General features: G+C 58.5%; 53 protein-coding genes (1 of these 53 running past the window's edge). 38 read left to right on the top strand and 15 right to left on the bottom strand.

Features of this window, described 5'->3' with window-relative positions:
• From AC3WLX_RS28375 to gspG, 10 genes are all read left to right on the top strand, one after another.
• On the top strand, positions 1-464 hold the final stretch of the coding sequence (locus tag AC3WLX_RS28375) for a type II secretion system F family protein (protein ID WP_492338469.1). Its footprint begins 787 nt before the window's first position; the window shows 464 of its 1,251 coding nt (coding positions 788-1,251); the start codon falls outside the window, past its left edge; the stop codon is at positions 462-464.
• Entirely contained in the window at positions 461-901 is a 441-nt protein-coding gene (locus tag AC3WLX_RS28370) for a GspH/FimT family pseudopilin (RefSeq protein WP_492338468.1), read from the top strand. Before AC3WLX_RS28375 ends, AC3WLX_RS28370 begins: the two co-directional genes overlap by 4 nt.
• Positions 898-1,341, top strand: a complete 444-nt coding sequence (locus AC3WLX_RS28365) for a type IV pilus modification PilV family protein (RefSeq protein ID WP_492338467.1) — start codon at positions 898-900, stop codon at positions 1,339-1,341. Before AC3WLX_RS28370 ends, AC3WLX_RS28365 begins: the two co-directional genes overlap by 4 nt.
• Positions 1,338-1,955, top strand: a complete 618-nt coding sequence (locus AC3WLX_RS28360) for a prepilin-type N-terminal cleavage/methylation domain-containing protein (protein WP_492338466.1) — start codon at positions 1,338-1,340, stop codon at positions 1,953-1,955. The genes AC3WLX_RS28365 and AC3WLX_RS28360 overlap by 4 nt, the downstream gene beginning before the upstream one ends.
• An 85-nt stretch (positions 1,956-2,040) precedes the next feature.
• Complete coding sequence (locus AC3WLX_RS28355) at positions 2,041-3,168, top strand: PilN domain-containing protein (RefSeq protein ID WP_492338465.1); 1,128 nt, start codon at positions 2,041-2,043, stop codon at positions 3,166-3,168.
• Entirely contained in the window at positions 3,165-3,770 is a 606-nt protein-coding gene (gene gspM, locus AC3WLX_RS28350) for a type II secretion system protein GspM (protein ID WP_492338464.1), read from the top strand. Before AC3WLX_RS28355 ends, gspM begins: the two co-directional genes overlap by 4 nt.
• Entirely contained in the window at positions 3,767-4,393 is a 627-nt protein-coding gene (locus AC3WLX_RS28345) for a hypothetical protein (RefSeq protein WP_492338463.1), read from the top strand. The genes gspM and AC3WLX_RS28345 overlap by 4 nt, the downstream gene beginning before the upstream one ends.
• An 8-nt stretch (positions 4,394-4,401) precedes the next feature.
• Positions 4,402-5,022 (top strand): prepilin peptidase, encoded by a 621-nt coding sequence (locus AC3WLX_RS28340; RefSeq protein WP_492338462.1) that lies wholly within the window; start codon positions 4,402-4,404, stop codon positions 5,020-5,022.
• A 946-nt stretch (positions 5,023-5,968) separates the two neighbouring features.
• Entirely contained in the window at positions 5,969-6,211 is a 243-nt protein-coding gene (locus AC3WLX_RS28335; RefSeq protein ID WP_492338461.1) for a hypothetical protein, read from the top strand.
• Positions 6,212-6,755: 544 nt separating this feature from the next.
• The gene (gene gspG, locus AC3WLX_RS28330) at positions 6,756-7,241 is read left to right on the top strand and encodes a type II secretion system major pseudopilin GspG (protein WP_291623852.1); all 486 of its coding nucleotides are present in this window, start codon (positions 6,756-6,758) and stop codon (positions 7,239-7,241) included.
• A 71-nt stretch (positions 7,242-7,312) separates the two neighbouring features.
• On the opposite strand, the gene AC3WLX_RS28325 is transcribed toward gspG, so the two are convergent.
• The 4 genes from AC3WLX_RS28325 to gmd form a co-directional block, all read right to left on the bottom strand.
• Positions 7,313-7,489, bottom strand: a complete 177-nt coding sequence (locus AC3WLX_RS28325) for a hypothetical protein (RefSeq protein WP_291623855.1) — start codon at positions 7,487-7,489, stop codon at positions 7,313-7,315.
• Between the two features lie 186 nt (positions 7,490-7,675).
• Positions 7,676-8,296: a S1 family peptidase gene (locus AC3WLX_RS28320; RefSeq protein WP_291623857.1), complete on the bottom strand. Its 621-nt coding sequence runs from the start codon at positions 8,294-8,296 to the stop codon at positions 7,676-7,678.
• 181 nt (positions 8,297-8,477) lie between these two features.
• Complete coding sequence (gene fcl / locus AC3WLX_RS28315; RefSeq protein WP_492338460.1) at positions 8,478-9,434, bottom strand: GDP-L-fucose synthase; 957 nt, start codon at positions 9,432-9,434, stop codon at positions 8,478-8,480.
• Positions 9,415-10,494, bottom strand: coding sequence for a GDP-mannose 4,6-dehydratase (gmd, locus tag AC3WLX_RS28310; protein ID WP_492338699.1), 1,080 nt, complete (start codon positions 10,492-10,494; stop codon positions 9,415-9,417). The genes fcl and gmd overlap by 20 nt, the downstream gene beginning before the upstream one ends.
• Before the next feature lie 356 nt (positions 10,495-10,850).
• On the opposite strand from gmd, the gene AC3WLX_RS28305 reads away from it, so the two are divergent.
• A complete protein-coding gene (locus AC3WLX_RS28305) occupies positions 10,851-11,540 on the top strand; it encodes a metallophosphoesterase family protein (protein ID WP_492338459.1) in 690 nt (229 codons plus the stop codon).
• 113 nt (positions 11,541-11,653) lie between these two features.
• Here the strand turns inward: AC3WLX_RS28305 and AC3WLX_RS28300 are convergent, their stop codons facing one another.
• Positions 11,654-14,383, bottom strand: coding sequence for a tetratricopeptide repeat protein (locus AC3WLX_RS28300; protein ID WP_492338458.1), 2,730 nt, complete (start codon positions 14,381-14,383; stop codon positions 11,654-11,656).
• Between the two features lie 186 nt (positions 14,384-14,569).
• Between AC3WLX_RS28300 and AC3WLX_RS28295 the strand changes: the two genes are divergently transcribed.
• The 17 genes from AC3WLX_RS28295 to AC3WLX_RS28215 all read left to right on the top strand — a co-directional run bounded on the left by AC3WLX_RS28295 (position 14,570) and on the right by AC3WLX_RS28215 (position 33,039).
• Positions 14,570-15,451 (top strand): hypothetical protein, encoded by an 882-nt coding sequence (locus AC3WLX_RS28295; RefSeq protein WP_291617773.1) that lies wholly within the window; start codon positions 14,570-14,572, stop codon positions 15,449-15,451.
• The gene (locus AC3WLX_RS28290; protein WP_291617774.1) at positions 15,429-15,935 is read left to right on the top strand and encodes a hypothetical protein; all 507 of its coding nucleotides are present in this window, start codon (positions 15,429-15,431) and stop codon (positions 15,933-15,935) included. Before AC3WLX_RS28295 ends, AC3WLX_RS28290 begins: the two co-directional genes overlap by 23 nt.
• A 136-nt stretch (positions 15,936-16,071) precedes the next feature.
• Positions 16,072-18,477 (top strand): AAA family ATPase, encoded by a 2,406-nt coding sequence (locus AC3WLX_RS28285; RefSeq protein ID WP_492338457.1) that lies wholly within the window; start codon positions 16,072-16,074, stop codon positions 18,475-18,477.
• Between the two features lie 186 nt (positions 18,478-18,663).
• Positions 18,664-19,542: an ABC transporter permease gene (locus tag AC3WLX_RS28280; protein ID WP_492338456.1), complete on the top strand. Its 879-nt coding sequence runs from the start codon at positions 18,664-18,666 to the stop codon at positions 19,540-19,542.
• Positions 19,543-19,551: 9 nt separating this feature from the next.
• Positions 19,552-20,859, top strand: a complete 1,308-nt coding sequence (locus AC3WLX_RS28275) for an ABC transporter ATP-binding protein (protein ID WP_492338455.1) — start codon at positions 19,552-19,554, stop codon at positions 20,857-20,859.
• A 12-nt stretch (positions 20,860-20,871) separates the two neighbouring features.
• Positions 20,872-21,816 (top strand): glycosyltransferase family 2 protein, encoded by a 945-nt coding sequence (locus tag AC3WLX_RS28270; RefSeq protein WP_492338454.1) that lies wholly within the window; start codon positions 20,872-20,874, stop codon positions 21,814-21,816.
• The gene (locus tag AC3WLX_RS28265) at positions 21,813-22,781 is read left to right on the top strand and encodes a hypothetical protein (protein WP_492338453.1); all 969 of its coding nucleotides are present in this window, start codon (positions 21,813-21,815) and stop codon (positions 22,779-22,781) included. Before AC3WLX_RS28270 ends, AC3WLX_RS28265 begins: the two co-directional genes overlap by 4 nt.
• The gene (locus AC3WLX_RS28260; RefSeq protein WP_492338452.1) at positions 22,781-23,728 is read left to right on the top strand and encodes a glycosyltransferase family 2 protein; all 948 of its coding nucleotides are present in this window, start codon (positions 22,781-22,783) and stop codon (positions 23,726-23,728) included. The genes AC3WLX_RS28265 and AC3WLX_RS28260 overlap by 1 nt, the downstream gene beginning before the upstream one ends.
• Complete coding sequence (locus AC3WLX_RS28255; protein WP_492338451.1) at positions 23,713-24,801, top strand: glycosyltransferase family 4 protein; 1,089 nt, start codon at positions 23,713-23,715, stop codon at positions 24,799-24,801. Before AC3WLX_RS28260 ends, AC3WLX_RS28255 begins: the two co-directional genes overlap by 16 nt.
• Before the next feature lie 18 nt (positions 24,802-24,819).
• Complete coding sequence (locus AC3WLX_RS28250; protein ID WP_291617778.1) at positions 24,820-25,404, top strand: acyltransferase; 585 nt, start codon at positions 24,820-24,822, stop codon at positions 25,402-25,404.
• 3 nt (positions 25,405-25,407) lie between these two features.
• Positions 25,408-26,316 (top strand): glycosyltransferase family 2 protein, encoded by a 909-nt coding sequence (locus AC3WLX_RS28245; protein WP_492338450.1) that lies wholly within the window; start codon positions 25,408-25,410, stop codon positions 26,314-26,316.
• 22 nt (positions 26,317-26,338) lie between these two features.
• The gene (locus AC3WLX_RS28240; protein WP_492338449.1) at positions 26,339-27,541 is read left to right on the top strand and encodes a glycosyltransferase family 4 protein; all 1,203 of its coding nucleotides are present in this window, start codon (positions 26,339-26,341) and stop codon (positions 27,539-27,541) included.
• The gene (locus AC3WLX_RS28235; protein ID WP_492338448.1) at positions 27,525-28,694 is read left to right on the top strand and encodes a glycosyltransferase family 4 protein; all 1,170 of its coding nucleotides are present in this window, start codon (positions 27,525-27,527) and stop codon (positions 28,692-28,694) included. Before AC3WLX_RS28240 ends, AC3WLX_RS28235 begins: the two co-directional genes overlap by 17 nt.
• 21 nt (positions 28,695-28,715) lie before the next feature.
• The gene (locus AC3WLX_RS28230) at positions 28,716-29,870 is read left to right on the top strand and encodes a glycosyltransferase family 4 protein (protein ID WP_492338447.1); all 1,155 of its coding nucleotides are present in this window, start codon (positions 28,716-28,718) and stop codon (positions 29,868-29,870) included.
• Positions 29,867-31,249, top strand: a complete 1,383-nt coding sequence (locus AC3WLX_RS28225) for an O-antigen polymerase (protein ID WP_492338446.1) — start codon at positions 29,867-29,869, stop codon at positions 31,247-31,249. Before AC3WLX_RS28230 ends, AC3WLX_RS28225 begins: the two co-directional genes overlap by 4 nt.
• A 34-nt stretch (positions 31,250-31,283) precedes the next feature.
• Positions 31,284-32,462, top strand: coding sequence for a glycosyltransferase (locus tag AC3WLX_RS28220; RefSeq protein WP_492338445.1), 1,179 nt, complete (start codon positions 31,284-31,286; stop codon positions 32,460-32,462).
• A 13-nt stretch (positions 32,463-32,475) separates the two neighbouring features.
• A complete protein-coding gene (locus tag AC3WLX_RS28215; protein WP_492338444.1) occupies positions 32,476-33,039 on the top strand; it encodes a WcaF family extracellular polysaccharide biosynthesis acetyltransferase in 564 nt (187 codons plus the stop codon).
• A 124-nt stretch (positions 33,040-33,163) separates the two neighbouring features.
• Here AC3WLX_RS28215 and AC3WLX_RS28210 read toward each other — a convergent pair whose 3' ends face one another.
• Positions 33,164-34,324, bottom strand: a complete 1,161-nt coding sequence (locus AC3WLX_RS28210) for a glycosyltransferase family 4 protein (protein WP_492338443.1) — start codon at positions 34,322-34,324, stop codon at positions 33,164-33,166.
• Positions 34,325-34,803: 479 nt separating this feature from the next.
• Positions 34,804-35,553 carry an FkbM family methyltransferase gene (locus tag AC3WLX_RS28205; RefSeq protein WP_492338442.1) on the bottom strand — a complete coding sequence of 250 codons (750 nt, stop codon included), beginning with the start codon at positions 35,551-35,553 and terminating at the stop codon, positions 34,804-34,806.
• 419 nt (positions 35,554-35,972) lie between these two features.
• Between AC3WLX_RS28205 and AC3WLX_RS28200 the strand changes: the two genes are divergently transcribed.
• Complete coding sequence (locus tag AC3WLX_RS28200; RefSeq protein WP_492338441.1) at positions 35,973-36,842, top strand: glycosyltransferase family protein; 870 nt, start codon at positions 35,973-35,975, stop codon at positions 36,840-36,842.
• A 40-nt stretch (positions 36,843-36,882) separates the two neighbouring features.
• On the opposite strand, the gene AC3WLX_RS28195 is transcribed toward AC3WLX_RS28200, so the two are convergent.
• A complete protein-coding gene (locus AC3WLX_RS28195; RefSeq protein ID WP_492338440.1) occupies positions 36,883-37,629 on the bottom strand; it encodes an FkbM family methyltransferase in 747 nt (248 codons plus the stop codon).
• Between the two features lie 378 nt (positions 37,630-38,007).
• Complete coding sequence (locus tag AC3WLX_RS28190; protein WP_492338439.1) at positions 38,008-40,029, bottom strand: hypothetical protein; 2,022 nt, start codon at positions 40,027-40,029, stop codon at positions 38,008-38,010.
• Here AC3WLX_RS28190 and AC3WLX_RS28185 point away from each other — a divergent pair.
• Positions 40,013-40,195: a hypothetical protein gene (locus AC3WLX_RS28185; RefSeq protein WP_492338438.1), complete on the top strand. Its 183-nt coding sequence runs from the start codon at positions 40,013-40,015 to the stop codon at positions 40,193-40,195. The two genes, AC3WLX_RS28190 and AC3WLX_RS28185, sit on opposite strands and share 17 nt — an antisense overlap.
• Before the next feature lie 360 nt (positions 40,196-40,555).
• On the opposite strand, the gene AC3WLX_RS28180 is transcribed toward AC3WLX_RS28185, so the two are convergent.
• Together AC3WLX_RS28180 and AC3WLX_RS28175 are read right to left on the bottom strand one after the other, a co-directional pair.
• Entirely contained in the window at positions 40,556-41,503 is a 948-nt protein-coding gene (locus AC3WLX_RS28180) for a UDP-glucuronic acid decarboxylase family protein (RefSeq protein WP_492338437.1), read from the bottom strand.
• A 46-nt stretch (positions 41,504-41,549) separates the two neighbouring features.
• Positions 41,550-42,854, bottom strand: a complete 1,305-nt coding sequence (locus AC3WLX_RS28175) for a sugar transferase (protein ID WP_492338436.1) — start codon at positions 42,852-42,854, stop codon at positions 41,550-41,552.
• A gap of 531 nt (positions 42,855-43,385) precedes the next feature.
• Here AC3WLX_RS28175 and AC3WLX_RS28170 point away from each other — a divergent pair.
• Positions 43,386-44,231 carry a hypothetical protein gene (locus AC3WLX_RS28170; RefSeq protein WP_492338435.1) on the top strand — a complete coding sequence of 282 codons (846 nt, stop codon included), beginning with the start codon at positions 43,386-43,388 and terminating at the stop codon, positions 44,229-44,231.
• A 301-nt stretch (positions 44,232-44,532) separates the two neighbouring features.
• Here the strand turns inward: AC3WLX_RS28170 and AC3WLX_RS28165 are convergent, their stop codons facing one another.
• Positions 44,533-45,195, bottom strand: coding sequence for a hypothetical protein (locus tag AC3WLX_RS28165; RefSeq protein ID WP_492338434.1), 663 nt, complete (start codon positions 45,193-45,195; stop codon positions 44,533-44,535).
• Between the two features lie 361 nt (positions 45,196-45,556).
• A complete protein-coding gene (locus tag AC3WLX_RS28160; RefSeq protein WP_291617806.1) occupies positions 45,557-46,771 on the bottom strand; it encodes a polysaccharide biosynthesis/export family protein in 1,215 nt (404 codons plus the stop codon).
• A 219-nt stretch (positions 46,772-46,990) separates the two neighbouring features.
• Between AC3WLX_RS28160 and AC3WLX_RS28155 the strand changes: the two genes are divergently transcribed.
• Complete coding sequence (locus AC3WLX_RS28155; protein WP_492338433.1) at positions 46,991-47,770, top strand: phosphodiester glycosidase family protein; 780 nt, start codon at positions 46,991-46,993, stop codon at positions 47,768-47,770.
• A 593-nt stretch (positions 47,771-48,363) separates the two neighbouring features.
• Here AC3WLX_RS28155 and AC3WLX_RS28150 read toward each other — a convergent pair.
• Complete coding sequence (locus tag AC3WLX_RS28150) at positions 48,364-48,738, bottom strand: hypothetical protein (protein WP_291617808.1); 375 nt, start codon at positions 48,736-48,738, stop codon at positions 48,364-48,366.
• Positions 48,739-49,165: 427 nt separating this feature from the next.
• On the opposite strand from AC3WLX_RS28150, the gene AC3WLX_RS28145 reads away from it, so the two are divergent.
• The 4 genes from AC3WLX_RS28145 (at position 49,166) to AC3WLX_RS28130 (ending at position 52,903) form a co-directional block, all read left to right on the top strand.
• Positions 49,166-49,459, top strand: coding sequence for a hypothetical protein (locus tag AC3WLX_RS28145; protein ID WP_492338432.1), 294 nt, complete (start codon positions 49,166-49,168; stop codon positions 49,457-49,459).
• 120 nt (positions 49,460-49,579) lie between these two features.
• Positions 49,580-50,650 (top strand): glycosyltransferase, encoded by a 1,071-nt coding sequence (locus AC3WLX_RS28140; protein ID WP_492338431.1) that lies wholly within the window; start codon positions 49,580-49,582, stop codon positions 50,648-50,650.
• A gap of 128 nt (positions 50,651-50,778) precedes the next feature.
• On the top strand, positions 50,779-52,005 hold the full coding sequence (locus AC3WLX_RS28135) for a glycosyltransferase family 4 protein (protein ID WP_492338430.1): 1,227 nt from the start codon (positions 50,779-50,781) through the stop codon (positions 52,003-52,005).
• Between the two features lie 217 nt (positions 52,006-52,222).
• Complete coding sequence (locus tag AC3WLX_RS28130) at positions 52,223-52,903, top strand: hypothetical protein (protein WP_492338429.1); 681 nt, start codon at positions 52,223-52,225, stop codon at positions 52,901-52,903.
• Between the two features lie 350 nt (positions 52,904-53,253).
• Here AC3WLX_RS28130 and AC3WLX_RS28125 read toward each other — a convergent pair whose 3' ends face one another.
• On the bottom strand, positions 53,254-53,964 hold the full coding sequence (locus AC3WLX_RS28125) for a hypothetical protein (protein ID WP_492338428.1): 711 nt from the start codon (positions 53,962-53,964) through the stop codon (positions 53,254-53,256).
• Positions 53,965-54,233: 269 nt separating this feature from the next.
• Between AC3WLX_RS28125 and AC3WLX_RS28120 the strand changes: the two genes are divergently transcribed.
• A complete protein-coding gene (locus AC3WLX_RS28120; RefSeq protein ID WP_492338427.1) occupies positions 54,234-54,998 on the top strand; it encodes a hypothetical protein in 765 nt (254 codons plus the stop codon).
• A gap of 1,082 nt (positions 54,999-56,080) precedes the next feature.
• Entirely contained in the window at positions 56,081-57,232 is a 1,152-nt protein-coding gene (locus AC3WLX_RS28115; RefSeq protein WP_492338426.1) for a hypothetical protein, read from the top strand.
• Positions 57,233-57,671 lie beyond the last annotated feature (439 nt).

Below are 57,671 nucleotides of genomic sequence, written 5' to 3'. Positions count from 1 at the left end.
ATCGCATCAAGTCCAGGGCTCCCGTCTTGGGCCGGCTGCTTCAGATGCGGGAGGCCGGCCTCTTTGCTCGCTCGCTCGGTACGTTGCTCGATGCGCGAGTGCCGCTCATGACCGCGCTGCAGATTGCCAGGTCGCTGGTCTCCAATCGTTACATGAATGCAGGCTATGCCGACGCAATCGCGCGCGTGCCAGAAGGCGTGTCTTTGAACCAGGCGTTTGCCGGGACGGACCTTCTGCCACCGGCGGCGCTGCAACTCATTGCAGTCGGAGAGCAGTCCGGGCAACTCGCACCCATGCTGATCCGGATTGCGACCACTCTCGACGGAGAACTGCAGCGCCGGATTGAGCAAATGGTCAATCTGTTGACTCCGGTTCTTACGCTCGTCATCGGCGGCGCTGTGGGCGCGCTGATCATGCAGGTGATGAGTGCCGTCCTCTCGATCAACAATCTGGCGATCCAATGAGGCTTCGGTCAAGCTCGTCCGCAGGGTTCACATTGATTGAGCTCCTGGTGGTCCTTGGGATCATGGCGCTCATCCTTGCGTCAGCGGTAATGGCGCGCCCGCAGAATGCCGCTGCCCGCGTCGAAAGGACGGCTCGGTCGATGATTGCCACGTTCCAGCTCGCGCGGTCTCGAGCGATGGCGGCCAACACAGACGTTGTCGTTGCGATCGATCCGGTGAATGCGGAATTCGGCTATCGGAATGCGATGCATAAACTTCCGAAAGGGATGAGCATCGCAGTGACGATCGCCGAGACAGAACGCCGCGGCGACACGGGCGCGCTTCGCTTCTTTCCGGACGGTCAGTCCAGTGGCGGAGACGTTTTGCTGAGCTACCAGGGCTACACCCGGCGGATAGCGGTGAACTGGTTTACTGGCCAGCCGGTCCTGGGTCGATGATGCGCCGATTTGCTCACAATCGGGTCGATCCAGCGCGGAGCGGCGGGCGCGACGGATTTGCCCTTATCGAAATTGTCGTTGCTTTTGCAATTCTGGCGTTGGGGATAGGTACCATACTGGTCGGGATCACTGTCGCCATGCGTTCCGACACCCAAGCCCGCAACAGCAGAGTGATGAACCGTATTGCGCAGTCGCGTTTGGAAGCGGCCGGCATCGTGTCGAAGCTCGCGGTCGGTCAGCGACAGGGTCAAGTCGGTCAGTTCATTTGGCGAGAGACTGTGACCCGCGCGACGATCGAAGGCGAGCAAAGGAAAGGCAATGTCGCCAAGGAGGCCGATAGTGCCGTCATTCCCGTTTGGGTCGAAGTCATGGTTAGCTCGCCGGATGGACGCGAGGAGCGGCTATCGGCCCTGAAACTTGCGCCTCGGATCGCGCCATGATGGGATTCGTCGGAAAGCGCATACCGAGGCGCCCCATGCGCTCACGCGCGGCCGAGCACGGGTTGACCTTGATCGAGCTCCTCGTATCGATGGCGATCCTTGCTCTGCTTGCCGGCTCCATCGTGGGAGGGCTCTCGATAGGCCGCCGTGCATTCGATTCCGATCGGGCTAGCGGCAATGATGCAAGAGCTGATGCGGCGATCCAAAGCCTCCTGAATTTGCTGTCTTCGGCGCTGCCCTATCCTATCGACGAAAAGAATTCTGCGGTGTTCGAAGGCAGTGAAGAGAAGATCCGCTTTGTCGCGCTGAGCGAGGGGCGCGCGCTTCGTGGCGGCGCTTACGGGGCGGATCTACGGCGCGTCGGCGGTGACCTCGTGCTCACGATAACCCGCCGTTCGGACGGACCGAAGCAAGGCAAGTCGCCGATTTCGACGCTTGTGATTCTTCGCGGCGTTCGCGCCGTTCACTTCGGATACTTCGGCGCGTCGGGGCAGGCGGTCTGGCAGACCGAGTGGAACTCGCAAAGCTTGCCTAACCTGGTCTCTATCATGGTCGACTTTGAAGACGGGCGAACAAGTGGTCCCCGTGCCGTGGTTGCACTTCGACAAGGCTGAGCAATCGGCGAGCCGCAACGGTTCGTTACCCTTCGTAAAGATTTAGTAAATATGCTCTTCGAGCTAGGGCTCTTGCCAAGGAACAATGCGCGCGATGGTCGGCCTTTCGGAAATCCGCCCTCTTGATCGGGAGACTCTTGCGCTCGGCTGGCGCCAGTTCGCGCATTGGTGGATGGCCGAGTTTCGGGCGGCTGTCCCGGCCAGGTGGCGCCCTTTGCTCAACCGCAAGGTTCGGCCGACGTGTTTTGTATCGCGCAGTGACGATGTCGTCACATGTGATTTGGACCGGGACGGGGGTACGGTTCGGCGGCAATTCCCCGCGGCTGCCTTCGACGGCTCCGCGCTGCTCGAATGGCTCGCGCAACTCGGCCTCCGACGTGATCAAGTCCTGTTCGCTGCTGTTCTCCCTGAAGACTTGTTCTTGAGACGAAATCTGAACATTCCCGGGGAGGCTCTCGCTTCGCTGCCTCAAATACTTGATCAGGAAGTTGTCCGCCGAACGCCCTTTCGGCTCACGGACGTTTGGCACGCTGCCAGCCCGATCCCCAATGCGTCTCGCGACGGCGCCGGCCCGCACTGCCACTGGATCATCGCGCGAGAGCGGGCGACAGCGGCGATCGCGCCCATGGCAATTGCGATGGAAGAGATCGATTTTCTGGCTGTTCGGACTGAAGATGGCCGGCTCGCTTCTGTGGTTCAGATCCGACCCGATGCAGGGGCGAATGCGCCGGAGGCAGCTCGCGCCATAAAGTCCCTGTGGCTAACCCTGCTCGCGGCAGTGGTTTTGGGCCTCATGATCTTCGAATGGTACCAGGCCGGCTTGGCGGCCGAGCTGGATACCGAACTCCTGGACGCCAAAGCCAGCCTGCAGGGAGGAAAGAGCCAGTCCAGCCAAAGAATGCGGCTCTTCGCGCTGAAAGCCGATGGTGGTTTCCTGGCCGTTTGGGACGAACTGTCCCGCGCTCTGCCGGACGATACATTCCTGACAGAACTCAGAATGAATCAGGGGCAAGTGACCATATCCGGCTACTCGTCGCAGGCCGCCCATCTTGTGAGAATTCTTGACCGGTCGCCCATGTTTTCGGGCGCGACTCTGATCGCCGCCATCGTTCCTGATGCCAATGAAGGCAAGGACCGATTCAGTATCAGGTTCCGATTGCGCAATAGCCTACTGGCGCGGCCAGCCGAGACGGGATGGAAGGCAGAGCAATGAAGGACTTGTTTGCCAGGCAGGTGAGCAGGCGGGCGTTCCTGGCCTTCAATGCGGTCGGGCTGGTGCTCTTGCTCCTTCTGTTCGTCGGCCCGGTGCTCTCGCATTTCTCGACCAGAAACGACGAGATCCAGGATAGCCTCGTACAGTTGGCGTATCTCCAGCGTATCACCGGCGAAGCACAGGTGATGGAGAAGCGCGGTGTCCAGAGCACGCAACCCTTCATGGTTGGCGACGAGGAACGCGTCATCAGTGCCGATCTGCAAGCGAGGCTGAAAGCCATGGCGACCGCCAAGGGCGCGCACGTGCTCGGGCTTCGCGGATTGCAGGGCGGTCGTATCGCACAATCCCGGACGGTTGCAGTCGGATTGCAGTTTGAGGGATCGCTCGGAATTGTGCGGGATGTGATAGCGGAAATTGAGGATCAGTCTCCATTTCTGTTCATTACCGACGCCTCCCTGAGGCCGGCCAGTGACGGCGACGCAGCCATGCTTCGGGCGGAGTTCAAGGTCGAGGGTGTCATGCAGGAATTTCGCGGCAAGCCGCCGGGCATGAAGGAGGATCAAACAGCCGCCGACCTGACTGGAACGAGGACACAGCAATGACCGGGGAAGCTGTGCAAGGCAGCCGCGCTCAGCGGGCAATGATCTGGTTGCGGAGTGTCCCGCGAGCGCGCAGCCTTGCTGCGCCCATCGACGCGATGCTGCCGTCCAAGAATGCATTTGCCGAACTCCCGCCGGCGTCGCGCTATCTCATGACCGGGCTACGGCTGTCGATCATGCTGACCGGCATCGTCACAATCGCCGCAATCCTCGCCTTGAAAGTGTCGGTGATGGCTCCTTCGATTTCGTTGGGAGCGGTCTCCTCCACCGTTTCGACGGGCAAGGCGCGTGAGAAGAAGGCCTACGACCATGTCACCGCGCGTCCTGTCTTCGCGCGGACGCGGCAGGCATCGATCGCGATCATAGACACGTCGGCGGATGCTTCGTCTCCAACCGTCAACCCTGCCGTCGCAACACTGGATACGAACATCGTTCTCAGAGGCGTCCTGATCAGCGGGTCGCTGCAAAAAGCATTCATCACGTCAGCTCAAAATCCGACGGGCCGTTGGATCCAGGTCGATGGGGATGTCGATGGCTGGCGACTTATCGAGGTAAAACCCGAGCAGGTCACGCTCGAAGGCCAAGGCCAGACGCTCGCGCTGAAGCGGAGCGTGTTATCAAAGTGAACTGCGCCTTGCGCAAGACCACCAGACGCATTGGCCGCTTCCTCGCGGACGGGCTGACGTTCCGGCGTGCGCGACGGCAAGATGCCGTTGTGGCTTGGTCTCTGGTCGGAGGTTCGATCTGGCTCGTTGCGAGCCTGGTTTTCGGCACGATCGAACCGGCAGTGTTGTGTTCGGGGCTCTATTTGCTCGTGGTCTTGCTGGCGGTGTGTGCCATCGACGCGCGTTTCGGAATCATTCCGGATAGCTTCAACCTGGCGCTCGTCGCCGGTGGAGTGGCAGAATATGCGTTGGCGCATGACGCCGCGGTGCATATCGGCGTCTTCGAAGCGGCTGCGGTCTTTGTTGCGGTTGCTGCCTTTCGAAGCGCCTTCCGCTGGTTGCGCGGATATGACGGGTTTGGATTCGGTGACGTGAAGTTCGTTAGTGCCGCGAGCCTTTGGATTGGTTTTGAAGCCTTGCCGGGAGCAGTTCTGATTGCGGTTGGGTCGGCGCTTGTGGCCATCCTGCTCTCCGGTACCGAACGATACGAGGTTGGCGGCCGGCCGGCCATTCCGTTTGGCCCGCATCTCGCGACCGGCGTCTGGCTGACCTGGAATTTCGATAAGCTCTGGGGTTTCGGAAGCGTCTAGTCCCGTCCATCCAGCCAATTTGTGGTTGGATGACCAGTTGCGATTAACCAGGGGCACCAACTCTGCTGTATGGCGGCAAGCCGGCAAGATAGAACAAGCGATCTGTCTTTACTCGAACGCTGTTTAGCGGACCGGATTGTACACCATGCGATTGGCTTCCTCGCTAGCGATTGTCGCGGCCTGCCTCTCGTGCTCCTCCCCAGCGAAGGCGCAGATGCCGTTCTATTATGGTCCGAGCGTTCTTGTCGGCCCGGCACTCCGCGCTCCATGGCCCGTCATGCGAGACGCGTTCACGACCAATCCTTTGGATGATGGCTATGATTATCCGTTCGGGTATGGCGAATATGCGACTTACGGCCGGTGGGCCGTCGGTGCGATGTGCTATGATTTACGAAGGCCGGTACGGACCAGCCTCGGGCTACGATGGCGCACAATCCGCCGTTGCGACTGAGTTGCCCGGCGAAAGTTCATTTTGCCGTACGTCGCCCGGTATCGGTGATTCGGACGAGCTTGGCCTGGGTTCGATCAATCGCCTCTCGTAACTTCAAGACTTCGGCGTAGCGCACCTGCAAAGACTTTCGTGTGGGTTGACGGCCGCAACGAGCAGAACTGTGTCGCCGAAGTGTCACCTTTAGCTCTCCTGAAAACTTTGTATTGATCAGCAAGGATCGAAATTGAGGCCAGTCCGAATGCTCTCTATCGAGTTTACAATCTAGTCGCGCTCGGGTGAAGAGAAAGCCGAGCTCGGGACCTTTGTTCCATCACTGAAACCTGGCGGGCGTGGCGTAGCCGACACGGTCGGTCAGATGAACGCGCAGATCCTGTCAATTCGTTCAGGAATCAATCCTTCGGCCGGCGGGCGGTCGCCGCCTCTGCGGAGATATCTTTCTGCATCTGGCGATTGAGAGCCTTGCGTTCGGCCTTCGCGACCATTTCGCGAAGTGAAATGACCTCCGCGATCAAAGCCTGCAGCGAGCCGTTATGCTGCCTCGGATCGCCGGCCTTTGCCCTCGACCGCTTCTTTGCTACCGCCATCAAAATCGTCCTTTTCATGCGCGGCCTGATACAGGTCAACTTCAACAAGGAGACGCATGTGACCACGCTGCTTTCCGAGTTGCTGTTGACGGCAATGTCGGACGACTGCCTGGTCAGCGTTCGGTCGCGAATTCAACAGCGGCGAACTTATTGAACGGTCTTCTAACTACAACAGAAACGTGCGGTTAAGCTTGACATCGACATTGAGGTTAACTGCGCTCGCCTACCTGATTTGAAGGGAAGGGCAGGAGCGCGCCCACAGGGCTCTGACACCGCAATGATCAAGATATCGAGTAGACCGTGATCGCGACGGCGAGGATTCTGTTTGCCAGACGACAGCATGCGGGCGCAGTCAGTGTCGTCGTGAGGGAGCGAATGTGGATCGACATTCACAGGGGACGGCACTCTGAACTAACGCTCTAATAGCGCTACCGAGGCCTAAAGCATGATCCGGAAAGTGCGAAGCGGCCTTCCGGAGCGATCATGCGCGAACAACCACCTAAAGCGATGACGATTCATTCAAATCTTGCTTTAGACAGACGCTCGGTCTGCAAGCCCAGCCGTCTATGAAATTTTAGCTGATAGGGTTACGCGAAATTCACTCCGATCTCGTCGTCTCTGGGATGTCAAGTCTTTGGACACAACTTCGCATCAGGATTGGTCCAAAATGAACAGCAGACAAATTCGGAGGCTGGACCGTGTCGGAGATCGTTCGGAATGGACAGGGGCTGACTGGAAGGGCAGGCAAGCGGGGCCGCGCCGATGCGGGATACACGCTGCTCGAACTCTTGGTGGTTATGGGGGTCATCGGCATCCTCACGGCCGTCGCCACGCCGCAATTGATGGGATACTTCGGAAAGGCGAAAGCTCAATCGGCTCAATTGCAGATCGAGAATATCAACACCGCCCTTGAAATGTACTATATGGAGAATGGCGCATATCCGAGCGTTAACGTCGGCTTGAGGGCGTTGGTCGAAGCGCCCCCGGAGGCGCCCCGTTGGAACGGTCCGTACCTGAAGAATACCAAAACCCTCCTGGACCCGTGGGGGCGGCCGTATCAATACGCCGTCACTGATCAGGGCGAGTACAACGTCTATTCATTGGGACCGAGCGGAAAGGGCGCAAAAAAAGCAAGTTCGGACGCACGCTCCACGCGGGCGTCATGGGCTAACGGGTCAAGCTGATGCGCTCCCAACGGCAGTTTCTCTACGGCCTCCCGCGCTCGCTGCCACGGAGAAGCGCCGCGCCTGCGGCATCAGGTCCGAAGTTCTTTCGGTGCTGACCGGGTGATTGCCTCGGGCTTCAGCGCTGCTTGGGCTTCGACGATCTCCTGCCGCAGCCTGACGACCTGAGCGTAAGCGACATCCAGGCTTTCCCGTGTTGATTCGGGAGAGGGCGCAAGACTTGTCTTGTTCGGCTTTGAGCGCTGCATGGATGTGTCCTCGCCGTTAATGATCGTTGGTCCCGAGAAGTCCTGCCTTGGTTCGCTCACGGTCTAGTGAACGCAACTGCATGGCTTCCGGCAAATACGTGGCTTCCAATGGTTGGCTTCCTGCAACGAATGTGCCGCTCTTCGAGGTACCAGCGCGCCGGCGAGTGATACAATCTAGGTAATAATTTACCTCTGTTGATCGACCCCGCTCAGCACGCCAGGAGGCAGAAAGGCCCCGATTTCAGGGGCGGGGACGAAGTATTTCGCGATGTCCCGACTATCGTTCTTGCCGGTCAATCTTTCCCGGCGGACCTCGGAGATCTTGCGGCTCATGATTCCGACCAAGCAGTGACGCCGAAGGTCGAACACCCCTGCGCCGGAATTTCCGGTCTGAGCCACATCCGCTATGGCCGTTTTGAAGCGGCGTGCCGATTCGGGGATCATCTGCGGAGGAAATATGCGGGAATGCTCGATCCTACCCGGGACGAGCGTCACGACGTCCTCCCCCGGCGCTGGAACGGCGGCGCACAACCGCATTCTCCGCAGGGCTAGACGCATCGGCAGGAGAGTTTCCTTGACCGAAAGAAGGGTGAGATCCGTCCCCTCGAAGGTGCCCTCCTTGACCATCGTAGTCGGGTATTCCCGACCTTCGATCACGACCCGCGGCTTCGTCAGCCAGGCTTGGCCCGCGACATGTGCGGCAGTCAGAAAATACCCCCTGCCAAGATAGATGCCGTAGCCCGGCCAATCCTGCGTCGGCGTCCGGTGAATGTTGATGGCAAACGGCGGAAGGGTGTCTTCCGCCATTTGTGCCATCGCAGGATTATAGCCGGCCGTCAGGCTTATGAGGGCTGCGAAGAGCTGTGTAATCCGAGACCACGGCATGCGGAACTTGCCGGCTAGTTTCGCGACTGGAGCGTCATAATGAGGCATCCTGGCAAACTGCAAGGCTCGAACGAGAGGCCAGCGCGCGGCGTGTCGAGCACCGTCAGCCAGTCCGAGCCGCCGTCTCCTCCTGGAATGCCTGATAAGCAAGGCGAATGCCATGCGTCAGTGAAGTTCGAGCACGCCAACCGAGCTTTTCCAGTCGTGTTACGTCCAACAGCTTGCGTGGCGTGCCGTCTGGGCGCGTCGTATCGAAGACGATACGTCCACGATAGCCCACCACTTCCGCAATCAACCGGGCAAACTCGCCGATGGTGATATCCTGCCCGGTGCCGATGTTGATGAGATCCAGATCAGAATAGACCTTCATGATGTGGATGCATGCATCCGCAAGATCATCGACATAAAGGAACTCCCGTTGGGGCGTCCCCGTGCCCCACACCACGACCTGGTCCGCGCCCGACAGCTTGGCTTCGTGAAAGCGGCGGATCAGGGCCGCCACGACATGGCTGTATTCGGGATGGTAGTTGTCTCCAGGGCCGTAGAGGTTGGTTGGCATCACGCTGATGAAGTCGGCACCGTACTGATGACGATAGGCCTCGACCATCTTGATGCCCGCGATCTTTGCGATCGCATAAGGCTCATTCGTGAGTTCCAGAGGGCCCGTCAGGATCGCGCTTTCCTTGATGGGTTGAGGAGCCAGCCTGGGGTAAATACAGGAAGACCCCAGAAACATCAGCTTCTCTACGCCATTCACGTGCGCGGCATGAACGACGTTGCTCATGATGACCAAATTCTCATAGAGAAATTCCGCCCGGAGCGTGTTGTTGGCTACGATGCCGCCGACTTTCGCTGCGGCCAAGAAGACGACCTGCGGACGATTGGCAGAGAACCACGAGAACACGGCCGCTTGGTCGCGGAGGTCGAGTTCGCTCCGTGTCGTCGTCAGGAGTTGAACTCCTTCGGGCGCCAAACGGCGGACGAGTGCAGAGCCGACCATGCCGCGGTGGCCGGCGACAAAGACCGATTTCCCTCTCAGTTCAAACGGCGCTTCGGCCATTGGCAACCTCCCGCTTAGCCGCGGTCAGATCGCTGGCGACCATTTCGGAGACCAGCTCGGTAAATTTTCTTTTCGGACTCCATCCTAAGATCTGCCGTGCTTTGGAAGCATCGCCAATGAGGAGCTCGACTTCTGTGGGCCGGAAATAGGTCGGATCGACCTTCACGAGGACCTTGCCCGTTTTTTTGTCGATGCCGATCTCGTCGACTCCCTTCCCCTGCCATTCGATCCGGCGGTCCACTTCTGCAAAGGAAGCGGCGACGAATTCGCGGACGGAATGCATTTCGCCGGTTGCAAGAACGAAGTCGTCAGGTCGATCCGCCTGCAGAATGAGGTGCATGCCCTCGACGTAGTCCTTCGCGTGTCCCCAGTCGCGCTGTGCGTCGAGGTTTCCGAGATAAAGCGTATCCTCCAAGCCGACCTCGATTCTCGCGACGGCGCGAGTGATCTTGCGCGTTACGAACGTTTCTCCGCGAAGCGGGCTTTCGTGATTGAACAGGATCCCATTGCTGGCGAACATGCCGTACGCTTCACGGTAGTTCACAGTAATCCAATAGCCGTAAAGCTTGGCGACGCCGTAGGGGGAACGCGGATAAAACGGAGTCGTCTCCTTCTGAGGGATTTCCTGCACAAGTCCAAACAACTCGGAAGTGGACGCTTGGTAGAAGCGCGTTTCCTTCTCCATCCCGAGGATGCGAATGGCCTCAAGGATACGAAGGACTCCGACCGCGTCCGCGTTGGCAGTGTATTCCGGGCTCTCGAAACTCACCCCGACATGGCTCTGAGCCGCGAGATTATAGATCTCCGTCGGCCGGATCTGCTGCATGAGACGGATCAGGTTCGTCGAATCCGTCATGTCCCCATAGTGCATGAGGAAGGGCACGTCTTCGTCGTGGGGATCCCGATACAGATGGTCGACCCTCGCCGTATTGAACGATGACGAGCGCCGCTTCACGCCATGAACCGCATAGCCGAGTCCCAGGAGATACTCGGCCAGATAGGCGCCGTCTTGTCCCGTAACTCCGGTGATCAGCGCAACACGTTTGGAAGCCGTATGCATGTTCAATACACATCCAATAGAGAAATTGGTCTTGGAGGGTGGTCACGACGCAAAAGGTCGACCCTCTCCTCTTACTTCATCTCAAAGCGACATTGAAATAGATTGGAATAGTCCCCTTCGCGGCGGTCGAACTGTCGATCGGTTGGGTTAATCTCGCCGCTCAGCTGATCAAATATGCCCCAGCTGCCCAAAAATTAACATTCGGCTTGGAATCTGAGTTCCACGGCGCACTAGGCCTATGACCCCACGAGCGGATGCTATACGGGTGACGGGGCGGGCCGAATGGAGCTGCCGTCCAGCGCCTCGTTCTTTGTGCTCCAGCCGAAGCGGCGTTTTGATCACGATACGGTGCAGCAGTGGCTGGTGTTGAACTTACATATGCGATCCCGGATATCCACGGCTGCGCAGACCTGCTCAAACTGGCCGTGGATCGGATCATGGACCATACGAGGGGTCGGCAAGCAAGAATCGTCACATTGGGCGACTACGTCGACCGCGGTCCACGGAGCGCAGAAGTCCTTGAGCTCATCATGAACTGGCCGGATCGCCATCCCCGGCTGATTGTCCTGAAAGGCAATCACGAGGTGATGATGCTAGCGGCTTGCCTCGGTCAAGCAAAACACCAATGGTGGATGCAGAACGGCGGCGCGCAGACGCTTGCTTCGTATGGCCTCGACCCGGCAAACCCTGCCGACCTGAGACGATTGCCTACGGCTCACTTGCAGTTCATCGCGCAACTGCCTCGGATCCATGTGGATCAGCAGCGAATCTTCGTGCACGCCGGAGTGGACCCCGATCAACCCCTGGAAGCGCAGTCCGAGCGCACTCTTCTGTGGAAGCGCTACCAGCCCCAGTTCGAGCAGGGGCATGGCCAACGTCACGTTGTGCACGGACATGACGCGAACCCTTCCGGCCCTCTTCTGACCGCTGGCCGGACCAATCTCGACTGCATGGCTTGGAAAACCGGACGTCTGGCCATCGGTGTTTTCGATGACGCGCGGCCCGGCGGCCCCCGCGAAATTCTGGAGATCGAGACCTCCCGGTAGGTGGCCCCTCACTGCGCGCAGGCCTCTTGCAGGCATGCGAGAGCGTTGGGGCCAGCCGCTTGCCTTGGGAGCCGAACGAAGCTAACGGCTGAACATGCGCCGCGAAGACCGCGCTATTGTGACGGGTCCGTACAATCGGCAAGCCCGGATTTTGCAGACTCTGCGAATTGTGCCCCGACATTGAGAGCAATGGAGCGCTCGAGAGCAGATTTGCATTGCGGCCGGTCTTTGAGCTCGTGGTAGCTCTTCCCAAGGAAATAGTACGCGGTTGCGTCCTCAGGGCGTTTGCTGACGACCTCCTTCAAGAGTTCGACCGCGCGCGGATAGTTTTCGGCCTTAAATTGAAGAATGCCAACCGCCCGTCCGATCTCGGGATCGCTCGGATAGCTCTGCCTCGCTTTCGAGGCTACTTCCAAAGCTTTCGGATTGTTACCCGTCTTGCCGGCATACAGCAGTGTGAGTTCTCGCGCAGCAGGTGCGAACTCCGGGTACATTGCAAGCAGCTTCTCGTATCCCTGGATGGCGCCGTCGGTGTCCGCCCTTTTCGAGGCGAGCTCGCTCATTCGCTTGAGTGCGACGGGATCGTCCGGATAGTCCTTCAGGAAAGCCTTGATCCGAGTTTCATCCGGTGCGGCGCCGCCGCCTTCCATGGACAGGAAATCGATACGGCGCTGGCTCTCTGATCGAAACGGCGTATCGACTGGGGATTGCGCTACTCTTGCGAAAGCAGCTGCGGCGGCGCTCTCGTCGCCGGTAGCGTAGGCAGCCATTCCATAATGAAACTGGATATCCGGATCGTTCTGGTTCTTCGACGCGCTGTCACGCAGCAGCGATAACGCCTCGCGGTATTGGTGCTTCTTGTACAGGATCCAACCCAACGTGTCGCTGACCCGGGAGTCGCTCGGAGCTGCATCCTGGGCCTTCTTGGCCAGGTCCGATGCCTTCTCGATGTCGCCCTGGTTGGAGTAAATGACAGCCAGGTTATTCAGCGCCATCGCATTGTTGGGTGCCACCGCCAGCGCAGCCTCATAAGCCTCTCGCGCGGCCTGGATATTCTTCTGCTGCTCCTGGAGAGTGGCCAGGAGAATGAGCGGAGCCACGGTCTTCTTTCGGGTCGTGATCTCCGTGAGCTTCTTGATCGCCATCTCAGGCTTCTTCGCAGCGATATATGTTCGCCCGAGCAGCAGTTGGGCGAGTTCCAGATCGGGGTCTATCTCGAGCGCTTTGCCCAGGTCCTGCTCGGCACCGTCATAGTCGCCCTTGTCAAGCTTCACCTTGCCGGACAAGCCCCACCACTGGGCCTCTGCGGGATGCTTGTCGAGTTGCTGCTTTACGCGCGCCAGCGCCGCATCGAAATTCCTGGATTGTACGTCGAGGTTGACCAGCGCTTCCGTTGCAGGCCCGAAATCGGGCGAGACCAACAAGCTCTTCTCGAAGCTTTGCCGCGCCTCTGCTGCTTGTCCCTTGGCGACATAGATCGCACCCATCGCTTGATGCGGAAGCGGATTTCTCGGAAACAGTCCGGCCATCCGCTGGTACACCTCGAGCGCACTGTCGGTGTTTTGCTGCGACAGATAGGCAGCAGCGAGCAGGTTATATGCCTCCGGGCCCGGTTGCCGGGCGATCACGGGGGTGAGGAGATCGACGGCAGACGCTCCGCTGCCCTTGCGAATCTTCAGATCGGCGAGAAGAAGAGCTGCCTGATCAAAGGTAGGTGCAAGCTGAAGGGAGGATGTGAGCAGGCCCTCGGCGCTGTCAACGTACTTGCGCGCATTGACCACGTCGACGGTGCGCGCGACCATCAGATACGCGCGCGCGAGGCTATACAAGAGTTGAGGGCTCTGGCCGCTGAGCTTGAGCGCCTGGTCGAATGATCGTATCGCGGCAGTAGGATCGTTCTTTTCGAGGCTGATATTTCCGCTGATCAACAATGCATCGAAATTGATGGGATCCTGCGACAGCACGTTCTGAACCCGGCTGACGCACGCCTCATCCTGCTTGGCAGAGCATGCCAACTTCATCAGTATCACGCGGGGCGGCAGATAAGACGGAGATTTTTCGTTCAGTTTCTGCAGGACGTCGCGCGCACGATCCTGATTGTTGGTGGCAATCAGGAAGTCAGCATAACGGATCGTGGCAGCATATCGCGGCGGCTCGAGTTCCGCCGCCGCACGGTATGCGGTCTCGGCGGCGGTCAAATCCTTTCGCTTCCAGTTGAGCGTGGCCATGGCCGTCAGCGCGCCGGAAGATTTCGGATCAAGGCGGAGCGCTTCCTGAAATTGCTGTTCGGCCGCTGGGTCGTTGCCTTGGCGGGCCTCAAGCACGCCGCGTGCCACGTGGTAGCCCGCTTGATCGCCGTTCTTCTTCGTCAACTCGTCCAGAATGCCCCGGATGTCGCTGATGGCATTGCTGGTGTCGCCGCTATCGGCAAGCAGAATCGCTGCGTCCTCCTGCTTGGGCGATAGCTCGAGCACCCTGGTCGCGACCTCCCGGGCGGCCTTGTACTCCCGGGTCAGGAGATGCGCGAGGCCGAGCTTCGTTTGAATTTCTGCGTCGTCCGGCTTCAGTTCGGCAGCCTGCTTCAGGAACGGAATTGCAACCGGCCATTGGCCTTGCTCGCTGTAGAGCAGAGCCAATCCACGGATGGCTTCCGGTTGGGACGGGCTCTGCCGCAAGGCTGCCCTCAAGTTCTTTTCCGCCACGTCGAACTGGTTGTTAATGCGGGCATTTTCGCCCGCTGTCAGCAGGTCCTTTAGGGCGTCGGCCTTGGTCTCCGGGCGGCCACAGGCCGCCACGAGGAGCGGCACCAGGAGGGCCATTAACAGGGTGGGAGCGCGCCGCATTGGGGAACCCTCAAAAGTGACCGCCTGAAAAGGTCATCATTTCGCGCTTTCGGCGGCCAGATTAATCGTTTTACATAATAGTGTTTGGCAGATGCCGACGGTTTTGTGCTACTCCAAAAGCACAGAAGAAATCATTGTTCTACATGTCTTTTGAAGCGGTTTTATACAAGGGGCCGGGAGCCTGCAGTGTCAATAGAAGTTGTCCAATCTTCGTTAACTGCGAGCCGAGCCGAGGGGAGACCGGCCTGGCTGAGCCTGCAGCGCGATGAGTTGTTTTGTGCCCTCTACGTCGTAGCTTGCGCCAACGGCCTACTGGGCCGCTTCATCCAGGCCATTCACGCCGATAGCGCGTTGGCGTCGGCATTGAGCATAGACATCAACGCTGTCGTGTTTTTTGCCTGCTTTGCGGGTCTGTCGATGATGTTCTCCAGCGCCAGGCAGGGCGTCGGGATCCAGCAGATCGGAAAATGGGACGTCGCGATAGCTGCAGTTTTCTTGATCCTGGTAGCGCTTCCGATCTATCCGTTGAGTTGGATCGCTGTGACGGGTCTTAGCGTCTATATCGTGCTGTTCGCCTCCGATAATCCCGATCGGGTGCGAGGCGCCATCATTCTATTTGCCCTCGCGGTTCCGATGTTCTGGAGCCGCCTGCTGTTTCAGATGTTTGCCAAGACCATCCTTGATATCGATGCGCTGCTGGTCGCGACCGTGCTGGATTCCTCGCGTGCCGGAAACATGGTGCGTTTTGCGGACGACTCTGGCTACATGATCGTATTGGCGCCCTGTTCGTCGCTGGCGAACATGTCGCTGGCGTTTCTCTGCTGGATCAGCATTTCTCAATGGGTTCGGCATTCATGGTCGAAAATCGATCTGCTCTGGTCCGGCCTCGCCTGTCTCTCTGTCGTTGCAGTCAATGTCACGCGCATCAGCCTGATGGGTTTAGGGCAATCCTGGTACGCAGCGATCCATAATCAATGGGGTGATCTCGTGACCAATACAGTCATGCTGATATTAATGGTCACGTTCAGCCTTGTCGGAGCCAGACGTGAAATATTCGCGCGGATTTAAGTTTCTGCTGGGGGCAGCATTAATATCGACGCTCGGCTTCAAGTTGTTGCTGAAGCCGGCGACCTCCAGCGAAAACCCCGCGACCGCGGCGCAATCGAGATTGGCTGACTTTCTCACCCGACAGCACTTCAGGGTCTCGGTCGTGGAAAATGCCGCGGAGGGTCAAGCCTCGATTATTGCGTCCACGGGCGTTTGCCGCATCCTTGCGGTTCGCTCGCCGGCAATGGGTTGGGACCGCGATCTCGTGCGACGTCAAGCCTCCCCTGGCGACGAGGTCTTCGTCCTGTATCGCGGCAAAATCTACGACGAGCAGCCGACTTTGCGCACTGTCTCGGATTTCCTTTGGGGCCGCATCTTGCGAGAACTTGGAATAAGCTCGACACAAAGAGCAGTATACGCGATTATTTCGCCAAGAAGCTGCAATGCATCCTTTTTGCCCTGGGATGAACTGGCGGCCGTCGATCGGGGGCCGCCGTCGGTTTGAATTAACTTGATTGCCAGATAAATGTCGCTTTCCATGCGGCAGCGCGGTATATTTAATGAAATATTGCCTGTTGCTTGAATGCAACAGTGTCCTTTAACTTTAGCTTTGGGAACTTGCTGTGAACGAAATTGTACCAATGCGTTCGACGTCAGGATCGCCCACACACTCCGTTGCGGCGGCGCCAAGTTTTGCCCAAAAGGTTGACACCGTCATCGGATTTCTCCGCCGCCGATGGATGATCATTACTGTTTGTGTTGCTGCCGCTCTTCCATTTGGCGCGATCAATCATTTCTTCTCCAAGCCGACATACACCTCCTCGTCGACCATTATGGTCGATCCCCGGGTGACCCAGCTATTTCCCAATTCATTGGTCCCCGACGCCTCGCGAGATCCTTCCTGGGTTGAGAACCAGATCGGCGTACTGAAGTCCCAGGGCGTCGCCGCCTATGTCGTCAAGCAGCTTCGCCTCGCTGATGACCCCGAATTCCTGCGAGAGGATCCTGGTGTCTTCGCATCCATGCTCGAGTATTTTGGCGTCACCGCGGGACTGAAGAGGATCGGACTGGGCGGAGCGCTGACCGCCGTCGGCCTTGCAGAATCCGATCGGCAGAGAAGCGAAGCTGAGCGCATCGGCGAGGCGCAGGGGGCCTTCACACGCCGTATTGACGTGAAGCGGGTAGGCCTTAGCAACATGCTGCGGGTCGAGTTTCGTTCGCGGAACCCGGATCAGGCGGTGAAGGTCGCGAACACGATGGTGGACGCGTACATCTACGATCAACTGACCGCGAAGTACCAAGCCAATCGCCGCGCGAGCGACTGGCTCCTGGAAAGACTGCAGGTACTGCGGGAGGATGCTGCCAATGCCGAGCGCGCGGTCCTGGAGTTCAAGTCGAAGAACAATATCGTGGCAGCCGGCGGAAAACTGGTCAACGACCAGGAAATGATGGATGCCACGGCCAAGCTCGCGTCGAGCAAGGCCGCCGTCTCCGACATCCAGGCCCGCCTGAATCGTATCGATGCCGTCGTCAAGTCCGGTCAGTCCAGTGCGGATTCCGGTTTCGACGAAACCATTGCGGCGGCCGATGAGACCACCAGCGACGCGATGCAGAACTCCATCATCGGGCAGCTGCGAAAGCAGTACCTTGACCTCGTAAACCGCGAATTGTCGTGGTCAGCCCAATACGGCAAGAACCATGTGGCGGTCGTGAATCTGCAAAAGCAGATCAGGGACATCCGACGCTCGATGATGAGCGAATTGGTCCGCATTCGGGAATCACTGAAGAGCGAATACGAGATCGCCAGCCAGCGCCAGGCGACGGCGGAGAAGACTCTTGCGGACGTCATCGCGCAATCAAAGGGCGTGAACCAGGCGCAGATTACCTTGTTCAACCTGGAAGCCACCGCGCAAAGCTATCGGCGCCTCTACGATAATTTCCTGCAACGTCATACGGAGGCGGTTCAGCAACAGACGCTGCCCGTCACGGAAGCGCGGGCGATTTCTCCCGCGGCGGTTTATCAAACCGGTCCCAAGCGGGGTATGATCTGGTTGACCACCCTGTTGGCTGGGGCGGGGATCGGCGTTGGCTTTGGTGCGCTCCGCGAGTTGATGGATCGAGGTTTCCGTACCAAGGAGCAGGTGCAGAGCGCGCTGTCGCTACAGTGTCTGAGCCTTGTTCCGGTTCTCACGGACCGCGCAATGCTCGGTATCTTGAATGACCCACGGACGCGTGCATTGCAGGCCCGCACCAGTCCAACTGTTGCAGAGGTGATCCGAAACACGATGGTGAGCCGGATACACAAGACCTCCCGGCTGATGCGAACGGTCCAGCAGGCACCCGATTCGATCCTCGCGGAATCGGTCCGGATGATCAGGCTGAACCTGGAGCTGGAGGGACAATCCGATTCGCGTCGGGTCCTCGGTGTGACTTCCGCGTTCCCGGGCGAAGGCAAGTCGTCGCTTGCAGCTGCCCTCGCAACCGTGATTGCCCAGGGTGGGCAGCAGGTCATCCTGGTCGATTGTGATCTTCGCAATCCGTCTCTGTCGCGTGCTTTGTCCCCGGATGCGAAACTCGGGGTCGTTGATGCGGTCCATGGTCATTCCAACTTTCAGGAGCTGATTTGGACGGATCCGGCAACAAATCTGTCGTTCCTGCCGGGTGCTGCGAGAGCCGCAATCTCTCCAAGCGAGTTCCTTGCCTCTCCCGAGGCCGCAACCTTGTTCGCTGCTCTTCGAAAAGTCTTCGACTACGTCATCGTTGATCTGCCGCCGCTGTTGGCTGCGACTGACGTGCGCGCCGCCTCGCAGCTTCTGGACTCCTACCTTCTGGTGGTTGAATGGGGGCAAACGAAGATCGACGCGGTTCAGTACGCCCTGCGGCATGCGCCCGGCGTGTACGAGCGGACGGCCGGTATCGTTCTAAACAAGGTCGATGTGGAAGCGATGGGGCGGTACGATACGTATGGCGGGATGTACTATGGATACTCCTACGGGACACCGCCGGGCAGCGTGCCTGCGAACGGACGGGCCGAGCTTTCGGCGTGATCAATCCGATAAGGTCAATACGTGGGCTGCGTGCTCATGACCTCCTGCTGTTTCCGACGGTCATCGGCGCGGATAGGAGATTGTGTTCCGCGGCAACAGCGGCCTTTTCTGATGAACTCCACCACGATCGGTAGTGGCGTTGGCTGAACAACTTCTAAGTCGCCCTGAACAGGGCCCAATGAGCTCATGGCACTCGTAGACAACGCTCCGGACGGTCATCGCCTGATAGATGCCCCGCAGGACAAGCACAGCCTAACGATCGAGCCGGGCGGGATCGACCGGCGGTACTGGCAGCACCTTTGGAGCTACCGGGAGCTCTTCATCGTCCTCGCACGTCGCGACATCTCGGTCCGGTACAAGCAGACCGTCATCGGAGTTGCCTGGGCAGTCATCCGGCCGTTGCTGACGATGCTCATATTCACGATCGTGTTCAGCCGTATTGCCCAGCTTCCATCCGGAGTGGCGGTCCCATATCCGCTCATGGTTTTCGTGGGAATGCTGCCGTGGACGTTCTTCTCTTCATCTGTCAGTGAGGCGGCGAATAGCGTCGTGCAGAATTCCGCATTGGTGAGCAAGGTGTATTTTCCGCGGGTTATCATCCCGTTCGCCAGCGTGGTTACGGCGTTCGTCGACTTTATGATCGGGATCGTCCTACTTACGATTCTGATGCTGTTCTATCGCGTCGCTCCAGGCTGGCACATTGTCTATTTGCCCTTGTTCTTCATGCTGGCTTTCGCCCTGAGCCTGGGTTCCGGGCTCTTTTTCGCTGCACTTAACGTTAAGTACAGGGATTTCCGGCACGTGATCCCGTTTCTGGTACAGCTGGGCCTCTACGTTTCGCCGGTTGGATTTAGCACCTCCGTCGTCCCAAGTGACTGGCGCGTCCTCTACGCGCTCAACCCGATGGTTGCCGTCATCGATGGCTTCAGGTGGTGCTTGATCGAGGGTGCGCCGGCGCCCGAAGCTTCGACCCTCGCCATTGGCGTTGCGGCTGCGCTGGGTCTGCTCACCTTGGGAATTTGGAAATTCCGCTCCACCGAGCGCGAGTTTGCCGACCAGATTTGAGATTGGTAGATGCGTGACGTTGCCATATCGGTCGAAGGGTTATCGAAGCGCTATTGGCTGGGGCATCGACAGAATTCGTCCAGCAATCTCCTGCGCGACGCGATCGTCGGCCAATTCCGGTCATTGGCGCGGAATACTGCCGATTTGTTCTCCGGGCGCCAGATCATCCAGGGCGATACTCTTGAGGAGTATTGGGCGCTCCGCGACGTTCGATTCGACGTCGGCGCAGGCGAAGTGCTCGGTCTCATCGGACGAAACGGAGCGGGAAAGTCCACGCTGCTAAAGATATTGAGCCGGATCACGGAGCCCGATGCCGGAAGGGCCGTCATTAAAGGCAGGGTCGCCAGCCTGCTCGAGGTCGGTACCGGGTTTCATCCGGAACTCAGTGGACGCGAGAATATCTTTCTGAACGGCGCCATCCTGGGCATGAGCCGGGCCGAAATCCGGGCTCGGTTTGACGAGATTGTCGCATTCGCGGGCGTCGAACGGTTCTTGGATACGCCGGTCAAACGATACAGCAGCGGCATGTACGTTCGGCTGGCGTTCTCGATCGCAGCGCACCTCGAACCTGAGATCCTGATCGTGGACGAAGTGCTGGCGGTTGGCGATGCCGAATTCCAGAAGAAGTGTCTCGGGAAGATGCAGTCGGTCGCGACGAAGGACCACAGGACGGTGCTCTTCGTCAGCCACAACATGCAGGCCGTGCAGTCGCTGTGCGATCGGGTCTTGCTGCTGGAAGGCGGACGAGTCGCTCGGCAAGGTTCTGCGCGGGACGTGGTTGCGAGCTATCTCTCCGACAGCCAGACTGAAACTGGCGTGAGAGAGTGGCCCGTCGACAAGGCGCCGCAACGAGATGGCATCGCGCTGGCGGCTGTTCGTCTGTTGAGGGACGACGGTCTACCCTCCAGCATCTTCGAGAGTGATGGCGACATCAACATCGAGCTCGAGTTTACGGTCTCGGAAGTTCCCGCCGGAACGTTTTGCGGAGGGTTCGATCTTTTTGACTCCGAGGGCAGTACGATATTCCGCACCTATCAAACCGATGCTCAGCGGCAGGACTGGCTCGAGCCTCACGTGGGACAAAACGTCTGGCGTTGCAGGATTCCGAGCGGCCTGCTGAATGAAGGGACCTTTTACGTCAGCCCGCGGCTTAGTATTCACAACGTGGTTTGGCTGGTCAAAGAAGATGCGGTGATTCAATTTCAGGTCCGGCTGCGCCATGGGAAATCCCCATTGTGGGACACCATCGAGGGGACCAGGCCCGGTCAGATCGCGCCCATTCTGGAGTGGTCGCGGCCAGCCGGTATGATCTCCTGAGAGGGCTAGGGGATGCTTCCAAAGATCTCGATCATTACGCCGTCCTTCAATCAAGGGGCCTTCATTGAGCAGACAATCCGCTCGGTGCTCGATCAGGGTTACCCCAACCTTGAATACATCGTGATCGATGGCGGCAGCACGGACGAGACGGTCTCCGTCATCAAGCGCTACAGCGACCGCATCACCCACTGGGTGAGCGAATCCGATCGCGGGCAAACCCATGCGATCAACAAAGGCCTGACGAAGGCCACCGGCGATATCATCGCCTATATCAACAGTGATGATTATTATCTGCCCGGGGCATTCGAGAAGGTCGCGCGTTACTGGCTCCAACATGACGATTGTGATCTCATCCACGGCCAATGTGAGATCGTCGATCACGTGGGACAGCTGATCAGGTTGCAGCAAGGCGACATCAGCAGCCTCGAACAGTGCCTGGACTTGTGGGCAGTCTGGTGGGGCGGACGAAATTTTGTTCAACCGGAAGTCTTCTGGACGCGTCGCGTGACCGAGAGGATTGGCCCTTTCCGCGAAGATCTCCACTGGGTCATGGACTACGATTATTGGACCCGGATCTTTGCTGCTGGAGGGAAGGCTGGATTCTTAGGCGATCGCCTGGCGGCTTTCCGCCTTCATCCGCTGCAGAAGTCCACACAGCCTGAGCGTACAGCCGATGAACTCCTCGGTGTCGTACGACCCTATCTGTTCTCGAAGAGCACTCCAATCAGAAGGAGAGAGCAGATCCGTCTCCGCGCTGAATGGATGTATCACGCGGAATTCCTTCCACGCGTGCGCGATTCGATCGCTTCCAACGACCTCCCCGCGCGCCGGAGGGCCAAACTCGCCGGCTACACATTGTCCCACCCGAGTGTTCTGCTATCGCGGCCTTTCAGAACTCGATTGACAGCCTCGGTGAGGCCTTTGTTCTCGAACACTGTCCTTGGAGGCAAACTGTGAGCATCGGAGCGGTTCTTCTGCGTCTTCGTCAAAAGTACGGTCGCGGATTGCGCGTTGCATATGCTCGCGATCACGTGCGGCCCCGAATTCTGAATACGGCGCCGGTCACCGACACGAGCGACTCGCGGTGCGAAATCCATGTCCTGACGTCGGCGCAGGATTGGATCAACCTCCTTTGGACCTTGAAGTCGTTCTACTTCATGAGCGACCGCCACTACGCACTATGCGTACATGAAGATGGTTCGGTTCCGCCGGAAGGTCTGGAAGCATTCAAGAAGCACTTCCCGGCCGCCCGCATCCTGCTTCGAGCTGAGGCTGATCGGCAAGCGCGAGACTTCCTCCGCGGCTATCCAAAGTGCGAGGCCTTTCGGCAATCGAACGCATTGGCTCTCAAGCTGTTCGATTTCAGGATGAGTCTGCGATCGCCGAGGATGCTGCTTTTCGATAGCGATCTCCTGTTCTTTCGCGAGCCGTCGGTCTTCCTGAGTCGCGCTGAAGATCCGGCCTATCTCCGCAATACATTCAATCGAGATGTCGCAACTTCATATGCGCTCGATTCGAGGATCGTGAAGGCGCGCCTCGGTTTCGAAGTCACGGAAGAGATCAATTCCGGATTCGGCGTCATCCATCCGGACTCGATGCGGCTGGACTGGATTGAGGAGTGCCTCGGTCTGGATGGCATCCTGGACGGCCATCCATGGCGCATCGAGCAGACGCTGTTTGCCCTGTTGAGCTCGCGCTACGGTGTGGAGTTGCTGCCGCAAGACTATCAGGTCTATCTGACGCCGGGCCTCGGCGATCGGCCATTTCGCCACTACGTCGGTGCCGTTCGGCATCTGATGTACAGCGAAGGAATGCTTCGCCTCGTCAAGCAAGGTCTCCTCGACATGAAGTCGGCGCCATTGTCGACGGACCAGGCGACGGTCACCATGAAGACGGCATTGTCGCAGAGGAGCAGCGCCTGATGCTCGTTTCGATCCTCATCCCCTGCTACAACGCGCGGCAATGGGTCGGTCAGGCAATCGAGAGTGCGCTGGCCCAAACTTGGCCGAATGTCGAGGTCATCGTTGTCGATGACGGCTCAACGGACGGTAGCTTCGATGTCATTCAGTCGTACGGTGATCGCATTCGATGCGAGCGCGGACCTAATCGAGGCGGGAATCAAACGCGAAATCGGCTGCTCGAACTTGCCCGGGGTGAGTGGGTCCAGTACCTCGACGCCGACGATTATCTGCTGCCCGACAAGATAGAAAACCAAGCGAGGTTTATTCAGGCGCTGCGGGATGTCGATCTCGTCATTGGACCAGCGATTTGGGAGTACTATTCATCTGACGGCTCTCGCCGAGAGATCATGGAGATTCCCGAACCGTTGGATTATTGGTCACTTCTCGCTAGTTGGAAGTTGCCGCAGACCGGTGCGCCGCTTTGGCGCAAAGCTGCAATCCTGGACGTTGGCGGATGGGATCCGAAGCAGCCGTGCTGTCAGGAGCATGAACTGTATCTGCGCCTGCTGATGGGAGGTAAGCGATTTGCCTTCTGCCCGAAGAGCGGTGCTGTGTATCGCCAGTGGAGCGACCAGACGCTGTGCAAGCGCGACATCAAATTGGTCCACACCCGCCGGCTGATGATAGAGCAGCAGCTCGAGGATTCTCTTAGGAACCGCGGTGAACTTACCTCCAGCCGCTTGTTCGCTATCAATCTGGCGCGCTTCGAGATTGCGCGGAGCGCCTGGGCATATGACAGAGCACGGTCCATCGGCCTCATCCGCCAGATATTTGCGACCGACTGGTGGTTCTCGCCCCGCGGCGGAGCAGCGCCGCTCGGATATCGATTCGTCTTTCACGCATTTGGATTTCGGGCCGCCGAGGCCATTGGCCAGATGCTCAGGAGCGGTCTTTGGAGCCGAACCTGATGTCGGGAGAAGCAGGACCTGACAGCGATGGGTACGGAGACCATCCATACCTGCTTCTTGCGACCGACAGCGATGTTCAAGGAGCTTATTCCGGATATACGCAGCTCGCAAAGCATGTGCCGCATGCCGCTTTGCTCAGAAACCGTAGGCGAGAACCGCGGACTGTCTTGGAGCGCGGGGCTCAGCGCTGGATCAATCAGTTTACTGGTTCAAGCTGGTATCGGTTCAGCTCGATGCAGCCCGAGCTTCGTGCGTGGCTTCAATGCCAGACCGGATTTGAGGGCCTGGTGCATTTCCTCTGGGGGGAGCGGGACTGGGGAATTATCGATCGCCTGCCCTCCAGACGCCGGCCTAAAGTGTGCGCCACCTTTCATGCATGTACCGATACATTGCCCGACACCCTTCGCGCTAGCCGGCTGAAAAGCCTCGATGGCGTCATCCTGATGAGTGAAACGCAACGCGAGTTCTTTCTGAACCGCGGCGTCGAGAACGAGAAGATTGAGGTCATTCCGCACGGTATCGACCTGAGTTATTTTCATCGTTCCGAAGCCGCGACCGGCGACCAGTTCACGGTCCTGTCCGTCGGAAGCTATCGTCGCCGCTTCGATCTGCTGAAGAATGTCATAGAGATCATCGGCGGCATTCGTCCGGAAATTTCGTTCGTGATAGTAGCTTCTCCCGACAAGACGCGAGAACTTGAGGGGCTTGCGAATGTCAAAGTTTTAGCGGGTGTGTCCGACTCTGATCTTCGCCGGCTATACAGCTCTTCATCATGTCTCCTGATGACCTTGCAGGCGGCGACCGCCAACAACGCTATCCTGGAAGCAATGGCTTGCGAACTGCCGATTGTGAGTGAGGATGTCGGTGGCATCAGAGAGTATGTCGGCGAGGCCGGGATCCTGGCTCCTTCGGGTTCGGTAGATGCCCTGGTTGAAGCCATCCTGTCGCTGCACGGTAACAGAGATTTGGCGGCGCGCCTTGGACGGATCGGTGGAATCCGGGCGAAGAGCTTTGATTGGCCGATCATTGCGGAGCGGACGACAGCCTTTTACAGGCGTGTCTTGGCAGCCTGAGATGCAAGGCGTATTTGGATGGGCCAGACCGTGAGCATCCGGGACGAGTTCGCCAACAGGATCATGCGCTATCCAGGGGCGATAGCCATGCGCCTCCGCATTGCGCGGCTCCGGTTGCTGGGAGCACAAATTGGAGATCGCTGCTGGATACGGCGGGTCAGCGTACCCCGAAATCCCTGGGATCTCGTTCTTTCCGACGGTGTTGCGTTGGACGATGGCGTGATCCTGCTCAGCAGTGGCGAGAGGGGACGCCAGCCCAAAATCCATATTGGCGCGAGGACCTACGTCAACCGCTACACGATGTTTGATGCGTCCGATCGGATCGAAGTCGGGAATGACTGCATGATAGGTCCATTCTGCTACATTACCGACCATGATCATGCCGCCGGCGCGGAGGGGCGTCGCGCCGATCAGCCGCTGGTTAGTTTGTCCGTGACAATCGGTCCAAACGTGTGGATAGGCGCTGGTGCGATCATCCTGAAGGGCGTGCAGATCGGCGCAAATGCGGTCATTGGCGCGGGGGCGGTCGTCACGCGATCGGTGGACGAGAGTAAGGTCGTCGCCGGGATTCCTGCCAGGTCCATACATCAGGCGGGGCGGTGAGCCGTGGCTCCGAGCCAGGAGGGAAGGGCGCCCGTCTCCGTCATCATACCGACATATGGTCGCGGGACCGCGATCATCAAGGTGCTCGAGCGCATTGCGGTCTGCCGACCTTCCCCTGCCAAAATCATTGTTCATCTCGATGCCCCCGCCGACAATGCGCTCGCGGAGATCAGCAGGCTGTTTCCCGACATTATCGTGTTGAGTTCGAATACAAGACTGGGGCCCGGAGGTGGGCGACATCGAGCCCTGATGGCTTGCGACACGCCTTTTGCGGTGAGCTTTGACGACGATTCATATCCGATCGACCAACAATTCTTCTCCGAGGTCGAGCGGCTGTTCGTACAGAACGAGGATGTCGCGCTGCTGGCCGCTCAGATCTGGCACCGAAACGAAGACGTGCCCGAACTGTCGGATTGGATGTACGACCGGCCTAGCTTTGTGGGTTGTGGTTTCGCAATCCGGGTCGAGGCCTATCGACAGATCCGCGGCTATTTGCCGAGGCCCGTAGCTTACGGCGTCGAGGAGACGGATGTCAGCCTGCAGCTTTTCGCGGCGCGACAGCGCATCTGCCAGGTGGGAGCGTTGCGCGTGTTTCACGATACGGATTTGAAGCATCATAGTTCCGCGGTGATCACGGCCGCCAGCATCACCAACCTCGCGCTCTACGCGTTCCTGCACTACCCAGTATCGCGTCTTGGTTGGGGCGTTCTGCAGGTCGCAAACCGGGTAAGGTTTCTGGCAAGTCGCCGCCGCTTCCGAGGGATCATCACCGGCTTCCTGGCTATTCCGCTAGACTGCTATCGGTTTCGGCAATATAGAGACCCGGTTGATCCTGATGTTCTATCTCGCTTTTTCAGATTAATCTCCCGCGATCCAAAGCCCACGATGCAGGGTTCGGTTAACGGATCATAGCTGGGCCTGTAGGATATTGGATGTGAGCAGTGCGAAATGGGTCTGCTGTCAACTCGGCGGGCGCGAGCATTACGCAATTCCACGGCTGCATCACCGAGGTGGGCATCTCGCCCGCCTGATAACCGATCTGTGGATCCCGCCGGGATCCCTCCTGCGTCCCCTCGCCGGGGCAGGCGCCGCATCGCGCTTCCATCCCGAACTGGCCGACGCACCGGTCAGCGCCTCCAATTGGGAAAGCCTGGTATTCGAATTGTCCGCCAAAGCTCGGCGCCGGGGCGGGTGGGACCTGATGATGGCAAGGAACGAGAGATTCCAGGCCTACGCCGTGCGGGTGTTGTCTGGTCTTCGGAAGCCAAGTAGGGGCTCTGGAGTGGTCATGGCGTATAGCTATGCCGCAAGAGATATCTTCCGGTGGGCTCGTCGCCAAGGATGGCGGACGGTGCTGGCGCAGATCGACCCCGGCCCGCCGGAGCAGCGCATTCTTCAAAAGCTTCATCAAGCGTCCGGCCTGTCGCATGCTTGGCAGCCGCCGCCCGACGTTTACTGGCAGGGCTGGCGCGAAGAATGCGAGCTTGCCGATCGCATCGTGGTCAATTCAAGATGGTCAGAGCACGCGCTGCTGGAGGAGGGGATCGCGGGTTCGAAGATCTCGTGCATTCCGCTCGCCTACGAGGCCGCACGGGCGCCGTCCCAGCGGTCCTATCCGGAGCAGTTCTCGCACGAGCGTCCCATGCGGGTGCTCTTTCTCGGGCAGGTGAACCTGAGAAAGGGGATCGGGCCGCTCCTGGAGGCGATCGACAAGCTAAGGGACGAGCCGATCGAGTTCACATTCGTGGGGCCAGTCCAGTTCGAGATCCCGCAGGACTTTCGGCTCCAGCCGCGCATCAAATGGATCGGCCACGTGCCCCACGGTGAGACGGCACGCCACTATGAATACGCCGACCTGATGATCTTCCCGACCTTTTCGGATGGATTTGGCCTGACCCAACTCGAGGCTCAAGGCTGGCGCTTGCCCATCATTGCGTCGAGGTCCTGCGGCGACGTGGTTCAGGATGGGCGGAATGGGCTGCTCCTACCGGAGGTGTCCGCTGACGCGATTGCGTCGGCACTGACGAAACTCCTCAGGCAGCCAGCAGAATTGAGAAGAATGTCGAACGCCTCCTCGGTCGACGCTCAGTTTTCCTTGGATAGTGTCGGGAAGAGATGGAATGAGCTCATCGATTGAAACCGCACTGAGCGATCGCCGCGAACCGAGCGCTCCCGAGCGTGCGAACGTCGTTCGTCACAAGGTGACCTTCGTGACGATCGTTCCATCGCCATATCAGCGAGATCTTTTCGCAGCGTTGGCGAAGCGGCGCGAGATCGATCTGAACGTGTATTACATGGAGGCCGGTTCTCCCGATTCGCCATGGCCGGCCGTCGATCTCGAGCGTTACGAGCATATCTTGCCGGGGTCGTGGTACCCGATCGGGCCGGTGCGCGCCCATGTCAACTGGCGGCTCCCCGACCTTGCGGACGCCGACTTCGTCGTTCTCAGCAGCTACACCTCGCTGACCGGCCAGTGGCTGATGCGCGCACGACTGAAGCGCTCTCGCTGGATTTTCTGGGGAGAACGCCCTCGTGCTCACATCGGGGGGAAGGGATGGGTCCAGCGCCTTTTGATGAGCCCGATCTCCACGGCCGAAGCGATTGTCGGCATCGGTGACGCTGCAAGGCGCATCTATCAGGACCAGTTTCCCGGTCAACGGACTTTCAACATTCCCTACCATTGCGACATCGAGGAATTTCACCGCATCGAGCGGCCCAAACGGTCGGAAGGCCCGCTGACATTTCTGTTCTGCGGTCAGATGATCGCGCGCAAGGGGCTCGATGTCCTGCTTACAGCTTTCGATCGCCTGGTGCTGTCGGGACATGACGCCAAGCTGCGTCTCGTCGGCCGGGAAGCCGAGCTTCCCGAAATGCTGCGTCTCGTCGATGCGAAGACAAAAAGCCGCATCGACTATCTCGGTTTTCAACCTCCCGAGCGGCTGCCCGAGTTCTTCGCCGGCAACGACGTCTTCGTGCTGCCGAGCCGGCATGACGGCTGGGGCGTCGTCGTCAACCAGGCGCTGGCCACAGGGATTCCGGTGATCTGCTCCGACAATGTGGGTGCGGCCATGGATCTGGTGAAGCCGGGGGTCAACGGTCTTCTCGTCAAGGCGGGAGACGTGGACAGCCTTGCCGATGCGCTTCGGCAGGTGGCGGAAAGGCCGGCGGTGCTCGACGAGTGGAGCAGGAATGCGCGGGAAACGTCGCGCGACCTGACTCCCGAAGCCGGTGCCGAGAAGTGGGTCCGCGTGTTCGACAGCTTGGCGCAAAGCCGGAACGATCGGTCGTAGGAAGCGGGCCTGGACGCATTCATGAAGATACTGTTGGTGAGCAGCGGATCCGGTTCGCGCGGTGGCGGCGAGATCTTTCTCCTCTATCTCGGTCGCGCGCTGGCAGCCCGCGGCCATTCGATCATGACCTGGATGCCGACGCATCGCCGGATGGACGAGCTTGCGTCGCAATGCGCGGAATTTTCCGAAGTGATCCGGGCGGACTACGTCAACACCTATGATCATCGGTCAAGGTCGCTCGCGACGCTGTTCAACGCGAAGCAGACCCGCGCGATCGCAAGTCAGTGGCGCGCGCTCGCGCCGGATATCGTTCACGTCAACAAGCAGAATCTGGAAGATGGGCTCGATCTGCTGCGCGCGGCGCGCATCAGCGAATTGCCGTCCGTGTGCACCGTCCATCTCACCCAGACCGCGCGGTACTTGCGGGCGCGTGGTGCCCTGCTGCGGGACGTCGTGGCAGGGTTTGAATTGCGGAAGTTCAAAGGCGCGTTTGCCGCCGTGCAGGACGTGCGCCGCAAGGAGCTGTCCTCCTTTCTCGGGCCTGACGCGCGGACGGAGACGATCTTCAACGGCGTCCCGCTGGTCGACCTCGACCGTCAGCAAGCGATGAGGCAGGCGGCACGCGCGGAGCTCGGCGTCACCGACGACCAGTTTCTCATCGTCGGCCTTGGCCGCCTGGTCGCGCAGAAGAACCCGTTCGCGTTCCTTGAGGTTGCGCGCAAGCTCTGCCGGAAGCACGACCATCTCCGCTTCGTCTGGGTCGGGGACGGTGAGCTGGCCGGGGAATGGAAAGCGGCGGTCGAGCGCGAGGGCCTGGGGCAGGCGATCCGGTGCGCCGGCTGGAAGTCGGAGGTGCGGCCCTATCTGGCGGCAGCCGACCTGTTCCTGCATACCGCTGAGTATGAAGGGCTGCCATTTGCCCTGATCGAGGCCATGAGCATGGGGCTGCCTTCTGCGGTCTCCTCCACCGTCGCGGCGGAACTTCCGTTCCTCAACCCCGGCAATGCCATATTTTACGACCGTGACGACCGTCTGGAGCATTACATCGTTCATCCGCAGGAGCTTGGCGAGATCGGAAAAGCCGGGCGTGTTATGGTTACCCAGCAGTTCTCGGATACCGCGATGGCCGCGGGCTATGAAAGGCTTTATGCCGGGGAAACGGCGAGGTGTTCATGACGTCAGTTCCGATGACGGCGGGTGCAATGCAGGCCGGCCAACGAAATTCAAATGCGCCGACGTTGATCCTGGTCGCCGGGCTCGCGGTGACCTGGCTCGCGCTGCCGTCGGACGATGCGGAATCCCTGTTCAGGACCGCGGCGATCGGCGTCGGGATTGCGCTCGTGCTGAGCACGGCCATGGAAGCGCTCCAGGGCGTGCGCGCCCTGATCCGCACCGACAACCTGATGCTCTGGGTGCTGTACGGGCTCACCTTGCTGGAGTTTCTGTTCCCGCAGCCTGACGTCAATGGCGCCGTGAGCGTCGAAGCCGCCACGCGCGGCGCAACGGCAGTACTGCTGGGGTTTTTAGGTATGAGTCTCGGTCGTCATCTCGTCTCCCAAACGGTTATTTCGAGTTCGCCAATCGATCTGAAGCCAGCTTATTTGTTCGGACTATTTGCTATTGCGTTTATCGTCGGCTATTTGCACATCTTTCTTGCTGTCAGTTTCAACCCCGTTGAAATGATCGAACAAATGCTTCGGCCCAGGTTTTCGCAATCCTGGGGCAGAGGAAAATTTGGCAATATTTATAGTCTCCTCTACGAACTCAGCTTGCTCATATATCTACTTCCCCCTATCGCGGGAATGATCTTCGCGCAGGCGGCTCGGTTTTCGGTGGCGCAGAAATTTTTTGTGATTCTCGTGCTGTCGTTGACGTTTTTCTACGCGTTCACCTCAGGAACGAGAAACATACTCGGGACATACGTTATTTCGATGTTTGGTGCGTACGTCCTCAGCAAGCCGGACCTCAAGCTCAAGCAGGTGCTGATGTTTGGAGTGCCGCTCGCTGGTTTACTGGTGTTCGCAAGCGCGCTGATGCTCGAGTTTCGGTCCGGCGGCAGCGTTGCAGCGATTGTTTCGGAGGAGCGCCACTACAACACACTTTATATCGACCATAACATCGTCAATCTCTCGAACTTGACCAACGTCTTTCCAGACGCAGTCTCGTATCTCGGCTTTGAGATCCCGTATCAAGCTATCATCAAGCCCATCCCCCGGGCTCTATGGCCTGGAAAGCCGGAGGGACTGAGTACCAGCATCGAGGCGGCGCTCGGCATGAATGACGGCGTCACCACGTTTTCCTGCACTTTCGTGGGAGAGGCGTACATGGCAGCCGGATTCTTGGGAGTAGTTATTGCCGGGCTAGCCTTTGGAGCTGCCGCGGGCGCATGGAATCGGATTGGTAGACAATCAAGGTCGGCGTTTTTCCAGGTCCTATATGCATCTGGATTTCTCTGTGCTGCGATGGCGATGCGCAGCCTGCTAACCATGGTTCCCTACATGTTGCCTACATTCGCATTGTGGCTCATGGGGAGATACTGGCTTCCGAAATCCTGAAGACTTCAGAGCAAATAGTCGTCCATCAATTTCGATGCCCTACAACATTCTCCATGTCATTCCCTACATGCATCCGAGCGCCGGCGGGCCTCCGGTCGTGGTCGAGAATTTTGTCAAGGCGGCGAACGAGCTGGGGCATCGCTCGCGTATCCTCTCGACGCCAGACTACTGCAATGGGGACGAGCGCGAGCTGCTGAAGCGGCTCGAGCTGATTGCTCCGACAACCTTCCTGAGCCCGCGCGAGACGCTTCCCTTGATCGGTCGGGCGGGATCGGGAACGATCGAGAGCTGGGTTCGCGAGGCCGATGTCGTCCATGTGCATACGCTCTGGAGCCCGTTGAATGTCTCCGCCCGCCAGGCCTGCGCCCGGCTCGGCCGTCCCTACGTGCTCATGCCGCATGGCATGCTCGATCCCTACTCGCTGTCGGTCAAGGCGCTGAAGAAATCGATCTATCTGCACGTGTTCGAGAAGCACAACATCGCCCGCGCGGCCCGGATCATCTACACCACCCCCGAGGAGGAGCGTCTGGCGAAGCTGGCGGGCTTGCCGCTGCCGGCAGGCGAGCTCGTCCCGCTCGGCGCGAGCGCAAGCACGGCGTCGAAGAGCCAGTTGCAGGCAAGGTTCGTGTCGCAGTTTCCTGAAGCCGCAGGCAAGAGGGTGTTGCTGTTCCTGGGCAGGGTCCACCCGAAGAAGGGCCTGGATCGCATCCTCCGCTGCATGCACGCGCTTCGGGAGACGGTCCCGAATCTGCTGCTCGTGGTCGCCGGCGATGGTGATGCCGGCTACGTCGGCGAGCTCAGGCAAAGCGCGAGGGAGCTGTCCCTGGAGGACAGCGTGCTGTTCGCCGGCCGCCTCGATGGCGAGTTGAAATGGGCTTCCTTCGCGGCGGCAGAGCTCTTCCTGCTGCCGTCGCGGCAGGAGAATTTCGCAATCACCGTCGCCGAGGCGATGCAGATGGGCGTGCCTGTTATCGTGACGGACAAGGTGAACACCTGGCCCTATGTGCAAGAGGCGGGAGCGGGCCTCGTCGTGGACGAGCGCGAGGTCGATGCGATGCTGCCGCGCGCCGTCGCGGAGATCCTGGGCGACGATGCAGCGCGCGCCAGGATGGGTGCCCAGGGCGCCGCTTATGCGCGCGAGCGATTGACCTGGCCGAGAGCCATCCGCGAGTTGCTCGCTTGCTATGATCGGGTCATCTCGGAGAGCCGGTGAGGAGGCGATTGCAGTGAAGGCGAACCGATTTCAGGACCTGTCCCGCTTTGCCGGGACGGCGCGGGGTCGCGAGGCCTGGCGGGCCCAGCTCTGGTGGCTGTTCCAGTCGCTTCTCGTGCTCCCGACGCCGCAATTCATGTTCGCCTGGCGACGCTTCGCGCTTGTCCTGTTCGGCGCCAAGATCGGGAAGCGGGTCCTCATTCGTCCGGGGGTCAGGGTGACCTATCCCTGGAACGTGACGATCGGCGATCATGTCTGGATCGGCGACAACGCAACCCTCTATTCGGTGGCCGAGATCTCGATCGGATCGCATACCGTCATCTCGCAGGACGCCTATCTGTGCGCCGGCACCCATGACCACCGCGACATCACGTTTCCATTCAAGGCCTCGCCGATCCGCATCGCGGACGAATGTTGGGTTGCGGCGCGTGGGTTCATCGGGCCCGGGGTCGACCTCGGCGAAGGAGCCGTGGTTGCCGCGGGAGCAGTGGTGACCGAGAGCATTCCGGCTGCTGTCATTGTCGCCGGCGTGCCGGCGAAGAAGATCGGGGATCGCATGGCTTCGGGTAAGAGCTAGCCAGCGGCGGATCTGGCGCCCTCCGTCGTATCCATGTCCCTTGCTCAAGCACCCGTCCTTGCGACGGGCTGAAACGGCGATCATAGACCATCAAGTGAGGGCTGCGCATGATGGATGGGGCAGGTCATGCTCGAACGGCTGCGAGTCGCTGCTCGATGAATCCTCGAGCTACCGCACCGATCTCTCCCCACCGGTGACGCTCCCGGTAAGCGCGATAGCCGGCACAAGCCATAGACGTGTACCTCTTGGATCGCAGTATGGCCGCTATGCTCTGCGCATATTCGCCAGCCGACGCCGACAACGGCAAAACGACGCCTGTGTCGTCTGATGCAACTATCTCTGAGATTCCCCCCACATCGCTAACCACAGGAACGCATCCGACGGACATCGCCTCGATTGCAGGCATACAGTACACGTCCCCGCGGGTGGGGAAGATAAAGAAATGGGCTCTGCGCAGTGCGCTCTCGAATGTGGCCAATTGCTTTCCATCGAGCTTATTGATCGGACCGAGAACCTTGACGTAACCCTGCGCATTTCCTGGAAGTGGATGATAACTTCCAATTGTGTCTAGCCTGGCGCGGATGCCCATTCTGTTCAGTTCGACTGTAGCTTCCAAAGCGATGTCCAGACCTTTACGCTTGTAGTCGAAGCCTATGAATATCAATTGTGTGACGTCCTTTTCACGGGTCTCGAGGATCGCCGGAATGTCAGCGCTCCGCTCATCACCGGGAATGTTCAATCCGAAGCCTGTGACTTCTTGTTTCGCGGGGTCTGCTCCGTACTCGTTGATTGCTGTCTTCATCGCAAAATGAGAAGCCCACAATGCCCCAATTGCCTTCTCGATCGCGCGTCGCTGAATATGGTGCTCGAAGCGCTTTTGTTCGTCCGACTGCGCAAGCGTTGAACTATAGGAAAGCGAAACAAGGTTCTGATAGGTTGCATCGGTCCAGAAGAAGACAGGGAGGCCTCCCTCATAGAAGCTAATGTCACGATGATTTGGACACACGATTGCGTCTGCTTGTGCGTGGTCCGGATGCACCTCGATTGCCCTGCCGATCTCTTGCAACTTCCTTATTCGTGTTTGAACGGAATCCTGCGACCGCAGCACCCGCGTCAATTTGCTCGTGGCGCGTGATGCGAAGCCCGGGTGCGAGGTCGGAATAATTGGAGAGGCCCGTTGAACATGGCAGCCGGCGCTCCTTAACGCCTCCAGCTTGAAATGATCAATCCCATTGCCATGGATAAAATCTGACACGTCGTAGGAAGCTACGTATAAAATGTTCATTGCAATCAACCAAAGAGGTCGCGAGAGGTGTTTCTCGCCCGAGAATATCCTCGCTCGTACTTGCGTGAGTTCGATGCAAGGAGATCATATGTTTCCGGAAGCTCCATCTTTCCGGCGTCTTACGCGCACATCGCTATAATTTAACCCTCCCCGCATCGGGGGCAATCTCTCACTCGCGGGATATCGCGACATCACCGTTCCATTCACGCCATCGAATCCGCATCGCAGACGAATGTTGGATGGCAGCGCGTGGGTTCATCGGCCTGGGGAGCGACCTCCGCAAAGAAGCCGTGGTTGCGGCCGTGGCAGTGGCGCCCGAGAGACTGCCGGCTGCCATGATCGTCGCGGGCGTGCCCGCGAAGAGAATCGGGGGATCGCCTGGCTTCGGAGAGAGTTAGACCACGTTGGGCGTGGCGTTGTTTGTGCTCCGGTGTCCTGCGGCGGTGATCGACTCTACTAGGCTGGGAGGGCGATGTGGGTTAGCTCCTCACGAACAGCGCATCCGCCTGGAGAGGCAGTCCGTTGTGCGGGCTCCTCAGTTGATGCAATTCCCCGTGGTATGTGAAACCAAGTCCCCTGAGCTGATCATAGATCTGCGCGAACAGTGGCTGGCCTTCGTATAATGAGGTAAAGCTCACCTCGGTGATGATGAATAAGGCTTTCCTTATCGTCTCCTCGCCGCCCCTGATGACCCGATCCTCAAAGCCCTGGACGTCGATCTTGATCAAGATGTTGTCTTCTAATTGGAGGCCCAAATCATCAAGCCTGCGAACCTCGACCGCTCTGGCTTCCATTTTCGACGTAAAGGGAAACTCGCTCTTGTGCCGGTCGCCCATCGGCAAAACAGACGAGGATTGTGTGAAATGGTTTTCCCGCATCTCGATCTGATCATTGCTCTGACCAAGGGCAATCTGCGAGGCGGTAAACCCCGGGTCTCCACTCATCAGCGTTACAAGTCTGGAATATGGGCTTGGTAGAGGTTCGAATGCGTATATTTGCGCATTAGGAAGAAGTGAGCGGAAATGTTGCGCGGACTCGCCTGCGTGAGCCCCTATGTCGAGGACCGTGTTTATGCCGGCCGTGATTAGCCACTTGAATTCGTCTTCGTTGTCCGGTCTGAACTTTCTGCCTTGAGTTGGTAGCTTCCATCCCAACATTCTTCCCAAAAATCGCTTCATGAAGGCACTATGCACGACGAAGCGACTTGGCGCAAATGTTGCAAAACCCACTCCCTTCCCCCCGCAGGACTGGCGCGCGTTGATCAGACATGGAGAAGAGAGCCGAGATTAACGGGAATTATCAGCAAGAATTTTGAAGACAGCTCCATGGTCCCCCGATACAAATTTGACCACTCGCACGGCGCTATCCACCGATAGAGCTTCGGCGATACGGCGAGATCGGTTACTATTTTGGGAGCGTTGCGATTCATCTGTGTGCCCCGGGGTGCTCGTACAAATCCGGCCAAACTGATCCGCAGCGGGCGCAGTCGAGTAGACGAAAGTTTCAACTGAAAATCTCAATGTAGGTCATTTTGAGAAGATGGAGGCAATCCTATGAGAAACGAAAGCTCTGGTGCGTTATGAAAATATCCGTACTCTTGAGTGGTTTGCTTGACGGAAAATTCGGAAGGGCCCTTCCGGCTAGACTGATGAATCCGCTCTACCGTATTCTAATTAGCGAACTGGCAAAAGAAGGAAAAAGAGAAGCCTGTCCCAGCGAGATATTGGATACGCCGCCCGTTGCTTGCCTCCCAACCAGCCGCCTAAAAGTGGCAACGCTAGTCTCATCAAAAGACGTGGAGATGCTTGTCTGGTGTTTGAAGTCTCTCTTCTACTTTAGTGACCGAGCTTGGGATCTCGTTGTTATCGACGGAGGACTGAATTCAAGCGACGTCTCGATATTGGAGCATCATTTTCCGAATGTTCGAATCTTCTTAGAGCCGGATCTTGTCCGGAGTTTTTCAAGCGAATTAGCAAACTTACCCTGCTTAAGAGAGCTCCGCTTTAATCGAGGATACGCTCCAGCGAAGAAAATTGTCGATGCACCTCGACTTATGGCGGGACACAAGTTTCTACTGCTTGACTCTGACGTCCTTTTTTTCCGTGCTCCCCACGAACTACTTCGATTGCTTGAGAATGAGGATGAAAGGTTCGCTTTCAGCGTGGACCAGTTAGGGATAAATTCGGGAGTTGCTGTCGTTCCCGCGTCTCGGATCAGTTTTGCGGAGCTTGAACGATTGCTTCGATCGATGTCACCCGACAAACTTGCCGGGTGGCAGGTTGAGCAGGACCTTTACGGGTTGCTGTCTGAAAGCTGCTTTGATGAGCTGCCAAGCGTGTACGCTGTGGAGCCGGTGCGAGGCAAGATATACGGCGAATTAGCATGCTGCCACTTCGTGCACGTTTGTCGGCACCGCTTCTACAGCGAGGGCATTCGGCAACTACGTGAATTGGGATTCATCGCTCAGTTGAAAGGAGGATATTCGACGAGAATTTCCGGGAATAGCGGTATCGGCTGAACTCGATGTGTACAAGTGGAGGTAGCGTAGGAGTAACTGGTCAGCATCGTAGCCGTGCGTATATGTCGCCCCAGGTCGCCTCAGGCAAGAAGTCTAGGAAATCGTTAGCACCGACCCACTTCGCAAGATGCATTTCGTGCGTCCTAACAAAGACAAAGTTATATTCGTAGTCGCCGAGTGTCTCCAGTTTGGCTATGCAGCCGGTGGCATCGGCAATCATCTCACGAGCGTACTCAAAGCAGAGTGCGTTGATGTGGCTTGATAGTCCTCCGAACAGCTTTAACTCGCTTCCCTCCACGTCGATTTTTGCGAATTTTGGCGTGCCGTAGTTCTTAATTAGATTGTCGAACGTAGTAGTCTGTACTCGTTCTCTCCGAGACCATTCATCTGCATTATCAAGCCTCGCAAGCCATTCGGTCGATAGTGTTGCCATAGGGTGGAGCGTGTCGTGCTTCCGCATTATGGCACTGCCGTCAGCGTCGCTAACCGCACACTGAACAATGGTTATCCTTTTACCGAACGAACGACGGAGCGTTGCCGCACAGTTGCGCTGAGGCTCGACCGAAAGCACGTTGCATTCCAAATCTAGAAACAATTTTGTATGATCGCCAACGTTGGCTCCAATATCAAAAACGAGATCGCCAGCTGATACGAATTGCGAGTATATTTCGCGCCGTGCCATGTCCTCTGGTGTGCGCCGCTTATTTCGGAGCGCGTTCTGCCGCGCGAAGCGAACTGAATATAGTGGAGTAGCTCTAAAAAGAGATTTTAGTTTTTCGATCGTCATGAATTCGCGCTCCGTGCCGCTTGAGTCACCCTCTGTCGAGTATTGCGGCTAGAAATAGACTTCAATGCGTACACACAAAGCTGAAGTTATCAATCAGTTAGATGGTGTCCACATTTTTTCTGAACATGATGAAGTTTCTTGACGCGCCTCGTTTCTCACAAAAAACTACAGTTGCCTGGCTTCGGCTAGGCGACGAGGACTTGCTAGTTCCTGCTCTGGCCGTTGTTGGATTGCCGCAGGAGGTGTATGCATCGTACGCTAGCTCGACCCATAGTAGCGCGCCCTGCAAGCCGCGTGAGAGGCTGCCACCAAGCAGCCCCTCATTCACGTTCCAAAAGTGCCCAGTTCGCCGCGAGCTTTGTCCCGCGCAGTTTAGTACTACTGGGTCAGTTGCTGGTCAGCCATCAGCTCAACGGTGACTTGAGCTGCGCTGTTGGTGGCGGCGCTGAAGGTCGGGCCACTGTAAGAAGCACCTAGAAGAGTTGCGGGATTCGGAGGAACTCCAATTTTATCCTGTTTTTGCATTCCTGTCACATTGGTAGGTGTTACCGTGCGTTCTCCCGCGACGCGCATGTCAATGCCAGGTCCCCAGAACGCTATTGTCCCCTGAGTACTTAGCACGGGCCAATTGTTCGATTGCGAGAGCCTAAATTGAAGAGCGTCGGTTCCGGAGTGGGGCGTGGTCACATTGAATTTGGCCGAGGTAAGTTTGCCCCACAGGTTCACCCGCGGAGCAGGTGTTGTGCCGCTCGTGGCGGCATATGTGCGCTTTGAATACGAATAGAGGGGCGCGCCCGGGGGGGCGTTGTTCAGATCTAGTGCGTCAATACTACCCGAGCAATTTCTGCAAGTGAATTTCGGTGCCGGGTGTACACGGATGGAAAGCTTGGCGTTGCCTGCAAAAGTAGGGAAACCATTCGACATGTTTGTGTGGACATAAGTAAAGTTCTCATCCTGAGTTACATCAAGCACCTTGAAGATCGGTCCGACCCCAGGTGCACTTGACCACACGAGATTGGTGCCCGGCACCGCCCAACGAGGTGCCCAGAGGCTAACATTGCCTCCAGACTTATAGGCGTTGGTGAAGGACACCTCAGGTAGATCGACGTGAGTCGCGTCAATAATTGTTATTAGTTTATTGCCGCCGTTTGCCTCGTAGGTGCCAGAAATTCCAGAGACAATAACCCGATCGTTTGATGCAAATCCCGCTGTCGACGCAACCGTCAAACGGACCTTTCCTGCTCCATTGTTAGTAGCACCAAGTACTTTCGTTCCGTTGGGAAACGAGATGACGCCCTTGGACATTGCGTAGCTAAGCTGTACCGGGTTGCTTCCGAAGCCGCTTTCGAAAACGCCGGAGGGATTAAAGCTTTGAATGACGCAGTTTGTGCAAACGACTTCATCGGTGCGTCCATATGCGAAGGCGCCCGGTCGAAAATCGGTAATCTTTGTGTCCGATATCACTGCCTTCTTTGGGGTGCCCGTCATTTGGGAAATGACAGTGGAGTTGGACATGGTGAGCAAGTCTGTAGATGAACTCTGAAACTTGAGCTGATTGATGGTCACGCGGTCCATCACCATCGAGGTAATCAGCTTGTCCACCTCCATGTTGCACGCGGACATATCCGTATTGATAGCCTGCCAAAGAACGTTCTGAGTGGGAACGCCGCAATTCGCGCCCGTGAATTTCACGTCGCGATAAGTAATGCTCCGCCCGTTGGAGTAGGTCTGCACCTTGTCCTGCGAGATCGTGAGGCCGCGGTATTCCACCTGCGTGTCCCAAGACGGGTCAAGCGCATATAGGGTGGCGGGTCCCCCTGCATCCACTTCAAACTGGCTTCCCGAATTGTAGCTCGGCCAAGTGGATTTGTAGGTATTTTTGAGGGGAGCTCCGAAAGTAACTGTGCCTGACGTGGGATCGATTGACGTGACCTTGGCGTATTCAAACCAGTGCGGGTTGGTCGGATAGCCATACGGTGTCTGCCAGACTCCCTGCAGATCGAATCCAGTAATGAGCGCATAGTTCCCTACGGTAAACAGGGACGCTTGGCTGGGGGTCAGCAGTTGGACTTTGGAAGATCCGGCCGAGACAGTGGCAAGGCGCGCGCTATGCCTGTTGTCCTGATATTGCCCTCTTCCTCCAAGGAAAAAGGCGGGCACATCGGACCCGTTATTCGTCAATGTTGCCCCATAGCCAACGACCAAAAGATTCTTGATCCCCTTTGCCCACCACAGGGCTTGGCTGCTCTTGAACGCACAAACGCTCCCGCTCGGGATCGTGAGCTGAACCATCGCCGTCTGCGTCACGGCCCATTTGTTGAAGGCGGCGAAGGCGGGGGCTGCATCGGTCTTGCCGTCGCAGATCGCGCGGAAATCCTTCACGATGTCCTTGCTGACCACGAGCTGGGGCGTCGTGCTCGGCGGGCTGGTCGTGCCGGTGCTCGGGCCTGGTGCGGGGGCCGCGATCGTCGTCGTGGCCAACGGCGCGGATGACGGGCTCAGGGTCTGGGCCTGTGCCGCAGACGCCATGAGCGCGCTCAGCACCATCACTCCGTTGCGGACTTGAACCAAAGTTCTTCGCATGGCTGCCTCTATCGTCCTATCTCTTGCAGGAAGGAATGCGGTTGCGTTGCTTTCCGGGACAGAGCCTAGGAACCGTGCACTCGATTCGGGTTAATTCGCCAAACGCAGTTTGAGGCAAAGTTCCGACGGCGCGAACTAGGTTGACGATCCGCAAATCAGGGCCGCCGATGTGAGGACTTCTTCAACCAGTCACGGCGCTCGTCAGGACTGCCGGCGGCTGCGGACGCTGGCTACCTCCCCTTTACCTTAATATTTTCCGGCGAGGCCACGCGATGCCCTTAGCTGTATCGGTCGCCAAGAACTCGAGCCGAGGCCGTCACTGGCCCGCATTTGCCGGACCGGCTCAGGCAGACTTCTTCAGCAGGTCGTCAAAATAGTCGATCGTCTTGCGAATGCCGTCGCGGAGCTGGATGCGCGGCTCCCAGTCCAGGATCTCCTTCGCCTTGGTGATGTTCGGCTTGCGCTGCTTCGGGTCGTCCTGCGGCAGCGGGCGTTTGTCGATCTTCGAGCGCGAATTGGTCAGCTCGATGACGACCTTCGCGAGCTCGAGGATGCTGAACTCCACGGGATTGCCGATATTGATCGGGCCGGTGATGTCGTCGGGGCTGTTCATCAGCTTCATCAGGCCGTCGACGAGGTCGTCGACATAGCAGAACGACCTGGTCTGGTCGCCTTCGCCGTAGATGGTGATGTCCTGGCCTTGCAGCGCCTGAACGATGAAGTTGGACACGACCCGCCCATCGTTCGGATGCATTCCGGGCCCGTAGGTATTGAAGATACGGGCGACCTTGATCCTGAGATTGTGCTGCCGGCGGTAGTCAAAGAACAGGGTCTCGGCGCAGCGCTTGCCTTCGTCGTAGCAGGAGCGGATGCCGATCGGGTTGACGTTACCCCAATATTCTTCGGGCTGGGGATGAACGGTCGGATCACCATAGACTTCCGAGGTGGAGGCCTGAAGGACCTTCGCCTTCACGCGCTTGGCCAGCCCGAGCACGTTGATGGCGCCGTTGACGCTCACCTTAGTCGTCTGCACCGGATCGAATTGATAGTGGATGGGCGAGGCCGGGCAGGCCAGATTGTAGATCTCGTCCACCTCGACATAGAGCGGGAAGCAGATGTCGTGCCGCATCAGCTCGAAGCGGGGATTGTCGAGCAGGGGGATGATGTTCTGCTTTGAGCCGGTATAGAAATTGTCGACGCACAGCACTTCGTGACCGCGCTCGAGCAGGCGGCTGCACAGGTGCGAGCCGATGAACCCGGCTCCGCCGGTCACGAGAATACGGGGCTTCATACAGCATTACCTTCCAGAAGAGACGGGGTCGTCATGAGGCAAGGACCTAGGATGCGATCTTTCGCTGAGCCGAGGTCAGAATGTCCATGCCTTTCTGGCGGACCTGCTCGGTATCGGCCGTTGCTTCCTGCCCGGCATATTGGTTGGTCATCACGATCTTCAAGGTGAGCAGCGCGATGTGGATGTCAACACGGAGGCTTGCGTTGCGCACGTACCAGGTGTCGAACGCCTCTTTTTCGTCCTTGCTGACCAGCTTGCCGCCGTTGACCTGCGCCCAGCCGGTCAGTCCGGGTCGAACCGACAGACGGTCGGTGAGGTTCCCGGGCTGGTCTTCCGGCAGCAGCGGGCGTGGGCCGATCAGCGACATGTCTCCGAGCAGCACGTTCAGCAATTGGGGCAACTCGTCGAGTCGTGTGGCGCGCAAGAAGCGCCCGATCGCCGAAGGCTCGCGGCTCACTTCCACCCGCTCACCATCCGCATCAAAGGGCGCGCGCAAAGTTCTGAACTTGTAGATCAGGAACGGGCGACCCTTCCAGCCGAGCCGCTCCTGCCAGAACAGAACTGGAGCGCCGACGTCGAGCAGGACCAGAACGCCTGCGATCAGGGCGAGCGGCGAAAGAATGACCATCAGTGCGAGCGCGCCCAGAACGTCGATCCAGCGCTTCAGCCAGAAATAGGCGGAGAGCGGTCGCTGCACGGGCTCGCTGGCGATTGCAAGCTCAGGCGCCCTGGATTCGGTGATGCCGATCAGACGTGGCAGATACTGGAGCGAGATCCCTCGCTCCTGACAGACGCGCTCGATCTCCAGGCTGGTCGCTTCCCCGAGCTGAGTCGCCTCGCCAGCCACCACGACCCGGTCGACATTGATGCCGTGAATTGCGAATTCCGTGACGATCGCTTCGAGCTCGTGCGGCATCCCCATCACCTGGACGTCTGCCACTGCGCGTCCCACCATCTTGGGATTTTGATCGAGCACGGCGATGACGGGATTGCTGGGGGGCGCATAGGCGCGCAACATCTGGATGAAGTGGAAAGCAAAGCGGGACGCGCCGATGACGATGACTCGTTCTCGTCTGGCCTGGTGATCATGTGAGCTGTCCGGCAGGATGATACGGAACAACAGCCGGCCGCCGATCAGTCCCGCACCGAGCAACGCGGCGTGGATCAGAGGCATCGAGCGCGGAATGCCGTCCATGCGCGTGAGCGAGAACAGAACGCCGCAAGTCATCAATTCCGTGAACAGCACCGCCTCGAGGATGGAGAGGAATTCCTGGACGGAGAAATTGCGCAGCAAGCCGTCCTGGATGCGGAGGGCGAAGAAGCTCAGCAGCGCAAATCCGGATGCGAACAAGCAGTAGTAGACTGCGACCGCCCAATCACTGTGGAATGGTGCAGCGCCGTCCCGGACGAACAGGGCGAGGGGCGGTGAGGCGGTCGCCCAAACCAAGTCCCACGACGAAACGATGATCCTGCTTCGCGATCTTGAGCTGGGGGAGGGAACGATCATGTGAAATTCTCGACATTATATTGCGATTTAAATCGCAAGACTGACAAACTTTAAATTTTTGCCGCTCTGTGGCATATTCGCAACAGTTCTCCCCCGGCGTTAGGTAACGAAGTATTAAGGTCTGACCGCCGCGCGAGCAACTTAAATCTCTAAGATCATTTGTTAACTCTAACGTGACGCTAGGTTTACAGCGTGCGGCTTTTTTGCAGTGATATTCGAAGCAAGTTTTACGCCAAATGGCGCTGCCGATGGCCCGCCCGCCGCGGGACCCGAATACATGTTGAATTTAATAAAGCTCGAATCCAATAAATAGCAGTTGACCCCCGCAGCGATTTAGAGTTCCGTAACCATGTATTGCACTGCGTGGTGACTTGTATGTGGACTAGCCGCATTTTTTCAGTTTTGGCTTTGGTTTTATTGAGTGGTCCTGCAGCCGCGGGGTCCTACGGCGACACCTATTGGGGTGGAATCAACACCCAGAATGTCTCCAACAAGGACGTCATCGGCTCGAGCAGCACGTTCAACATTTCCTACGTCGATGTGTCGCGGACCAACGGCGGGAATACGCTGAAAATTGTCATCCACACCGGCTATGCGGGCGCGCCCGGAACCTCTGCGGCGTTGGGAACGACGTACGGCTCCCTGTTCTTCACAAGTGTCGCGAACTATTCGCCGATCGGCGCATCCTCCGGCGGCCGTTACGCAAGCGACACTTATCAGCCCAATGACTGGACATGGGCCTTCGTCACCTCGCCAACGCCCGGTGCTGGCGGTCTTTACCAGATCGGTGCCGTGCAACAGGAGGTCGAATACAAGAACACGGACGTCGCCAAGTACTACAAGACGTTGGACGGAAAGATCATCATGTCCAACATCAACGGCAACCCGGTTACGGCGCCCAATTCCGGCAGCAATGGTTCCTATTTCCGACAGGGGCAGGCGGTGCAGTTCGCGCCCGATGCTGGGGAAAAGGCGCTGTACGGTGGAAGCTGGTCAGTCGTGAAGGGCTCGACGATCACCTACTACATCAACGATCAGCACACGCTCGGCGACACGTTCGCCATGTCCTGGGCGATGACCTGTGCGAACGACGTCTTCCAGCGCGTGGTCAGCGTACCGGGCCCCGTCGTCGGCGCCGGTTTACCGGGGCTGCTTGTCGTTGCGGGGTTCGGTGGTCTGCTGCTGCGCCGCCGACGCTCACGGGCCTCGCTTGCCCAGTGATCGCAGCGGCGGATCCCAGTTGATCCCAAGCCGCAGCGACGTCTTGAGTTGAGGTAGTCTTCTTCAGCCTGGATCGAGGTCTCCCGAGGAGTGAGGCAGCTGATCGAGAAGCTGCACCAATCCAGGCTACACAACCACACTGTTCATTGGAAATTTGGAGCTGATCGCGTCTGCCGTGCTCAGGTGCAGATCCGCTCATGAAGGCCACGCCGTTTCGCCCAGCGCGTCTAACAGCTGCGCGGCGAATTAGCCTGCCCCAGACACCACGAGGTCTTGTCGGATCCTTCCCTGCCTGGGGATCTCAAGCAAACCGGCGGGTGCGCCGGTTGAGCAGCCATCCGAACAGACATGCGGCGAAAGCAAAACCGGCGCCGCCTGCGCCGACCGTCGGTCCCGGAACCGGGCTGACCGCAGGGTTTGGAGCTTCGTCTTTTTCTTTGTCTTCGGCCTTGATTTTCTCTATCCCCCAGGCCTCGTCGCGTATCCCTTGAAATCCCGCATGGCCGCCACTAGCGCTCGTGTAGCCGAAGGTCAGTGTGTTCGATCCTGCAGCGAGCGGAAGGCTTGCGAAGCTGATGGCCTCCTTCCCCCCTTGCCAGCCTATACCAGTGCCGTTCCCGGTCAGATTGGTGAAAGTCGCGCCAAATGGATTGTAGTAGATGTTGGCCTGCGAGCCGCTGTTACTGCCTCCGCCGAGATTGAAGGTCCCGGAAAAAACCAGCGCGTTGTTCAACTTCAGCGAGAAGACGTCTTCGTAGAAGTTCTGGCCATCCAGGCTCGCGTAACCGTCGATGACGAACGACAAGGCGGCTGCCACGGGTGACGAGTTGAACACCACCGAGTAGGTCTGGTTGGTGGCAATGGGTCCCGTTGGTGCTGCGGCCGAGTAAATCAGGCCCGCTTCTGCGCTTTGAGCCAGCAAGACGGAAAGAGCTGCACCGCCGATAAGAGCCTTAACATTCATTGACAATTCGCCATTTAATTTCGATTAAGTTTTTCTTTAAATCGAAAGGTATGTCAATAGTTCATTTTGGGACAGCGACGCTCTCGAGAGCCTCGGATCGAAGCGAGCTCCGTCTCAGGAAACGCGAGCGACTCCAGATTGAGTCCAGCGTTCTGGGCTCAGCACGAGAAATACTGAGACGTCTGCTCAGCAGAGATTTCCGACCCGGCATGTTCCTCGTGTGAAAATGGGCTTTCCCATCCCATGCCGGGATAGACGCGTAGGAGCGGGCGCGCCGGCCGGCATTGCTTGACCAGATCAGGTCTGCAACGTCCGATTCAAAGCTGTGGCCATTGAGTGGCCACAGCTTTGATTGCTCTCGTCAGGGCGACGTCGTCGTGGGCGTGGTTACGATCGTGCTAGCAGAGCCGTTGATCAGGTTTCTAAGAGTATAGCCCTGCGTGGCCGTCGACATCGGGGCTTGAACGGCCGAGTTCAAACTACGGATGAAGCCCACAAACTTATCGACTTCGACCGAGGCCGAATTCGTGACGTACAGGATGTCCTTGTTACGCATCTCGAACTTCGACGCCATGAAGAAGCTGGAGGGATCCCGGAAATTGATGTTGTAAATGACCGGTACGATCGGCCCGGGATATTGCGCGCAATCGACGCCCATGGCGCTAGCAACTTCGCATGGCTCGCCGCGATAGAGGAAAACTGAGGCCGGATTGGATTGGTTGTCCACCAGACCACCAGCTTTCGATACGGCTTCTGCCAAGGACAGCCGCCACGCCCCAAACGGAACCTGCTGCTGCCGGCCGAGCGCGCCGAAGGCCAGGAAGGTCTGCGGCTCCCGATACAGGAAAAGCGTATCGTTGGGATGCACATAGACGTTATTGGCCGGCTCGTAGATCAGAGCACCAAGCGGAGCAGTCGCGCGGCTGCCGCGACGCTCGAGCATGATCCACATTTCGGAAGCGGGTCCTTGGGTACCCCCGGCACGGGCGATATAGTCGAGAACGCGCTCTGGCGTGGCCGTGATCGGCACACGGCCCGGGCGCCCAACCTCACCCACCATCGTGACCAGCGAGGTTTGTTGGTCGATTGTCGAGACGACGACTTGCGGGTCGATCGCGCGGTTCTGGAGCGCTTCCACGATCGCCCGCTGCACCTCTTCCTTGGTTCTTCCCAATGCCTTGATATTGCCAGCGTAGGGGATCGAGATGTTTCCGCTCGTGTCGACAGCTTGGGTTGGAATCGTGATGAAATTGCCCGGGCGCACGCCCGCTTCTGCGGGAATGAAGAGCCCGCCGGTGCTGGCTTCGAAGATGGTCACGGAAACCGTATCGCCAATCCCGAAGCGAAGATCGCTCGGACGCTTCTGCCCGGCGAATCGCGTCAGTCGAGGGGCGGACGACGCCAAGACGGCGACCACTTGCGGTGTGACTTTGACGAAGGCGTGCGGAAGGCTGTCGGGATGAACGTAGGACGCGTCCCTCACCGCGATTTCGGACGGGCCGGAAGCCGGCAGGAGCGCGCATCCGCCTAGAGCCGGAACGAGCAACAAGGTGGCCGCAAATGCCGCTAATCTCAATTTCCCTAATCCCCAATAGGGTCCAATCTGCAGGGATGAATAGCATGCAAACATTGGAAGAAACGGTTAACCTATCTTGCTGACAGGCATGAATTGCTGGTTGTGGCATTTCTGCCACGCCGGTTCTGACGCAGGGCGACGACCGCACGGATGGTATTTCGGCGACTGCTAACAATCGCGACGATTTGCATTTTTGCTGCTTGTCCCGCCGCGCCTCAAATGTTGGTCGCCGATGGCGAATGGACCGAGGCCTTCTCAGGCGTTCGCTACCTCTCCGAGAAAGTGGCAGCCGGGCCGCAAGGAGGAGGTTTCGTTCACTTTGTCCGAATCGACCTCTCGATGCCTGGAATCGAGCTGTTCGTGACTCAGCTGGATCCGGATGCCGTCCAATTCGGTTGGGAGTACCGGCTGGCATATGTATCGAGCGTCGTTCGAGAACAGCACCTTGCGCTGGCCGTCAACGCCAGCCTGTTCACATCGAAATCGCTTGGTCCGCTGCAACTGGCCGGTGATTTGGCGCGAAGCGTGGAGACATTGGTCGCGGAGCATATCGTCAACCACCTCTGGGAACACACCTATCTTCTCGCCTTCGACGACAAGCTGGTCCCCTGGTTTACGCTCTCGAAGCCTCCGCGGGCGGTCGATCTTGCGCGGGCGCGGTGGGCGGTCGGCGGACAGGCGGTCGACCTGCGCGAAGGACGCGTAAGGACCGGGAGCGCCATGCCGGACGCCCGGACCGCCGTGGCACTTGATCAAAGCAGCCGGCACCTGTTCCTTGCCGTCGCCGAGAACATGTCGCCCCGCTTGTTGCTGACCAAATTATCAGAGCGAGGCGGTTGGACGGGTATGATGCTCGATGGCGGCTATTCCAGCACACTGGCGGTGGGGCCTGGCGCCAGGGGGCTTCGAGCTGGCACCATGGTCGGAGGTTGGCGTCCCGTGGCCACCGTTTTGGGAGTCCGCGCACGGCCAGCGAATCCTAAGCCCCACCCCAACTAGCGTCGCTATCGCGAGTGTGACTGCCGGAGCACACTCGGGGTGGAAAAGACTTTGTAACCCGGTGCAAGTAGAAGCTTGTGCTATCCAAGAGAGCCGGCCAGTAGTGCTCGGCGAACCGTTCGTGCATTCGCAAGTCAGGAGGCTCCTGTGAGAAGCGCCATTTGTCTGCTAGCAGTCCTTGCAATTCCCGCCCTGGCCTTCTCCGCCGGATCCGTCGCCGCTGCGGACGCTCCGGTCCCGACCCGATCGGTGGTTCGGGAGTGCGGTGAAAATGGCTGCCGCCATGAGGAACGCGTCTATCTCCGGGTTCGCTACCCCAAGTGCCGGGTTCGCGATGCCTGCTCGCTCTATGGAGCCTACGGGCCGTACGGTGGAGCCCCATATTGGGGTGCATATACCGGATGGGGTCATTATCAGGTCTGGTAGACGAAACGCGTTGCTAAGCGCCTACGCGTTACGGTTGACGTTCACGCTTGGCGCCAACCGGGTGGTGGCCGCCGGCGTCCACCGGCCTCGCTCTAAAGCATGATCCGGAAAAGTGCGAAGCTGCCTTCCGGACGGCGCGATGACGCTTCACCCAATCTCATCTCACATCAGGCTTGGAATCTTGCCAAACGTTCCTTGAACTGTTCGACTCTGATCGGGTTGTCACCATAGAGGCCTTGGGCCTTCTCCTCGACATATTCGAGAAGCTTCTTGCGAACCAGCGCTGGAACCTGCTGATTGCCGAGTATTCGGGCGATCGTGCTGGTCGACAGGCCTGAGTTCTTGTGCTGTCCGCTCAGGATGGACCAAGTCGTGCTCCGGCTGAGCCCGAGGGCTGCCGCCTGCTGATCGAGGCTTTCAAATCCTGCGATCCGAAGAGCTCCCATGATTTCACGAATCTTGGCCCATTGACGTTCGCGCCCTGGACTGCACAGGGGGACATCTCTGGCTGCGGCTAGCGAATAATCGCGGGAGTTCGGCATTCTCAAAATATTCAATTAATTGTTGCGAGAGGCAACTCGGATGAAATTTTTCCGTTACCAGGTAACGTTACCGGAGCGACAATCGAGAAATATGACCTTGGTTCCACGTGCTGACGGGTTCCCTTCAAGGGATATCTGCGCCACCCCGATTTTAAAAGGGTGACACGTCGTTTGTGTGAACTGCGTGGTGTCAGGTTCGAACGATATTCTGTGAGCAAGCTGGATGTCACGACGTGACCCAGCCGTACACCGCTTCGTGACTTTGCGCTGAAGCAAGAAGCGTGGAGATTGCGAGCCTGATTCGGATCATTGTGATCGGGGCCTTGAAACCCAATCCAGCCACCTTTGTTGGTTCACCTAGAGGAACATCGCGAGTGTCGCGACAAGTGCAGTCTCCTCGATCATCGGCTGTCAAGTCTGAAACCTCATGATTGAATTTGCGTTGGGTACGATCTTTGGCGCCGCGTCTGGCTACGCAGCGCGGGCTTGGTTATCCGCACGCCGTCGTCGTGCTGCGCGCGCCGCGCGCATTGCTAAGAGTGCCGGCATTGCGGGGAGCGGCCAGCGTCATTTTGTCCCCTTCAAGTCTGAGGGCGTGCCCAGCAAGACGGATGACGAAGCGAGTTCGATGATCGTCAGGCTCCAGCCCGGCCCGAGCGAGGCGGGACGAGTTCAGGCCAAGGAATTCCGCGTTCGTGGCGACTCAGCGGCTGGGATTTGACGCGCCAAGACTTCCGATTGACCCGTGACTCCTGCAAAGATACTCTATGTTTGAGGCTGGAAACTCTGGCTGATAATTCTGGTTAATCGCTGCGCGGCGCGCGGAAACCCATCCATTGATATGAAGGTTTTAATTGCTCCTGACTGGAGGGCGGGCAATCCGTATCAGGATTTATTGGCCCAAGCCCTGGAGCGGCAATCGGTTTCGGTCGATTTTCTGCAGGATTACAAACGTGTATTTCCGCTCGCTCGCTCCGTGAGAGGCAGTTCTGCAAATATATTCCATCTCCATTGGCCAGAGGCCTTCTATTCCCGCGCCAAAGCCCGGCTGGACTGGTATCGGCACGCGCGTTTCCCGGCGGACCTCGAGCTGGCCTGTCAGAACAAGATTCTAGCCTATACCGCGCACAACTTGCTGCCGCACAGTCGGCACACCCGGCTTTTTCAGCTTTCTGCAAAAGTCAACGTGCGCTACGTCGTGCGGCGCGCGGGCATCATCTTCGCGCATTCTGCGGCAGCAAAATCGCGGCTCGTTGCCGAGCTGGGTGCTCAGGAGTCGAAGGTCCGCGTCATTCCGCACGGAGATTTATCCGGGACTTTGGGCACGCCGATTCCGCGGAACGAAGCCATCCGGGCTCTCGACATTGGCTCGGCGCCTTTCGCTTTGATGTTCGGCGCAGTGGACCAATACAAGTCCTATGAAGAGATCATCCGATGGTGGAAGCAGAGCAATCAGCCACTTCGCCTGGCGATCGCCGGAAAGCCGCGCACGCCCGCTTATGGACAGCATTTGTTAGAGCTGATCGGCGGCGCTCCAAACATCATCCCTGCATTTGAATGGCTCTCGGAGGAGCAGCTGAGGCTCTGGCTCAGCGCAGCCTCGCTCGTCATTTTCAACTATCGCGAAATCCTCACCTCAGGAGCGGCGTGCTTGGCGCGCTCGTACGGGATTCCCATCGTTTTGCCGCAGCGGCTGACGTCGGTCGATCTTGGCGAGTCCTCGCCCTATGTAGTGCGATTCTCAACCCCCGAAACCGATCTTGGTCAGCAACTCGAATTGGCGCTCGGGTTGAAGCCCGATTTCGAGGCTGCTGCCGATTGGCGCGAGGCTTGTAGCTGGGATCGCGTGGCGCGGCTCACTGCCGAAGCATATGCTGACGCTTTGCGAGGCGGAACGTCGCATGCCAAGTGACGGGGCGGTTGGGCAGCCGCGGCGTCGATCGTGGCGCGATACCGACGCGTTAGCGTTAAGGAGAGCCGACGCGATGCGCAACTCGCTATTGCGATGTACACTCCGTGAGGTCCATCGCGGCGCGTGACATGAGCAAGATATTCTTCATAAATCGATTTTTCTTCCCCGACCACTCCGCGACCAGCCAAATTCTCAGCGATCTCGCCTGGCACCTGACGGGCAGGGGGCTTGTCGTCCACGTCATTACGAGTGGGCAGGCGTACGACAACCCCGGTGCCCGTCTTCGCTCCGAGGAGGTCATCCACGGCGTGCGCGTGCATCGCGTCGCCTCGACCGGCTTTGGCAGGGCAGGCCTGCTTGGCCGTTTGCTCGACTATCTCTCCTTCTACTGGTCGGCGCTCGCGATGCTCTGGAGGCTAGTCGAAGCCGGGGACGTCGTCGTGGTGAAGACCGACCCTCCACTCCTGTCCGTGCCTGCTGCCCTGGTCGCGAAAGCAAAGCGCGCGTTGCTCGTCAACTGGTTGCAGGACGTCTATCCGGAAGTCGCGATCGAGCTCGGGGTGCCATTTCTGCGCGGCCCGATAGGTTGGCTGATCGCGAAATGTCGCGACCTTTCGTTGCGTTCTGCTGCCGCGAACGTCGTGCTCGGCGAGCGGATGCGGGCGCTGCTCGTGTCCAAGAACGTTCAACTTGAAAGGGTCTATTGCATTCCGAACTGGTGCGACGATTCCGAGATCACCGAGGTGGCGAACTCGGACAATCCTTTGAAATCGGAGTGGAAGCTCGAGGACAAGTTCGTCGTCGGCTATTCCGGCAATCTCGGCCGTGCCCACGATTACCAGACCATGCTTGCGGCGGCGGAGCTGCTGCGTGACCAACCTGAAATTGTCTTCCTGATGATCGGCGGGGGACACCAGGTCAAGGATCTCGCGCGAGAGGTCGAGCTCAGAGGGCTCGCCGGCGCCTTCTGTTTCAAACCGTACCAACCGCGGGAGCAATTAAAGCAATCATTATGCTTGCCGGACGTCCATTGGTTGTCGCTCGAGCCCCGCCTGGAGGGCTTGATCGTTCCGAGCAAGTTCTACGGCATCGCGGCGGCAGCGCGGCCGACCATCGCGGTGGGCGATTTGAAGGGCGAGATTGCGGGACTTGTTCGCCAATACGCGTGTGGAATCGCCATTGCCAAAGGAGACGGGCGCGGAATGGCGGACGCTATTATTTCGCTATATTCAAACGCTGAACAGCGCCGTTTGATGGGGCGGAACGCACGCAAGATGATCGACGAGCACGCCGGGCGCCGACGGTCGCTGGACGCCTGGGAATCGCTGCTGGCTCGACTCTCTCTTCCGCGTTGACGCCGTCGTCTCGTCGGATGGCGTGTCCAGCAGTTATCTCCAGTCCAAGAGTGGAATTTTGCAGTCGCTCTCTATTTAAATAACATATTGAAAATGCACAATATTTTTTAAATTTTCAATTTCGAGTCGAGTTTGTCCAAAAAATGGATGTTGACGCAGCGCCACATTAAGGGTTTGTTACCCATGGAAGTAGTAATTTTACGGAGGGCTTTCCACGATGTTTAAGAAGTTTTTGCCTCTCGCTGCAGCGGCAAGTATCGCAATCCTCGCCAGCACAGCAGCCAATGCATCGAGCATTCAAGCGTATTATAGCTTCAATGGCGGTGCGATTACCGCGTTGACCGATGCCGACGGCAACGCAGCAGATCAGAGCTTCTCGTTCTTCGGCGCAATTGCGGGAACGACTTTCAACTTCAATTTGGTCAGCGGCTTTAGTCAAGGCGCTACCCCCGATCTGCTTTTTGCTCAAACGAGCAATACCCATTCGGGTACCCTCGCAGACACGATCAAGATTTATCTGGTTGCCACCGGGCTGACCCCGGGTGGGAGCCAGACGTTTACAAGTCAGCTTTCGTCCAACTTTTTCAATCCGGTTGGTCAGTCTCTGACTGAGAGGACTTATCTTGGTACACCCTTTGCGCCAGGCACGCTCCTTGCGTCGGCTGTTCTGGGCTCGCTAGCCGTTGTTTCTCAGACGCAGGCCGCCTCACCCGGCGATCTTTACTCCCTGACGGCCGAGTTCGAGATTACGAGCTCTGTCGCCGGCGGAAATTCGGGCGGTCAGATCAATGTCAGCGCCGTTCCGGGTCCGATCGTCGGCGCCGGTCTGCCCGGTCTGATCGCGGCTTGCGGTGGTCTTCTTGCCCTCGCCCGCCGTCGGCGGAAGCAAGCCATCTAATACAGACTGCTTTAAAGTCTGGAAGCCCTTCAAGGCCGCGGAGCGAAAGCTTCGCGGCCTTTGTTTTATCGTACATGCTTCGTCACTTCAGCACGCGTGAACGACTCGGGCTTGGCCGCGGCACGCGCGGCGAACGCTGTCAGCGATTGTCGGGAGCTGCCAAGGGGGGGGCGGTCAGCATTGTCCTGCTTAAATCCGCATGCAGGATCGGCCGCTCAACGGCGCGGTAAATCTCCGCGGCCGAGCGACCTCACCTTGGCAATTGGAATGGATTTAAATCGTTGGCCTGTAACGTCAGGCCGCCTGCCGCCCGAATGAGTTCGGGCGGGATAAACGAGGGCGCGAAGGGGCTACGCCGACCGACCCGGCGCCGAGGTCCCTTGCGCCCGCCGCCGGCTCGCAATCCAGCCGATCATCAGGCCACCTACGACCATCGAAGGGAGAGCTGGGTTGCCGAGCGGCACGGCAGAGATGTTCTCGGTCGAGATGATGGCTGCGGGAAGGAAGTTATTGGCTGCCAGCCAATTGCCGTTTGGATCTCCAGCTGTGAAGGCAAACGATCCGGTTTGCGCCGCATTGAATTGCCAGCTGTTCAGCGCTCCGAAATCAGCAATCGCAACGAGAAAATAACTGCCGGTGCCGATCGACCAGTTGAGGTTATTTAGCAGAACCGGCTGAGCGCTGTCTGCAGCCAGGCTCGTTTGGTGCAGGAACGACCCGTCCGGAATGCCGGATCCATTGTCTTCCATGATACCGAGGGTAAACGTCGTAAGGCCTGCTCCCGGCTGGGGGCCGATAAACGCCTCAATGCCGTTGACCTGGGTTGAGGTCGCCGTGAAAAATCTGAGCCCGATTGATTGGGTGTCAGATGAAGATCCCACATTCACAACGCTCCATCCTGGGCCGGCTCCATAGGTAGCTCCGCCAATCGTGTCGAGAAGGACAGTTGCGTGGCTGGCGCTGGTGCCGACCAGAAAAATCGCAGTTGCCGCTGCCAGGATCGTTTTCATTTGCAAAGCGCCTTTGATGAATATTTTCGCGATTGAGACCTTTTCCATCATGATTCATGCCGTGCTGATTCGCCATGAATTAATCGAATTCGCATAAGCGATGCGTCGTCTGACCACAGGGCTTTGCACGTCCAGGTGGCACGCGAGGCCATAGCAAGCACACCTCTCGCCCGAAAGCTGTGCGACGGGGCGCCGCAAAGTGGACCCTGACGGTGAGCGCGCCACACGTGTCAGAGCGGGATAGACGCCTCAGGCCTGAGAATATACGCTGTTGGCCCATTTAAAGCGTGATGAAATATGAGCGTGACCGGCATAGGGGCATGATTTTTCCCTTTGGAAAGTTGAGGCGCGAAAATCCAAAGCGCGGGGACGGCGGCGAATATCCGGGTGTTGCAGGACTTGGTCTCAAGGCTCCGAGCAAACGGTCGAACCCGCCGGATCTGCGTTGGCTCATGCAGCAGAAGAGGCGTCAGTTTGCCTCGCCGTATCGTGGGGCTAGCCCGACGATGGAAGATCGCAAGATTGTTTTCGGACAATCACGGGGCGTAATGACACGCGGGCACATCCGGGAGGAATGGCTCCTCATCGGCGGGGCTATCGCCGTCGTGGCCGTTCTCATCGGTTTCGTTGCCTCGGTCCTCCATTTCGCAGGAGGGCCCCCATGGCCCACTCAACTGGTCATTTCGGTCCAAACCCCGCCGTCCGCTTCGCCATTCGAGGGGGTATTCCTGGCCGGCAATCAGAGTGGGTTGTTCACGATCAATAACCTTTCGGTGGGCTGCAGGGTCATTTCGCTTCGGACGAAACGGTTCAGTCCGACGAATGACCCGACGACCTCGCTGATGTTTCCTTCCCGCGGACCGGCCGCCCTGGTGCGGCCAGCTTCGGCAAATGCTTTCACCTGCCCATTCCATGAATACATTGCTTCGGTTTCAGGCACTGTTTCGTTGGCTGATGCAACCGAGGCTCAGATCATGCTGGTCGCAAAATATGATGCGCCCCGGTGGTGGCCGTACAATCCGGAAGTCTCAGTGCTGTTTGCGCTCGACGTCAGGAGTTCGCCTCCACGATGGGTGATGAAGTGACGTACGCCGGATCCGCGAGATCGGGCCATGCCTCGCGTAACCGTCTTGGCGGCGTAGGGCTCAATGAATCAGGGGCAAAACAACGCAGGTTCGGTCGGTCAGAACCCAAGGCGGACACCGTAACCAGCCTGGTGTCGTCCCACGCAACGCCGCTGCGTGCACGAACGCGCGCTTCCTGAGCGCAGGTTCTCCGGATAGGGGCGTTTGGGAGCTGTTATCTGTTGATATCGTCCTTGCCGAGCCGGACTGGCACCGCCCAGCGGAGTTTAAGTTATTGAAGCCCTTCGTTCGTCACGCCAACGCAGCCCCGGTGCGCCACTTTAGGGCCATTGCGAATTGGGCTGAAGCAGTCTAGGTACGGCGATTATGAATCCCTTGGATCAGGCCTTTCACTTGGATCATCAATTGATGATCCAACAACGGACCCGGCGAGCCCGCTCGGTCGTGGTATCGGTCGCCGGTTTGTTCGTGGCCGGAGCGATCGGTACGTGTGTGGCCAGTAGCTACGACGAGCCGCTTCAATCGGCGGCGCCGGCGAGGCCGCCGGCGGCGGCGCCAGATCACCCTGCCCCCCTGAGCCTCATGAGTCTTCAGCTGAAGGAGGCCAATGAGACCGACGAACTCAAGCAGCAGATTGCCGTCCAGCGCGCCGACATGCAGCGGCTATCGGACCAATTGTCTGCACTGATCTCCCGAATGGAGGTCTTGGAAGGATCACTGGAAGCGCGGGCCCAGCAATCGTCAAGCATCTCGGCCTCTGTAGTCCCTTTGAGTTCGGAGAGCCCCGCTCCAACTTCCGGCCGTCCCTCGGCAACTGCAAGGTCGCTCAAGAAGCGAACGCCACAACGCGCACAGATGGGCCCGATATCGGTTGGCGGAGCCCCATTGACGACCGCATCGGCCATTCCGCGGCAGTGATAGTCTGACGGGGCCAAGTTTGCCCCGGTCTTGCATCAGGTGGAGAAGCCCATGAGGAGCTTCTTCTGCGCTGCTCTGCCTGCCCGAAGCCGCCACTTGCTGGCTTTTCCGCATTGTTGCATATCGAATAGGAGCCAGGTGAGCCCGAATCGGACGATGCAATCATGAGTCCGGCAGAGCTACTTCCGAACGATCCGAATGCGAAGGATGCGACGTCAACGGAAGTCCAGTTTGCGCTTGTGATCGCGCGCATCCTCGAAACTGTGAAGAACGACCCCGAATACATGCGGCAGGTCGTCTACGATCTCGCTCGCCATAAGCTTCAGGAGCAGTTTACCCACGCAGATGCGGGCGACGTCCGCCGCTTGCAAGATGCCCTGGAAGCCGCGATCAATGGCGTAGAGCAATTCTCCCGGCAAGGTATCGGTGCTCCCGGTCTACCACCCCCGCAACTTACGAGCGCCCCCGATCTCGGCGAGTCTCCGAGGCTGGAGAGTGCGCCTTTGCCGGGCCCCCGGCAAATGGTACTCCACGAGCGGGGCGCTCATGTCCCTTCCTTTAGATGGGTCACGAAGCGTGAACTGATTGTGCTGCTCGCGTTGGCGACAGCAGGACTGCTTTTCCACGAACGAGATCACCTGGCCGGTCTGATCTCCACTTCCACCAAGCCGATCGAATCCGTCTCGACGGAAACAAGTCCTGCCGCGACGGTTTCGATTCCGATCCCGCCGGCGGCTCCGCCGATAGCTCCTGTCGAGGACCCGAAACCTACGCGCGCCCTGCCAACGGAGTATGGCGTCTATGCCCTTGATGAAGATCGTCCGGTCGTCAAGCTGCAACTTCTGCCTGGAAAAGCGCCCGACATCAGGATCGCTGTTTCGCCGGCCTTCAAGGTGCCGGATCAGCCAGCTCTGCCTACGGGACGCGTCAAGTTCATCGTGTTTCGACGCGAAGCCGTGAACAACATTCCGGACAATGCCGAGGTTCGAGTCGTCGCCAAGATTGCGCGTGAGTTCTCACCTGCGGCAGCCGGCAAGAGGTTGAACGAGGATGACGACGTTTGGGTGATTCGTAACTTCTCCTACACATTTCAGGTGAGCCCCGTCGCGGGCTCTCCGGAAATGTACGAGCTCCGGAGTGAGGATCCGGAGTTGGATCTTCCGGCGGGCAACTATGTGCTCGTCTTGAAGACGCAAACCTATTTCTTCCGGGTTGGTGGAGAGGTTGTCGATCCAAGGCAGTGCATCGAGCGGGTGGTCGCCAGCAACGGCACGTTCTATGCCCCGTGCAGACCAGGGCGCGGCGCAGGAAGGTGATTTTCCGCTGAGCCCCATTTGCAAGCCGCCTGCGACCAGTGATAAACGCCGTGCTTCGCCTTATGCTGAGCCTTTCGCGTCCGGCCCGCCTCCATGAAGCTCGAAAAGCCAAGCGATCGTGGAACGGACGTCGCGCGGAGTGGTTTACATTTTGCGTAACCACATGAAGAGAAGCGATCATGTTGCGTTTAATGTCGCTCTGCGGCGCGATTGTGCTCTTCGGGTCGATCGCCAAGGCCGAGAATTGCCAGCTGTTAGGCGCCGGCAAAGTCATCTGCGACAATGGAGTTGCAGCGCAGCGCTATGGCCAGACCACTTATTGGAACAACGGGACGATATCCGAGCAGTACGGGACGACGACATGCGGATTCCGACGAAGTCGCCCAGGCGTACCGATATGAAGTCGCCCGTGGATTCCGAGAGGATGTCGCCCACCTTT

The sequence above is a fragment of the Bradyrhizobium sp. FW305-F6 genome, assembly GCF_058782905.1.
The sequence above is the reverse complement of the archived record's forward strand: the minus strand, read 5'-3'. Positions and strand labels throughout refer to the sequence as shown.

Excerpts from the sequence above, each read along its gene's own strand:
- AC3WLX_RS28195 (WP_492338440.1), bottom strand. The coding sequence starts at position 37,629 with ATGACGATCGAAAAACTAAAATCTCTTTTTAGAGCTACTCCACTATAT.
- AC3WLX_RS28260 (WP_492338452.1), top strand. The coding sequence starts at position 22,781 with ATGCTCGTTTCGATCCTCATCCCCTGCTACAACGCGCGGCAATGGGTC.
- gspM (WP_492338464.1), top strand. The coding sequence starts at position 3,165 with ATGAAGGACTTGTTTGCCAGGCAGGTGAGCAGGCGGGCGTTCCTGGCC.
- AC3WLX_RS28335 (WP_492338461.1), top strand. The coding sequence starts at position 5,969 with ATGACCTCCGCGATCAAAGCCTGCAGCGAGCCGTTATGCTGCCTCGGA.
- AC3WLX_RS28125 (WP_492338428.1), bottom strand. The coding sequence starts at position 53,964 with ATGATGGAAAAGGTCTCAATCGCGAAAATATTCATCAAAGGCGCTTTG.
- AC3WLX_RS28230 (WP_492338447.1), top strand. The coding sequence starts at position 28,716 with ATGAAGATACTGTTGGTGAGCAGCGGATCCGGTTCGCGCGGTGGCGGC.
- AC3WLX_RS28145 (WP_492338432.1), top strand. The coding sequence starts at position 49,166 with ATGATTGAATTTGCGTTGGGTACGATCTTTGGCGCCGCGTCTGGCTAC.
- AC3WLX_RS28250 (WP_291617778.1), top strand. The coding sequence starts at position 24,820 with ATGGGCCAGACCGTGAGCATCCGGGACGAGTTCGCCAACAGGATCATG.
- AC3WLX_RS28200 (WP_492338441.1), top strand. The coding sequence starts at position 35,973 with ATGAATCCGCTCTACCGTATTCTAATTAGCGAACTGGCAAAAGAAGGA.
- AC3WLX_RS28270 (WP_492338454.1), top strand. The coding sequence starts at position 20,872 with ATGCTTCCAAAGATCTCGATCATTACGCCGTCCTTCAATCAAGGGGCC.
- AC3WLX_RS28370 (WP_492338468.1), top strand. The coding sequence starts at position 461 with ATGAGGCTTCGGTCAAGCTCGTCCGCAGGGTTCACATTGATTGAGCTC.
- AC3WLX_RS28165 (WP_492338434.1), bottom strand. The coding sequence starts at position 45,195 with ATGAATGTTAAGGCTCTTATCGGCGGTGCAGCTCTTTCCGTCTTGCTG.
- AC3WLX_RS28365 (WP_492338467.1), top strand. The coding sequence starts at position 898 with ATGATGCGCCGATTTGCTCACAATCGGGTCGATCCAGCGCGGAGCGGC.
- AC3WLX_RS28355 (WP_492338465.1), top strand. The coding sequence starts at position 2,041 with ATGCGCGCGATGGTCGGCCTTTCGGAAATCCGCCCTCTTGATCGGGAG.
- AC3WLX_RS28360 (WP_492338466.1), top strand. The coding sequence starts at position 1,338 with ATGATGGGATTCGTCGGAAAGCGCATACCGAGGCGCCCCATGCGCTCA.
- AC3WLX_RS28345 (WP_492338463.1), top strand. The coding sequence starts at position 3,767 with ATGACCGGGGAAGCTGTGCAAGGCAGCCGCGCTCAGCGGGCAATGATC.
- AC3WLX_RS28185 (WP_492338438.1), top strand. The coding sequence starts at position 40,013 with ATGTCCTTGCTGACCACGAGCTGGGGCGTCGTGCTCGGCGGGCTGGTC.
- fcl (WP_492338460.1), bottom strand. The coding sequence starts at position 9,434 with ATGGCCGAAGCGCCGTTTGAACTGAGAGGGAAATCGGTCTTTGTCGCC.
- AC3WLX_RS28285 (WP_492338457.1), top strand. The coding sequence starts at position 16,072 with ATGCGTTCGACGTCAGGATCGCCCACACACTCCGTTGCGGCGGCGCCA.
- AC3WLX_RS28180 (WP_492338437.1), bottom strand. The coding sequence starts at position 41,503 with ATGAAGCCCCGTATTCTCGTGACCGGCGGAGCCGGGTTCATCGGCTCG.
- AC3WLX_RS28210 (WP_492338443.1), bottom strand. The coding sequence starts at position 34,324 with ATGAACATTTTATACGTAGCTTCCTACGACGTGTCAGATTTTATCCAT.
- AC3WLX_RS28120 (WP_492338427.1), top strand. The coding sequence starts at position 54,234 with ATGATTTTTCCCTTTGGAAAGTTGAGGCGCGAAAATCCAAAGCGCGGG.
- AC3WLX_RS28220 (WP_492338445.1), top strand. The coding sequence starts at position 31,284 with ATGCCCTACAACATTCTCCATGTCATTCCCTACATGCATCCGAGCGCC.
- AC3WLX_RS28115 (WP_492338426.1), top strand. The coding sequence starts at position 56,081 with ATGAGTCCGGCAGAGCTACTTCCGAACGATCCGAATGCGAAGGATGCG.
- AC3WLX_RS28170 (WP_492338435.1), top strand. The coding sequence starts at position 43,386 with ATGTGGACTAGCCGCATTTTTTCAGTTTTGGCTTTGGTTTTATTGAGT.
- AC3WLX_RS28275 (WP_492338455.1), top strand. The coding sequence starts at position 19,552 with ATGCGTGACGTTGCCATATCGGTCGAAGGGTTATCGAAGCGCTATTGG.
- AC3WLX_RS28280 (WP_492338456.1), top strand. The coding sequence starts at position 18,664 with ATGGCACTCGTAGACAACGCTCCGGACGGTCATCGCCTGATAGATGCC.
- AC3WLX_RS28140 (WP_492338431.1), top strand. The coding sequence starts at position 49,580 with ATGAAGGTTTTAATTGCTCCTGACTGGAGGGCGGGCAATCCGTATCAG.
- AC3WLX_RS28150 (WP_291617808.1), bottom strand. The coding sequence starts at position 48,738 with ATGCCGAACTCCCGCGATTATTCGCTAGCCGCAGCCAGAGATGTCCCC.
- AC3WLX_RS28235 (WP_492338448.1), top strand. The coding sequence starts at position 27,525 with ATGAGCTCATCGATTGAAACCGCACTGAGCGATCGCCGCGAACCGAGC.
- AC3WLX_RS28225 (WP_492338446.1), top strand. The coding sequence starts at position 29,867 with ATGACGTCAGTTCCGATGACGGCGGGTGCAATGCAGGCCGGCCAACGA.
- AC3WLX_RS28325 (WP_291623855.1), bottom strand. The coding sequence starts at position 7,489 with ATGCAGCGCTCAAAGCCGAACAAGACAAGTCTTGCGCCCTCTCCCGAA.
- AC3WLX_RS28130 (WP_492338429.1), top strand. The coding sequence starts at position 52,223 with ATGTTTAAGAAGTTTTTGCCTCTCGCTGCAGCGGCAAGTATCGCAATC.
- AC3WLX_RS28155 (WP_492338433.1), top strand. The coding sequence starts at position 46,991 with ATGTTGGTCGCCGATGGCGAATGGACCGAGGCCTTCTCAGGCGTTCGC.
- AC3WLX_RS28300 (WP_492338458.1), bottom strand. The coding sequence starts at position 14,383 with ATGCGGCGCGCTCCCACCCTGTTAATGGCCCTCCTGGTGCCGCTCCTC.
- gmd (WP_492338699.1), bottom strand. The coding sequence starts at position 10,494 with ATGCATACGGCTTCCAAACGTGTTGCGCTGATCACCGGAGTTACGGGA.
- AC3WLX_RS28135 (WP_492338430.1), top strand. The coding sequence starts at position 50,779 with ATGAGCAAGATATTCTTCATAAATCGATTTTTCTTCCCCGACCACTCC.
- AC3WLX_RS28320 (WP_291623857.1), bottom strand. The coding sequence starts at position 8,296 with ATGGCGGAAGACACCCTTCCGCCGTTTGCCATCAACATTCACCGGACG.